The sequence below is a fragment of the Bradyrhizobium sp. CCBAU 45389 genome, assembly GCF_028128625.1.
GTDB classification, from domain to species: Bacteria; Pseudomonadota; Alphaproteobacteria; order Rhizobiales; family Xanthobacteraceae; genus Bradyrhizobium; species Bradyrhizobium liaoningense_B.
In genome coordinates this window covers 229,618-270,012 of record NZ_LBIY01000090.1, presented here as the reverse complement: position 1 = coordinate 270,012, position 40,395 = coordinate 229,618, and the positions used below count along the sequence as shown (strand labels likewise).

At 65.8% G+C, this 40,395-nt stretch carries 35 protein-coding genes (1 of these 35 only partly in view); 22 read left to right on the top strand and 13 right to left on the bottom strand.

The annotated features are described in order from the left end of the window. A partial coding sequence (locus tag XH79_RS21285) for an IS30 family transposase (protein ID WP_271582808.1) occupies positions 1-519 on the bottom strand: 519 nt, incomplete at its 3' end. A gap of 204 nt (positions 520-723) precedes the next feature. Beyond that, positions 724-1,731, bottom strand: a complete 1,008-nt coding sequence (locus XH79_RS21280; RefSeq protein ID WP_080135719.1) for a polyprenyl synthetase family protein — start codon at positions 1,729-1,731, stop codon at positions 724-726. A gap of 133 nt (positions 1,732-1,864) precedes the next feature. On the opposite strand from XH79_RS21280, the gene XH79_RS21275 reads away from it, so the two are divergent. From XH79_RS21275 to glyS, 6 genes are all read left to right on the top strand, one after another. Beyond that, entirely contained in the window at positions 1,865-2,092 is a 228-nt protein-coding gene (locus XH79_RS21275) for a putative signal transducing protein (protein WP_183244346.1), read from the top strand. After that, positions 2,085-2,852: a tRNA1(Val) (adenine(37)-N6)-methyltransferase gene (locus XH79_RS21270; protein ID WP_271582807.1), complete on the top strand. Its 768-nt coding sequence runs from the start codon at positions 2,085-2,087 to the stop codon at positions 2,850-2,852. The genes XH79_RS21275 and XH79_RS21270 overlap by 8 nt, the downstream gene beginning before the upstream one ends. A 215-nt stretch (positions 2,853-3,067) precedes the next feature. Next, positions 3,068-3,976: a S49 family peptidase gene (locus tag XH79_RS21265; RefSeq protein ID WP_271582806.1), complete on the top strand. Its 909-nt coding sequence runs from the start codon at positions 3,068-3,070 to the stop codon at positions 3,974-3,976. A 106-nt stretch (positions 3,977-4,082) separates the two neighbouring features. Next, the gene (locus XH79_RS21260; RefSeq protein ID WP_212347802.1) at positions 4,083-4,274 is read left to right on the top strand and encodes a hypothetical protein; all 192 of its coding nucleotides are present in this window, start codon (positions 4,083-4,085) and stop codon (positions 4,272-4,274) included. A gap of 230 nt (positions 4,275-4,504) precedes the next feature. After that, complete coding sequence (locus tag XH79_RS21255) at positions 4,505-5,452, top strand: glycine--tRNA ligase subunit alpha (RefSeq protein ID WP_271582805.1); 948 nt, start codon at positions 4,505-4,507, stop codon at positions 5,450-5,452. After that, on the top strand, positions 5,452-7,551 hold the full coding sequence (gene glyS / locus XH79_RS21250) for a glycine--tRNA ligase subunit beta (protein ID WP_271582804.1): 2,100 nt from the start codon (positions 5,452-5,454) through the stop codon (positions 7,549-7,551). Before XH79_RS21255 ends, glyS begins: the two co-directional genes overlap by 1 nt. 319 nt (positions 7,552-7,870) lie before the next feature. Here glyS and XH79_RS21245 read toward each other — a convergent pair whose 3' ends face one another. Beyond that, the gene (locus tag XH79_RS21245) at positions 7,871-8,218 is read right to left on the bottom strand and encodes a DUF1236 domain-containing protein (protein ID WP_212347811.1); all 348 of its coding nucleotides are present in this window, start codon (positions 8,216-8,218) and stop codon (positions 7,871-7,873) included. 224 nt (positions 8,219-8,442) lie between these two features. On the opposite strand from XH79_RS21245, the gene XH79_RS21240 reads away from it, so the two are divergent. The 3 genes from XH79_RS21240 to XH79_RS21230 all read left to right on the top strand — a co-directional run bounded on the left by XH79_RS21240 (position 8,443) and on the right by XH79_RS21230 (position 13,517). Next, positions 8,443-8,598: a DUF3096 domain-containing protein gene (locus tag XH79_RS21240; RefSeq protein ID WP_074077234.1), complete on the top strand. Its 156-nt coding sequence runs from the start codon at positions 8,443-8,445 to the stop codon at positions 8,596-8,598. Positions 8,599-8,694: 96 nt separating this feature from the next. Next, on the top strand, positions 8,695-11,622 hold the full coding sequence (gene ppdK / locus XH79_RS21235; RefSeq protein WP_271582803.1) for a pyruvate, phosphate dikinase: 2,928 nt from the start codon (positions 8,695-8,697) through the stop codon (positions 11,620-11,622). Positions 11,623-12,065: 443 nt separating this feature from the next. Then, positions 12,066-13,517 (top strand): cell wall hydrolase, encoded by a 1,452-nt coding sequence (locus XH79_RS21230; RefSeq protein ID WP_271582802.1) that lies wholly within the window; start codon positions 12,066-12,068, stop codon positions 13,515-13,517. Between the two features lie 46 nt (positions 13,518-13,563). Here XH79_RS21230 and nadC read toward each other — a convergent pair whose 3' ends face one another. The 3 genes from nadC to nadA all read right to left on the bottom strand — a co-directional run bounded on the left by nadC (position 13,564) and on the right by nadA (position 17,346). Beyond that, positions 13,564-14,442, bottom strand: a complete 879-nt coding sequence (gene nadC / locus XH79_RS21225; protein ID WP_271582801.1) for a carboxylating nicotinate-nucleotide diphosphorylase — start codon at positions 14,440-14,442, stop codon at positions 13,564-13,566. A 12-nt stretch (positions 14,443-14,454) separates the two neighbouring features. Further along, positions 14,455-16,062: an L-aspartate oxidase gene (locus XH79_RS21220; RefSeq protein ID WP_271582800.1), complete on the bottom strand. Its 1,608-nt coding sequence runs from the start codon at positions 16,060-16,062 to the stop codon at positions 14,455-14,457. 156 nt (positions 16,063-16,218) lie between these two features. Then, positions 16,219-17,346 carry a quinolinate synthase NadA gene (gene nadA / locus XH79_RS21215; protein WP_271582799.1) on the bottom strand — a complete coding sequence of 376 codons (1,128 nt, stop codon included), beginning with the start codon at positions 17,344-17,346 and terminating at the stop codon, positions 16,219-16,221. 331 nt (positions 17,347-17,677) lie between these two features. Here nadA and XH79_RS21210 point away from each other — a divergent pair, with 331 nt between their 5' ends. From XH79_RS21210 to XH79_RS21175, 8 genes are all read left to right on the top strand, one after another. Beyond that, a complete protein-coding gene (locus tag XH79_RS21210; RefSeq protein ID WP_271582798.1) occupies positions 17,678-18,928 on the top strand; it encodes an MFS transporter in 1,251 nt (416 codons plus the stop codon). A gap of 42 nt (positions 18,929-18,970) precedes the next feature. Continuing rightward, positions 18,971-19,957, top strand: a complete 987-nt coding sequence (gene acuI / locus XH79_RS21205; RefSeq protein WP_271582797.1) for an acrylyl-CoA reductase (NADPH) — start codon at positions 18,971-18,973, stop codon at positions 19,955-19,957. Positions 19,958-20,070: 113 nt separating this feature from the next. Continuing rightward, entirely contained in the window at positions 20,071-20,670 is a 600-nt protein-coding gene (locus XH79_RS21200; RefSeq protein WP_271582796.1) for a hypothetical protein, read from the top strand. A gap of 162 nt (positions 20,671-20,832) precedes the next feature. Next, positions 20,833-21,066: a DUF6894 family protein gene (locus XH79_RS21195; protein WP_212347837.1), complete on the top strand. Its 234-nt coding sequence runs from the start codon at positions 20,833-20,835 to the stop codon at positions 21,064-21,066. A gap of 232 nt (positions 21,067-21,298) precedes the next feature. Beyond that, a complete protein-coding gene (locus XH79_RS21190) occupies positions 21,299-23,041 on the top strand; it encodes a methyl-accepting chemotaxis protein (protein WP_271582795.1) in 1,743 nt (580 codons plus the stop codon). 201 nt (positions 23,042-23,242) lie between these two features. Continuing rightward, positions 23,243-24,979, top strand: coding sequence for a methyl-accepting chemotaxis protein (locus tag XH79_RS21185; RefSeq protein ID WP_271582794.1), 1,737 nt, complete (start codon positions 23,243-23,245; stop codon positions 24,977-24,979). A gap of 199 nt (positions 24,980-25,178) precedes the next feature. Beyond that, complete coding sequence (locus tag XH79_RS21180) at positions 25,179-27,149, top strand: methyl-accepting chemotaxis protein (RefSeq protein ID WP_271582793.1); 1,971 nt, start codon at positions 25,179-25,181, stop codon at positions 27,147-27,149. Positions 27,150-27,431: 282 nt separating this feature from the next. After that, a complete protein-coding gene (locus tag XH79_RS21175; protein WP_271582792.1) occupies positions 27,432-29,120 on the top strand; it encodes a methyl-accepting chemotaxis protein in 1,689 nt (562 codons plus the stop codon). Positions 29,121-29,182: 62 nt separating this feature from the next. Here the strand turns inward: XH79_RS21175 and XH79_RS21170 are convergent, their stop codons facing one another. The 6 genes from XH79_RS21170 to ygfZ all read right to left on the bottom strand — a co-directional run bounded on the left by XH79_RS21170 (position 29,183) and on the right by ygfZ (position 35,696). After that, complete coding sequence (locus XH79_RS21170) at positions 29,183-31,894, bottom strand: DUF2339 domain-containing protein (protein ID WP_271582791.1); 2,712 nt, start codon at positions 31,892-31,894, stop codon at positions 29,183-29,185. A 51-nt stretch (positions 31,895-31,945) separates the two neighbouring features. Further along, positions 31,946-32,914: an NUDIX hydrolase gene (locus tag XH79_RS21165; RefSeq protein ID WP_212347856.1), complete on the bottom strand. Its 969-nt coding sequence runs from the start codon at positions 32,912-32,914 to the stop codon at positions 31,946-31,948. A gap of 19 nt (positions 32,915-32,933) precedes the next feature. Beyond that, entirely contained in the window at positions 32,934-33,440 is a 507-nt protein-coding gene (locus tag XH79_RS21160; protein ID WP_018648769.1) for a tyrosine phosphatase family protein, read from the bottom strand. 146 nt (positions 33,441-33,586) lie between these two features. Further along, positions 33,587-34,201, bottom strand: a complete 615-nt coding sequence (locus XH79_RS21155) for a YfbR-like 5'-deoxynucleotidase (RefSeq protein WP_212347859.1) — start codon at positions 34,199-34,201, stop codon at positions 33,587-33,589. Continuing rightward, positions 34,198-34,824, bottom strand: a complete 627-nt coding sequence (locus XH79_RS21150; RefSeq protein ID WP_271582790.1) for a DNA-3-methyladenine glycosylase I — start codon at positions 34,822-34,824, stop codon at positions 34,198-34,200. The genes XH79_RS21155 and XH79_RS21150 overlap by 4 nt, the downstream gene beginning before the upstream one ends. Further along, the gene (gene ygfZ, locus XH79_RS21145; RefSeq protein WP_271582789.1) at positions 34,821-35,696 is read right to left on the bottom strand and encodes a CAF17-like 4Fe-4S cluster assembly/insertion protein YgfZ; all 876 of its coding nucleotides are present in this window, start codon (positions 35,694-35,696) and stop codon (positions 34,821-34,823) included. The genes XH79_RS21150 and ygfZ overlap by 4 nt, the downstream gene beginning before the upstream one ends. A 96-nt stretch (positions 35,697-35,792) precedes the next feature. Between ygfZ and XH79_RS21140 the strand changes: the two genes are divergently transcribed. The 5 genes from XH79_RS21140 (at position 35,793) to XH79_RS21120 (ending at position 40,099) form a co-directional block, all read left to right on the top strand. Then, positions 35,793-37,127, top strand: a complete 1,335-nt coding sequence (locus tag XH79_RS21140; RefSeq protein ID WP_271582788.1) for a dihydroorotase — start codon at positions 35,793-35,795, stop codon at positions 37,125-37,127. Positions 37,128-37,308: 181 nt separating this feature from the next. Next, positions 37,309-38,178 carry a sulfurtransferase gene (locus XH79_RS21135; RefSeq protein WP_271582787.1) on the top strand — a complete coding sequence of 290 codons (870 nt, stop codon included), beginning with the start codon at positions 37,309-37,311 and terminating at the stop codon, positions 38,176-38,178. Between the two features lie 260 nt (positions 38,179-38,438). Then, on the top strand, positions 38,439-39,146 hold the full coding sequence (locus XH79_RS21130) for an RNA polymerase sigma factor (RefSeq protein WP_271582786.1): 708 nt from the start codon (positions 38,439-38,441) through the stop codon (positions 39,144-39,146). A gap of 91 nt (positions 39,147-39,237) precedes the next feature. After that, on the top strand, positions 39,238-39,768 hold the full coding sequence (locus XH79_RS21125; protein WP_271582785.1) for a DUF4142 domain-containing protein: 531 nt from the start codon (positions 39,238-39,240) through the stop codon (positions 39,766-39,768). A gap of 10 nt (positions 39,769-39,778) precedes the next feature. Then, positions 39,779-40,099, top strand: a complete 321-nt coding sequence (locus XH79_RS21120; protein ID WP_212347879.1) for a cupredoxin domain-containing protein — start codon at positions 39,779-39,781, stop codon at positions 40,097-40,099. A 222-nt stretch (positions 40,100-40,321) separates the two neighbouring features. On the opposite strand, the gene XH79_RS21115 is transcribed toward XH79_RS21120, so the two are convergent. Continuing rightward, positions 40,322-40,395, bottom strand: partial view of a hypothetical protein gene (locus XH79_RS21115; RefSeq protein ID WP_018648760.1) — the 3' end only. It continues 193 nt past the right edge of the window; the window shows 74 of its 267 coding nt (coding positions 194-267); its start codon lies beyond the right edge, outside the window — the gene reads right to left on this strand; the stop codon is at positions 40,322-40,324.

Genomic DNA, 40,395 nt, shown 5'->3' with positions numbered 1-40,395 from the left:
GACCTTGCGGCTGGCGGCCTCGATGGGCCGTTCTGCCAGGGAAACACGGCCTTCGATGAAGCTTGCGGGGCTGCCGCCCTTCTTGCCGCGACAGCCGCGCTTGCTCTTGCCGCGGGGCAGATAGCGGCGCCAGCTGTAGTCGGAGGTGCGGCGGAGCTGGGCGTAGATGAAGCGGTAGATGGTCTCGGAAGAGATCACCTTGCGGCCATGGTCGCGGGCGAGCCGGCCTGCGACCTGCTCGGGCGACCAGCCCTGTCCGAGGCGCTCCAACACCGCACGGCGCAGGCCGGGCTCCCGGTCGAGGCGAGAGCCCGTCCAGCGCCGCGCTCGTGCCCGTTGCTCGGCATAGCCAGCTTTGTAGCCGACCTGCTTGCCCCGATTACGCTTCAGCTCCCGAGATATCGTTGATGGCGCGCGATCCAGAGCTGCCGCGATTTGCCGGACCGAGCTGCCATTGGCCGATAGGCGGGCAATCTCGCATCGATCGTCAAGGGATAGCTGCTCGTAACTCCGCCCCATGGCAACACCTCCTCCAGGAAGTGTGCACTTCGTTTGTGAACTCAGGGGACCCATAACCACAGGGAGAAGTTTGACGAAGATTGGTAGTGAGGTGTAGGCGCGCGGTACGGGCACCGGCGCGCTTACAGATGGATCACGCGGTATGGGTCCCGGCCTGCGCCGGGACGACAGCAAGGGCGTGGCGGGCAGTGTGCCGATAACGTCCTAATGCGACCGTGCCAAACAGAACGCCACGACCTGCTCCAGCGCGCTCTTCATCGGCGAGGGCGGGAACAGGGCCAGCGCGTCGACCGCCATGGCGCCGTAGTGCTGGGCGCGGCTCAGCGTGTCCTCGAGCGCGCGGTGCTTGTTCATGAGCCCGATGGCGTGATCGAGATCGCTGTCACCGATCTCGCCGCGCTCGAGCGCCCGGATCCAGAAGGCGCGCTCGGTGTCGTTGCCGCGGCGGAAGGCGAGCACGACGGGCAGCGTGATCTTGCCCTCGCGGAAATCGTCGCCGGTGTTCTTGCCGAGCTTTGCGCTCTTGCCGCCATAGTCGAGCACGTCGTCGACGAGCTGGAAGGCGATACCGAGATTCATGCCGACCGAGCGGCAGGCGGTCTGCTCGGCCTTCGGGCGGTTGGCGATCACGGGGCCGACCTCGCAGGCTGCCGCGAACAGCTCGGCGGTCTTGCCGCGGATCACGGCGAGATATTCGTCCTCGGTGGTCGCGGTGTTCTTGGCGGCGGCGAGCTGCATCACCTCGCCCTCGGCGATGGTGGCGGCGGCCGCGGAGAGGATGTCGAGCGCGCGTAGCGAGCCGACCTCGACCATCATGCGGAAGGCCTGGCCGAGCAGGAAGTCGCCGACCAGCACGCTGGCCTCGTTGCCCCAGAGCATGCGTGCCGAGAGCTTGCCGCGGCGCATCTCGCTCTCGTCGACGACGTCGTCGTGCAGGAGCGTGGCGGTGTGCATGAACTCGACGGAGGCAGCTAACTTGATGTGGCCGTCGCCGGTGTAGCCGGCGAGATTGGCCATGGCGAGCGTCAGCATGGGGCGCAGGCGCTTCCCGCCGGAGGAGATCAGATGGTTGGCCACCTCCGGGATCATGGTCACGTCCGACCCGGTCCGCGACAGGATCGTGGCGTTGACGCGCTCCATATCAGGGGCGACAAGGGCAACCAGCTCTTCGATCGACGCGCCGGGAGTTTCGAAAGGTACGATGACGGCCACGCCGGTCTCCAATATTTGCCCCGGAGGGGCTATTCTGATGGAAATACAATAGAAACTGGCGGCGGATGCGGCAAGGCCCGCGGAACCATTGACATTTGCCGCTTTCGCCCCTTTCAGGCAGGAGACCTGCGTTTTGCGTGAACTGGTTCGGACCAACGATATGGTGCTGGTGTCGGCGATCGGCGCGCTGCTCGACGGCGCCAATATCCACCATTTGGTGCTGGACCAGAACATGAGCATCATCGAGGGCTCGCTCGGCATCCTGCCACGGCGGATCCTGGTCCATGAGGACGACGCCCTCGAGGCCCGGCAGCTCCTGACCGACGCTGGCCTCAGCCACGAACTGCGCGGCGATGATTGAGGCCGCAGCCGATATCACCGAGGACGCCTTTCTCGGTGGCCAGTTGCTCCTGAAGCAGAAGCGGTCCGGCCATCGCGCCGGACATGACGCCATCCTGCTGGCCGCGGCAACGGAGGCCCAGGCCGGTGACCGCGTGGTCGACCTTGGCGCCGGCATCGGCGCGGCGGGACTGGCGCTTGCCCGCCGGGTCGCGGGGATCAGGCTCAGCATGGTCGAGATCGATCCGGAACTGGCGGGGCTCGCGCGCGCCAATGCCGCGGCGAATGCGATTGCTGCCGAGGCGATCGTGCTCGACGTCACGGCCGACGCGCAGGCGTTCGCGGCACATGGGCTTGTGCCCGACAGCGTCGACGTGGTGTTGACGAATCCCCCCTTCAACGATCCCGCGCGGCATCGCGGCTCGCCGGATCAGGCGCGTCACACCGCACATGTTGCGACCGAGGAGACGCTGCATGCGTGGGTGCATGCAGCGCGGCGTATTCTCAGATCGAACGGCGTGCTGACTCTGATCTGGCGGGCGGATGGAATCGCCGACGTTATGGCAGCGCTGTCACGCGGCTTCGGCAGCCTTGTGGTCCTGCCGGTTCATGGCGAAGCGGGAAAGCCCGCGATCCGCGTGCTGGTGCGCGCAGTGAAAGGCGGTCGCGCTCCGACGCGATTGCTGCCGGGCCTGATGCTTAACGAAGAGTCAAACGTGCCTAAAAAACAGGTGAGGGATATTCTGGAGGGGAGGGCGGCGTTGCCGCTGGTGGAGCCGTGACGGCTTACTGCGGAAGCGATTCCGTCTGCTGTTCGGACGAAGACGTGAAGCGAATCGCCGTGAAAAGCGCACCGATCAGCAGCAGCAGCAGATAGATCTTCATGGCGTTTCCTCCGCTGCCTATTGCAGCTTCCCAACCGGGATTCTGCAAAACACGTTCCAGGCACTTTCAATGACACTCGCGTGATAAGAAATGGTTAATCAGAGGTAAGGGCATGGCCGAACAATTGAGTGATCGTGGGAGTTCCGGCCTGGCCGACAAGCTCATGCAATATCTGCCGGCGCGCTTTCGCCCCGGCACGGCAGTCGTGCCGGTGGTGCGGCTGTCGGGTGTGATCGGCGCGGTGACGCCGCTGCGTCCGGGCATGACGCTCGCGGGCGTCGCGCGGATACTGGAGCGGGCGTTTTCGTATCGGAACGCCAAGGCGGTGGCGCTGGTGATCAACTCGCCCGGCGGCTCGCCGGTGCAGTCGCGCCAGATATTCTTGCGCATCAAGCAGCTCGCGGCGGAGAAGAAGCTGCCGGTGCTGGTGTTCGTCGAGGACGTCGCGGCCTCGGGCGGCTACATGATCGCCTGCGCGGGCGACGAGATCTTCTGCGATCCGTCCTCGATCCTCGGCTCGATCGGCGTGGTCGGCGGCAGCTTCGGTTTCCAGGACGCGATCAAGCGGCTCGGCGTCGAGCGGCGCCTCTATACCGCCGGCGCGCACAAGGCGATGCTCGATCCGTTCCTCCCTGAGAACCCCGACGACGTCGCCAAGCTCAAGGCGATCCAGCGCGAGATCCACCAGATCTTCATTTCGCTGGTGAAGGAGAGCCGCGGCGTGCGGCTGAAGGGGACGGACGACACCCTGTTCACGGGTGAGTACTGGGCCGGCGAGAGCTCGATCGCGCTGGGGCTCGCCGACGGCATCGGCGATCTCCGCTCAACTCTTCGTGCCCGCTACGGCGAGAAGGTTCTCACCCCCGTGATCGCGCAGCCGACAGGGCTTTTGTCGGGCCTTCTGGGGCGGAAATCGCCCGGCGCGGGCCAGCTTTCGGCCCTGGAATCAATGGCCGGGCTGCCGGATGAGCTGATCTCGGCGGTCGAGACGCGGGCGATTTGGGCGAAATTCGGGTTTTAGCGGTCGGTAGTCCCCGCGCCATTTGGCCCGGGGTCTGCCGATTGCGGCGCGGCCCCGACTGCGCGACAATGCATGTGGGGGCTGAGCACTAGACAAGGATCGACAGATGCCGCCGTTCGTCGCTTTCGCGGGCGTCCTGGGCGGGCTTGCCGTGGTCCGCTGGGCCTACAAGACCGCACTCCGGATCAACCAGGAACTGGAGGAGATGCGCCTGTCGCGCGTCGCCGAGGCCGCGCACATGGGGGAAATCCCGACATTGAAGCGCGACCCCGTGACCGGAGCTTATCGGCCGGGTTAGCCGCGCCATAAACCGCTGCCGTAGGGTGGGCAAAGGCACTATTGTGCCGTGCCCACCATCCTCCCCGGCGGAGACATAGACGTGGGCACGCTTCGCTTTGCCCACCCTGCGGCACCACCCGGGATGAGGGGCTGATCGGCCCGAATCCACCCCCTTTGCCTTGATTCCCATCCCCGCCGTCGATACGGTCCCGCGCGATTCAAAACCCCCCGCGAGAGCCTGATCTGACGATGGACGCCTCATTGCCCGCCCATATGCGCCCGGAACGCTCGTTCCAGGGCTTCATCCTCGCGCTCCAGCGGTTCTGGGCCGAGCAGGGCTGCGTGATCCTGCAGCCCTACGACATGGAGATGGGCGCGGGGACCTTCCATCCGGCGACCACGCTGCGCGCGCTCGGGCCAAAGCCCTGGAACGCGGCCTATGTGCAGCCCTCGCGCCGGCCCAAGGACGGCCGCTACGGCGAGAATCCGAACCGGATGCAGCACTACTACCAGTTCCAGGTGATCATGAAGCCGTCGCCGCCGAACCTTCAGGAGCTGTACCTGAAGTCGCTCGCGGCGATTGGCATCGATTCCGCCGTGCACGACATCCGCTTCGTCGAGGACGATTGGGAGAGCCCGACGCTGGGCGCCTGGGGTCTCGGCTGGGAGTGCTGGTGCGACGGCATGGAGGTGAGCCAGTTCACCTATTTCCAGCAGGTCGCCGGCTTTGAATGCGCGCCGGTCGCGGGCGAACTCACCTACGGGCTCGAGCGCCTCGCGATGTATGTGCAGGGCGTCGACCGCGTCTACGACCTCAACTTCAACGGCCGCGAGGGCGACGCCAAGGTCACCTATGGCGACGTCTTCCTGCAGGCCGAGCGCGAATATTCGAAGCACAATTTCGAAGTCGCCGACACCGCGATGCTGTTCGAGCAGTTCAAGATGGCGGAAACGGCGTGCAGAAAATACCTCGAAGCAGGCTGGCAAGAAAACTCGGAGTCCGGCAAGCGCGAGGCGCACCTGATGGCGCTGCCGGCCTATGACCAGTGCATCAAGGCGAGCCATGTCTTCAACCTGCTCGATGCCCGCGGCGTGATCTCCGTGACCGAGCGGCAGAGTTATATTTTGCGCGTGCGTGAACTGGCCAAAGCCTGCGGCGATGCCTGGTTGCACACCGAAGCCGGTGGAGCGGCCTGATGCCCGATCTTTTGCTTGAACTGTTCTCGGAAGAAATCCCCGCGCGCATGCAGGCCAAGGCGGCCGACGATTTGCGCCGCATGGTCACCGACAAGCTCGTTGCCGAAGGTCTCGTCTATGAAGGCGCGAAAGCCTTTGCGACGCCGCGCCGCCTTGCGCTCACCGTGCACGGCATTCCTGCGCGCCAGCCTGATCTCAAGACCGAACGCCGCGGGCCGAAAGTCGGCGCACCCGATGCGGCCGTGCAGGGTTTTTTGAAAGCGACAGGTCTGAAATCGCTGGACGAGGCCAAGATCCAGCGCGACCCCAAGGGTGATTTCTACATCGGATTGATCGAGAAGCCCGGCCGCGACGCGATCGACGTGCTGGCGGAAATCCTGCCCGTCATCATCCGTACCTTCCCCTGGCCGAAATCGATGCGCTGGGGCGCGCGCTCGGGCAAGCCCGGGTCGCTGAGCTGGGTGCGTCCACTGCATGCGATCACCGCGACCTTCGGGCCCGAGACGGAAGAGCCTGATATCGTGAAGTTCGAGGTCGACGGCATCGAGACCGGCCAGACCACTTACGGCCATCGCTTCATGGCACCTAGCGCGATCAGCGTGCGTCGCTTCGAGGACTACGAGGCGAAGCTGAAGGCGGCAAAAGTCATCCTCGATCCGCAGGCGCGCAAGGACATCATCTTTGCCGACGCCAAGGAGCTGACCTTCGCGCAAGGCTTTGAGCTGGTCGAGGATCAGGTGCTGCTCGACGAGGTCTCCGGCCTCGTCGAATGGCCCGTCGTCATGATGGGATCGTTCGAGGAAGAGTATCTTGCGATCCCGGACGAGGTGATCCGCGCGACCATCCGCAACAACCAGAAGTGCTTCGTCGTCAAGGATCCCAAGACCGGCAAGCTGACCAACAAGTTCGTCCTCACCGCCAATATCGAGGCGACCGACGGCGGCAAGGTCATCGTATCGGGCAACGAGCGCGTGATCCGTCCCCGCCTGTCGGATGCGAAGTTCTTCTATGAGACCGATCTGAAGACCAAGCTCGAGGATCGGCTGCCGAAGTTCGAGCAGATCGTGTTCCACGAGAAGCTCGGTACCCAGGCCGCGCGCATCACGCGCATCGAGCGGCTCGCCGCAGAGATCGCGCCGCTGGTCGGCGCCGATGTCGCGAAGGCAACGCGCGCCGCGCATCTGGCGAAGGCGGATTTGCTGACCGAAGTCGTCGGCGAATTCCCCGAGGTGCAGGGCCTGATGGGCAAGTACTACGCACTGGCCCAGGGCGAGGACGCGTCCGTCGCCGCCGCCTGCGAGGAGCACTACAAGCCGCAAGGCCCCGCCGATTACGTGCCGACCGATCCGGTCAGCGTTGCGGTGGCGCTTGCGGACAAGATCGATACGCTTGTCGGCTTCTGGGCGATCGACGAAAAGCCGACGGGCTCGAAGGACCCGTATGCGCTGCGCCGTGCCGCGCTGGGTGTGATCAGGTTGATCGCCGAAAACGCATTGCGACTGTCGCTGATGAAGGTGGCGGCGTCAGCGCTCGCCGGCTTGTCGGTGAAGCCTGCCGATGCGCAGAAGCTTCCGAGCGATCTGCTCGCCTTCTTCGCCGACCGCCTGAAAGTCCAGCTTCGCGAGCAGGGCGCGCGTCACGATCTCGTCGACGCCGTGTTCGCGCTCGGTGGCCAGGACGACCTCTTGATGATCGTCCGCCGCGTCGAGGCGCTCGGAAAATTCCTCGACAGCGACGATGGCAAGAACCTGCTCGCCGGCACCAAGCGCGCGAGCAATATCCTCTCGATCGAGGAGAAGAAGGACAAGCGCACGTTCGACGGCGCGCCCGATGCCGCGCTCTACAGCCTCGCTGAGGAGAAGGCGCTGGCGAAGGCGATCGGCGAGGTGAAGGCGGAAGCCAGCGCCGCCGTCGCCAAGGAGGACTTTGCCGCCGCCATGAGCGCGATGGCAAAGCTGCGTCCGCCGGTCGATGCTTTCTTCGACAAGGTCCGCGTCAACGACGACGATGCGAAGGTGCGCGAGAACCGTCTGAAGCTGCTGAACGAGATCCGCAGCGCCACGCGTGCGGTGGCGGATTTCTCGAAGATCCAGGATTGATGTTCTCGTGCCCCGGACGCGGCGCAGCGCTGTCCCGGCGATGCGAAGCATCGTCCGGTTTGGCGGTGCGCTGCAGAGCCGGGGCCCATGCTGGATGCGTGTTCGGAGCTTCTGGGTCCCGGGTCGCGCTTCGCTTGCCCGGGACACGAGAGAAAAAAGCCCCGCCCGGCGGGGGGAGACCGGGCAGGGCCTGATGTCCGATTTAACACTGCACGCGCCAGCCTGATTGAAGTGGCGCGCCGGACATCGAGTCGATCAGCGGCGTTCTTAAGCGGAGTGGGTACCGGTTCGCGTGACGAAAACGCGTCCGGACAACGATCTAGTCCAGCACCTCGACGATGCGGCGCGAGCGCGGCTCGACCAGCACGGTCTCGCCGTTCACGACGGTGTAGCGATAGGTGGTGGCGCCGAAACGTTGCGGCACGTCATAATAGGTGACACCGCTTTCGGGTAAGGTGGCGCCGACCACCACGCGATCCGGGACACGGAAGGCCGGCACACGTTGTTCGATGACATAGTCGCGGAAGGCCGGGCGTTGTTCGACTGCGATTGTCGGGCCGCTGTCGACCACGACGGGTGCGCGCCCGACCGTGCTTTGCGCCTGCGCCGCCAGGGGCGAGCCGATCGCGGCAGCGAGCGCTGCAAGGGCGAGAATCCTGTTCCGCATAGGCAACTCCTTCGACGTGATTTTTCGGAAGCGCCAGTGGCGCGACCGGTGGCCAATGCATGCGTCTTGGCAATGTTCCGGAAAATGCACGCCCCATACGCGGCAATTTCGGGCAGTTTTCGCGAAAGGGGGAACTCGCATCGCGCGTGCGCGTCTCTACTCGCGGAACCGGGACCGCTATGATCCGCCCGCGATTCGCCCCCACCTCCACAGAAAGATAATTCATGCACATCACCGTCGCCCACATTTCGCCGATCCTGTCGTTGATTGCGGGCGTGCTTATCCTGATCATGCCGCGGCTGCTCAACCTGATCGTCGCGATCTTTCTCATCATCAACGGTGCGATCGGGCTCGGGCTCCTGAAGTGGCTCCATCTCTAGGGGTTCATTTTCCGGAACTGTTCGACTTGCGCGGGCCCTTCCAAAGTGGTGTAAGGCCCGCGATTTCCCTTTCCTCTCGCAGGTTGTGTGCAAGCTATGGCCAAAGCCGCCTCGAAGCCTAAGAAAATACCAGCGAAATCAAAGTCCTCCGCCAAGGCGAAAGCCGTGCCGGCGGCCCGCAAGGCGCTTCCCAAGAGCGCCTTGAAGAGCGCCCCGAAGCCGGTGGCCAAACCGGTGGCGAAGCCGGCCGCGAAGGCCGCAACCAAGCCGGCTGCGCCGAAGGTTGCCGCCAAGGCCGCACCGAAGAAGGCCGCGCCAGCCAAGGCGGCGCCAGCTGCGCCCAAGGCCGGCAAATGGGTGTACACATTTGGTGACGGCAAGGCCGAGGGCCGGACCGAGATGCGCGACCTGCTCGGCGGCAAGGGCGCCAATCTCGCCGAGATGGCCAATCTCGGCCTGCCGGTGCCTCCCGGTTTCACCATCCCGACCTCGGTCTGCACCTACTTCTACGCGCACGACAAGTCCTATCCGAAGGAGCTGCAGGCACAGGTTGAGAAGGCGCTCGACCATGTCGGCAAGTTGACCGGCAAGGTGTTCGGCGACACCAAGAACCCGCTGCTCGTCTCGGTGCGCTCCGGCGCGCGTGCCTCGATGCCGGGCATGATGGACACCGTGCTCAATCTCGGCCTGAACGACCAGACCGTGGAAGCGCTGTCGGAGCTGTCGGGAGACCGCCGCTTCGCCTATGACAGCTATCGCCGCTTCATCACCATGTATTCCGACGTGGTGCTCGGCTTCGAGCATCATCACTTCGAGGAAATCCTCGACACCTTCAAGGACAGCCAGGGCTACACGCTCGACACCGACCTCTCCGCCGACGACTGGGTCGAGCTGGTCGGCAAGTACAAGGACGCGGTCGCACGCGAGACGGGCAAGGACTTCCCGCAGGATCCGCACGACCAGCTCTGGGGCGCGATCGGCGCGGTGTTTTCCTCCTGGATGAACGCGCGCGCGGTGACCTATCGCAAGCTGCACGATATCCCTGAGTCGTGGGGCACCGCGGTCAACGTGCAGGCCATGGTGTTCGGCAACATGGGCGAGACCTCGGCGACCGGCGTTGCCTTCACCCGCAACCCTTCGACCGGCGAGAGCAAGCTCTACGGCGAGTTCCTGATCAACGCGCAGGGCGAGGACGTGGTGGCGGGCATCCGCACGCCGCAGGACATCACCGAGGAGGCGCGGAAGGAGTCGGGCTCCGACAAGGCGTCGATGGAATCGGCGATGCCGGAGGCCTTCAAGGAGCTGACGCGGATCTACACGCTGCTCGAGAAGCACTACCGCGACATGCAGGACATGGAGTTCACGGTCGAGCAGGGCAAGCTCTGGATGCTGCAGACCCGCGGCGGCAAGCGCACCGCGAAGGCGGCGCTGCGCATCGCGGTCGAGCTCGCCAATGAAGGCCTGATCTCCAAGAAGGAAGCGGTGACGCGGATCGATCCGGCCTCGCTCGATCAGCTCTTGCATCCGACCATCGATCCCAACGCCAAGCGCGACGTGATCGCCACGGGCCTGCCGGCATCGCCGGGTGCGGCCTCCGGCGAGATCGTGTTCTCCTCGGACGAGGCGGCCAAGCTTCAGGGCGACGGGCGCAAGGTCATTCTGGTCCGCATCGAGACCAGCCCGGAAGACATCCACGGCATGCACGCGGCCGAAGGCATCCTCACCACCCGCGGCGGTATGACCTCGCATGCCGCGGTGGTCGCGCGCGGCATGGGCAAGCCCTGCGTCTCCGGCTGCGGCACCATCCGCGTCGATTACGGCCGCGGCACCATGAGCATCGGCTCGCGCACCTTCAAGACCGGCGACGTCATCACCATCGACGGCTCGCTCGGCCAGGTGCTTGCCGGCCGCATGCCGATGATCGAGCCGGAGCTGTCCGGCGAGTTCGGCACGCTGATGAACTGGGCCGATCAGGTCCGCAAGATCGGCGTCCGCGTCAACGGCGATACGCCCGATGACGCGCGCACCGCGATCAAGTTCGGCGCCGAAGGCATCGGCCTGTGCCGCACCGAGCACATGTTCTTCGAGGAGACGCGCATCCGCACGGTGCGCGAGATGATCCTCTCCGAGGACGAGCAGTCGCGTCGTGCCGCGCTCGCAAAGCTGCTGCCGATGCAGCGCGCCGACTTCGTCGAGCTGTTCGAGATCATGAAGGGCCTGCCCGTCACGATCCGGCTGCTCGACCCGCCGCTGCACGAGTTCCTGCCGCACACGCATGCCGAGGTCGAGGAGGTGGCGCGCGCCATGCACACCGACCCGCGGCGCCTGGCCGACCGTGCGCGAGAGCTCTCGGAGTTCAATCCGATGCTCGGCTTCCGCGGCTGCCGCATTGCGATCGCCTATCCGGAGATCGCCGAGATGCAGGCGCGCGCGATCTTCGAGGCGGCGGTCGAGGCCGAGAAGCGCACCGGCAAGGCCGTCGGCCTCGAGGTGATGGTGCCGCTGATCGCGACCAAGATGGAGCTCGACCTCGTCAAGGCGCGCATCGATTCCACCGCGAAGGCGGTGATGCGCGAGACCAACACCAAGATCGCCTATCAGGTCGGCACCATGATCGAGCTGCCGCGCGCGTGCCTGCTCGCGGCCGAGATTGCGGAGAGCGCCGAGTTCTTCTCCTTCGGCACCAACGACCTCACGCAGACCACCTACGGCATCAGCCGCGACGACGCGGCGAGCTTCCTCGGTCCCTACGTGACGAAGGGTATCCTTACTGTCGATCCCTTCGTCGCGCTGGATCAGGAAGGCGTCGGCGAGCTGGTCAAGATCGGCGTCGCGCGCGGCCGCAAGACGCGTGCGAAGCTCAAGGTCGGCATCTGCGGCGAGCACGGCGGCGATCCCGCCTCCGTCGCCTTCTGCCACAATATCGGCCTCGACTACGTCTCCTGCTCGCCCTACCGCGTGCCGATCGCACGCCTTGCGGCGGCGCAGGCCGCGCTCGGCAAGGAGATTGCGAGCCAGGCGTAAGGCGAAGCGCAGGATTGAGTTGAGAGAGGCGGGGCTTTGGCCCCGCCTCTTTTCATTTTGTGCGATGCTCTCTCCACGCCGTCATTGCGAGCGCAGCGAAGCAATCCAGAATCCCTCCGCTGCAAGACTCTGGATTGCTTCGCTGCGCTCGCAATGACGAGTTTGTTGCAACACCGGGAACTTCACACCCGTCCCGTAATGATACGCGCCGGCAAGAGTTCCTTCACCATTCGCGTTGACCCATTGTTTACCGCCTCACGTCAGGCGGCATTTACCAATGCGCAGCATCGCCCCGTGAAAACACCTGCAATCGCTTGAGTGTGCCGCGCGTGCAACGCCGATTAACGCCCCGGCAACCTAAATTGGATACTTACGATAAAGATCGAATTGCACGGATGTACTGAGTTCGATCGGACGAGCGTAAGCGTAGCGTGAGCGTATCGATGTCAGTGTTGCGTAAGCATCCGAAGGGCGCGCGGTTCGCGTCCTTCGGCATCGGTCTCTGCATCTTCGCATTGATGCCGAGAGAGACCGGCTATCAGGACATTGCCTCCCTGCTGGCGCGTCAGCCCGGCGTCGCCGAGCGCTGGCAGAAGCAGGTGTTCTCTGCGGCGTCCTCGATCCAGCTCGCCACCTACAGTTTCTCCCGCCCCATCGGCACCTCGGTTCCGCAGAGCGCGATGGTTCGCCTCGCAAGCATCGATGGCCGCGACGTCACCGGCGCGATCAGCCGCAATCCGGCGCTGCAGGCGCCGCCGCGCTACCAGGCTGCAGATTTTCCCAAGGTCGATCGCTCGCTGAAGGGTGATCGCCTCGCGACCGCGACACCCGCGCCGGCTCCCGAGACCGCGCCTGCCGCGACGCCCGCGCCGGAAGATCCCGCGACGTCGAACAGCTCGGTGTTCGGCGCCAAGACCGCCGCATTGCCGCAAGCAATGTCGCCTGAGTCCGCGGCCGCGCTCGACCCCGAGCTTGCGGAAGCGCTGCGCGCGCCGCCATTGCCGCAATATTCCAATCCGCCTCAGGCCAGCGACGTTGCGCGCTCATTCGCAGTGCAGCCGCTGGAAGCGCTGAAGCGGGCCACTGCGCCGACGACGCCCGTGCGCGAGCCCTTCAGCGTCAAGACTTCGAGCCTGTTCTTCGGCAGTTCCTCGCTCGGCGGCAATCTCGAGAGCATCGAGAGCTGGCAGCCCGGCGCCGAGCCGCTGATCGTGATGCCCGATCCCGACATGAAGGTCACGGCCTCGCTGACCCCGCCGACGGCGGAGATCGCCAAGGACACCGAAAGCGGCGAGAGCGTCGCGCCGAAGGGCGAGGTCAACGCCGACAACCAGCGCGCCAGGTCGCCGGCGGAGCGGCTCGCGCTCGACGACAAGTCGCGCGCGAAGTCGGAGAAGTGCCTCGCCGAAGCCGTCTATTTCGAATCCCGCGGCGAGGCCGTGCGCGGCCAGATCGCGGTGGCGCAGGTGGTGATGAACCGCGTGTTCTCCGGCAAATATCCCGACACGGTGTGCGGGGCGGTCTATCAGAACAAGCACCGCCATTTCGCCTGCCAGTTCACCTTTGCCTGCGACAACAATCCCGACGTGATCCGCGAGCCCGAGATGTGGGAGCGCGCGAAGAAGATCTCGAAGGCGATGCTGGATGGCCAGATCTGGCTGCCCGAGGTCGGCAAGTCGACGCACTACCACGCCTATTGGGTGCGCCCGTCCTGGGTCGCCGAGATGAAGAAGATGTACAAGACCGGCGTGCACACCTTCTATCGGCCGCGCAACTGGGGCGACGGCAGCGAGGAACCAAGCTGGGGCACCCCGGCCCAGACCGCCGCGCTCTCCGCCGAGCTCGCGCAGGAAGCGAAGAGTTCTGCCGAGATGGGCAACACGGAGCGGCGGTAGTTGTCCTTCACCTCTCCCCGCTTGCGGGGAGAGGGAGAAGACCTCATCACGCCTCGATATCCAGCGCACAGTCGAAGTTCGGCGCCGAATGCGTCAGGGCGCCGGAGGACGCATAGTCGACGCCTGACGCCGCGATGGCCCCAATCGAGTCCAGCGTGACGCCGCCTGACGCCTCCAGTTCGAGGCGGCCCTCATTGATCCGCACGGCCTCGCGCAGGGTCGCAAGGTCCATATTGTCGAGCAGCACGGCGTCAGCCATTCCGGTTTCGAGCACCTCGCGCAGCTGGATCAGCGTATCCACCTCGATCTCGATCTTGACCAGATGGCCGGCATGGGCGCGGGCGCGCTCCAGTACGGGACGGATGCCGCCGGCGACCGCGATGTGATTGTCCTTGATGAGGATCGCATCGTCGAGGCCGAAGCGGTGGTTGAAGCCGCCGCCGCAGCGCACCGCGTATTTCTCCAGCGCGCGCAATCCCGGCGTGGTTTTTCGCGTGCAGCAGATCCGCATCTTCGTGCCTTCGGTGCGCGCGACATAGTCCGCTGTAAGCGTCGCGACGCCCGACAGCCGGCCGACGAAGTTCAGCGCGGTTCGCTCCGCGGTGAGAATGGCGCGCGCCGGACCCGAGATCGTCAACACCTGCTGTCCGCGGGCAACGCGTGCGGCATCGCGGACATGCGCGCGCACCTCGATGTCGGCCGAGAGCTTTTGCAGCGTCGCCAGCGCCAGCGGCAGGCCGGCGATCACGCCGGACTGGCGCGCGACCAGGATGGCCTGCGCCCTGGTTGCCTCCGGAATCGTGGCCAGCGAGGTGATGTCGCCGGCGCGGCCGAGGTCTTCGTCGAGGGCGCGATTGACCGCCTCCTCGATCGCGAGCGGCGAGAGGAAGGCATCGGGATAGAGCAGTGAGGTCGAGGTGATCATTGGGGAACTCCGTCAGGCGATCATGGGTTGCGCAATGCGCGGAAGCGGACGCTCGCTCAGGCTCTCCGCGACCTCGCGCGCTGCGGCGAGCGTGGTCATCGTTCTCTGCGCCAGCGCGGCGTTATCGGCCGGATGATCGGAGCGGAAATGTGCGCCGCGGCTCTCTCGCCGCGTCCAAGCCGAGGCGGCAACGAGCAGGGCTGACATCGCCATGTTGCGGACAACGATGTTTCCAGCCTCGCGTTCGAGCACGGCGAAGTGGCGCACGGCTTCCGCAAGCCCGTCGTCATCGCGGATCACGCCGACATGCGTGCTCATCATCGCGCGCAGCCGTTTTACGTCAGCTGCATCCGGCGCGCCGCCGTGCGGCGTCACGACTGCATCGGGAAGGCGGGCAGGCGAGGGCACCGTGCGGCTGGCGATGTCGTCGGCGATGCGCGCGGCGTAGACCACGGCTTCCAGCAGCGAGTTGGAGGCGAGGCGGTTGGCGCCATGCGCGCCGGTGGACGACACTTCGCCGCCGGCCCAGAGCCCGTCGATCGAGCTGCGGCCGCGCGCATCCACGGCGATGCCGCCCATGTGGTAATGCGCGGCCGGCGCGATCGGAATGGCTTGCCTCGCGGGATCGATGCCGGCGGCGATGCAGCTCGCATGCACCGTTGGAAATTTCTCGGCGAAACGCGCGCCGAGCGCGTCCCGTCCATCGAGGAAGGCGCCACGCCCGGCGGCGATCTCGGCGAACACGCCGCGGGCCACGATGTCGCGCGGCGCAAGCTCGGCGAGCGGATGGCGTGCGAGCATGAAGCGCTCGCCATGGCGGTTGATCAGCGTCGCGCCTTCACCGCGCAAGGCTTCGGTGGCGAGAGGGGCCGGATCGCGGCCGACCATGATGGCGGTGGGATGGAACTGCACGAATTCAGGATCGGCAATCACAGCGCCGGCGCGGGCTGCGATCGCAAGGCCGGAGCCGCCGGCTTCCATTGGGTTGGTGGTGACGGCGTAGAGATGGCCGAGGCCGCCGGTCGCCAGCACCACCGCACGCGAGGCGAGCAGGACCGGCCGTGCAGCGTAGTTGCCGGCTTCGCGCAGCTGCAGGCCGGTGACGGCGCCGTTCTCGGTCAGCAGCGATTCCGCGACCAGGCCTTCGATGATGCGGATCGACGGCGTGCGGCGTACCGCCTCGCTCAAGGCCGCGATGATCGCGGCACCCGCCCCATCGCCGCGCACATGGACGATGCGTCGGGCCGAATGTGCGGCTTCGCGTCCCACGGCGAGCTTGCCTTCGAGGTCGCGGTCGAACGGCACGCCATAGGCGAGCAGATCATGGATGCGCGGCGCCGCCTCGCGCGCAATGCCGAGCGCGACCGCCTCGTCGACGAGGCCGCCGCCGACCGCGATCGTGTCAGCGGCGTGTGCTTCCGGCGTGTCGCCTTCGGCCACTGCTGCGGCGATGCCGCCTTGCGCCCATGCGGACGAGGCGCCCTGTCCGAGCGGCGCCGCCGAGATCAGCGTCACCGGCCGCGGCGCGAGTTTCAGCGCGCAGAAGAGTCCGGCAAGGCCGCCGCCGACGATGACGACGTCGTCGGTCGAGCGGGTGAGATCGTTGATAGTGTTTGTCATGATGCTCTCCTCATGGCCGTCCCGGCGAAAGCCGGGACCCATACGCCGCGGCGGAAGTTGTTGCGCGAAGCTGTTCAACGTCGTTCTTCGCAACCACACCTTCCTGTGGTTATGGGTCCCGGCCTTCGCCGGGACGCCGTTGCTGCTGCTTGATGCTCAATTCTTCAGATTGATCATCCGCTCCACCGAGCGCCGTGCGCGCATCGCAAGCGCGGGATCGATCGTGACTTCCTCGCCGCGCGTCAGCAGGCTCTGCAAAATGTTCGCGAGCGTGATGCGCTTCATGTGCGGGCAGAGATTGCAGGGGCGCAGCATCTCCACATCCGGCAGCTCGGCGCGGACATTGTCGGCCATCGAGCATTCCGTGATCATCACCAGCCGCCGCGGCCGCTTGTTGCGCACCCAGTTGATCATGTGCGCGGTCGAGCCGGTGAAGTCGGCCTCCGCCAGCACGTCCGGCGGACATTCGGGATGCGCGATGATCTGCACCGACGGATCGGCCTCGCGATAGGCGCGCAGCTCCTCGCCCTTGAAGCGCTCATGCACCTCGCAGGCGCCCTTCCAGGCGATGATCTTGACGTCGGTCTTCGAGGCGACGTAGGTGGCGAGATAACGGTCGGGCAGGAAGATCACGGTCGGCGCATTCAGGCTCTCGACCACCTGCACCGCATTCGACGAGGTGCAGCAGATGTCGACCTCGGCCTTCACCTGCGCCGACGTGTTGACATAGGCGACGACGGGCACGCCGGGAAATTTTTCGCGGAGCAGCCGCACGTCGGCGCCGGTGATGCTGGCGGCGAGTGAGCAGCCGGCGCGCGAATCCGGGATCAGCACCGTCTTCTCCGGATTGAGCAGCTTCGAGGTCTCCGCCATGAAGTGCACGCCGCACTGAACGATGATGCCGGCCTTCACCTTGGTGGCCTCGACCGCGAGCTGGAGCGAGTCGCCGCCGATGTCGGCGACGCAGTGGAAGATCTCCGGGGCCTGGTAATTGTGCGCGAGGATCACCGCGCCTCGCTCCCGCTTCAGCTCGTTGATCGCGTGAATCGTCGGCGCCATCAGCGGCCACTCGATCGGCGGGATCACGTGCTTGACGCGCTCATAGAGCGGCGCGGTGGCGCGCTCGACGTCGTCCGTCCATTCCAGCGAAGGCATCGGCAGCGCGGGCCCCGGCACCGGCACGGCGCGGGGTGAGGTGATGACCTCGCTGGTGCCTTGCTTGAGGGCTTGGCCGTGCGGCCGGTTGGTCAAATCGTCGGGGCCGTAAATTCCAGTGATCGGCATCGAAGCCTCCCGTGTGCTCTATTTATGCTCAATATGAGTATATATGGAGCCTGAGAAATCCGGCCGAGAGGCCGGGCGCGATTGCATCAAGCTTAGATATACTCAATCTGAGTAAATCAAAAATAGCACGCTTGGGTCTAGGCCGCTAGGCCCTGACGCACACATTCCCGTCAGATCGCGCCAGGCGAGGCCTCATTGAAATGCAATGCTCCCGCGACAGCCCTTCGTGGAATGCAACCGCTTTTGACTTGGGATTTTCATGCAAATGCATTAAACGAGCTGGCTCGCGGCTGCCTATTCCGGACCGCCACCAACGGACAAGGAACACACCATGTCGACATCAATGGGCGAGCTCGGTCCGGCCTCCCGTTCCTCCTGGCGCACGCCGGCGATCATCATTCTCTGCGGCTGTGCCATCGGCATGCTCGGCTTCGGTCCGCGTTCGGCGCTCGGCTTCTTCGTGCAGCCGATGAGCCACGAGTTCGCCTGGGGCCGCGACGTGTTCGGCCTCGCCATCGCCGTGCAGAATCTGTTGTGGGGACTGGGCCAGCCCTTCGCCGGGGCGGTCGCCGATCGCTTCGGCCTGTTTCGGGTGATGTGCGTCGGCGCGCTGCTCTATGCCGGCGGCCTGCTGTTGATGCGCTATTCCTCGACGCCGCTGTCGCTGAATATCGGTGCTGGCGTGATGGTCGGCTTTGGTCTTGCCGGCTGCTCGTTCAACCTGGTGCTGTCGGCGTTCAGCAAGCTGCTGCCGGCCGAGAAGCGCGGGCTTGCGCTCGGCGCCGGCACCGCAGCGGGCTCGTTCGGACAATTCCTGTTCGCGCCGATCGGCGTCGCGCTCATCGACAATTTCGGCTGGCAGCAGGCGCTCACCGTGTTCGGCTTCCTGATGCTGCTGATCATTCCGCTGGCGCTGGCGCTCTCCACGCCGCCGGTTGCAAGCACGGCCAACACGGCGCCCGCCGATGAGCAGACGTTTACCAAGGCGCTTGCGGAAGCCTTCGGTCACCGCTCCTATGTGCTGCTGGTGCTCGGCTTCTTCACTTGCGGCTTCCAGCTCGCCTTCATCACCGTGCATCTGCCGGCCTTTCTGGTCGATCGCGGTATCTCGACGCAGACCGGCGGCTGGGTGATCGCGGCGATCGGCCTGTTCAACATCATGGGATCGCTCAGCGTCGGCTATCTCCAGAACTATCTGCCCAAGCGCTACATCCTCTCGACCATCTATTTCACACGTGCGCTTGCGACGCTCGCCTTCATCTCGTTCCCGATCACGCCGTTCTCGGCGATCGCGTTCGGTGCGATCTCCGGCCTGACCTGGCTGTCGACGGTGCCGCCGACCTCGGCGCTGGTGGCGCTGATGTTCGGCACGCGCTGGCTCGCGACGCTCTATGGCTTCGCCTTCGTCAGCCATCAGGTCGGCGGCTTCCTCGGCGTCTGGCTCGGCGGCATCGTGTTCGAAAAGTTCGGTTCCTACACGCCGATCTGGTGGCTCTCGATCCTGTTCGGCGTGCTCTCGGCGCTGATCAATCTTCCGATCGTCGAGAAACCCGTTCAGCGAGCGGTTGCGCAGCCGGCCTGATCGGCTAAACATCCCCGACAAACAAAGTCAGGGAGTGCAGTCGTGGCCACATTCAAGGCGATCCGGATCGACAAGGCGGACAAGGGCACCACCGCGCAGCTCGCGCAGTTCGACGAAGCCGAGTTGATGGAGGGCGACGTCACCGTCCGCGTCGAATGGTCGACGCTGAACTACAAGGACGGCCTCGCGCTGACAGGCAAGGCGCCGGTGGTGCGCCGTTTCCCGATGATCGCCGGCATCGACTTTGCCGGCACGGTCGAAGCGTCCTCGCATCCGCAGTGGAAGGCAGGCGACAAGGTCGTCTGCACCGGCTGGGGCATGGGCGAGACCCATCTCGGCGCCTATGCCGAGAAGGCGCGGGTGAAGGGCGACTGGCTGGTCGCTCTGCCGCAGGGCCTGTCGGCGCGCGACGCCATGGCGATCGGCACCGCCGGCTTCACCGCGATGCTCTCGGTGCTGGCGCTGGAGAAGCACGGCCTGTCGCCGAAGAGCGGCCCCGTGGTGGTAACGGGCGCCGCCGGCGGCGTCGGCTCGGTCGCCACCGCCGTGCTGTCCAAGCTCGGCTACCACGTCATCGCCTCGACCGGCCGCGCGGCGGAAGCCGACTATCTCAAGCACCTCGGTGCCGCCGAGGTCATCGATCGCAATGAATTGTCGGCCCCGGCAAAGCCCCTCGCCAAGGAGCGCTGGGCGGGCGGTGTCGACAGCGTCGGCTCGACCACGCTGGCGAATCTCCTGTCGATGACGAAGTACGGCGGCGCGATCGCAGCCTGTGGCCTGGCGGCCGGCATGGACCTGCCGTCTTCGGTCGCGCCTTTCATTTTGCGCGGAGTGTGCCTTCTCGGCATCGATTCCGTGATGTGCCCGATCGAGCCGCGAAAAGCCGCCTGGCAGCGTCTAGCCTCCGACCTGGATCGGACAAAACTATCTGAAATTACTCATGAAATTGCAATCGACGAGGTCCCCGGATGGGGCGCGAAAATCCTCGCCGGCCAGGTCCGCGGCCGCATCGTGGTAAAAATTGTCTAACGGCGTTCAGACTTTACCAACCAAGCTGCTTCAATGTTGCCTTGGTTAGTATGGTAAGCAGCGGGTAAAGAGATAAGGCATCGCCCGCTGCGGGGGTCGGTTCGGAGTTGAGCATGCTTGCGCGTATTGTGTTGGGGGCTGTCACGGCGGCGGCGACGTTTGCGCCGGCCATTGCAGGAAGCATGAATGCCGACGAGGCGCGCCGCTTCGTAGCCGGCAAGGTGTTCGCCTTCACCTGTTTCGACGGCACCCGCGGCGCAGGCCGCATCCTCGACGATCTCGGCGCCGCCGGCGCCGTGCAGTTCTCGGGCTCGGGTCCCGTCCGCCACCTCCGCCTGCCCGGCAACACGCTCCAGATCCGCGGCCAGAACGTCTGCGCCTCGATCAAGGGCATTCCGTTCGAGCCCTGTTTCAACCTGGAAAAGACCGACGAGCGCAGCTTCCGCGGCTCGGTCTCGGGCATGGGCTTCGCCTATTGCGACTTCCATCACCAGGGCGGCAACCAGATGCTGATGGCGCGCGCGTCGGCGCGTCCGCGTTCGCTGCGCTCCTCGGAGCACACCGGTTCGGTCGCCTCCTCGAACACCGAGGTCGCTGCACGTGTCGAGACCCCGCGTGTCGAGAGCAGCCGGATTGAGCCGGTGAAGGCCGAAGCCAAGTCGGAGCCCGCCAAGAACGAGGGCCCGCTGGAGTTGCGTCGCTCCACCCAGTGAGCCGCCCGCGCGGGGGCAATCCGCGCCTTTCGCTGCACATATCCCATCGAACACGAAGCCGCCGCGCCGTAGTCATACGGACGGCGGCTTTCATGCGTTGGTAGCTGTTCGTGCCCCAGTTTGCGTACGGCCGGGGGGCGCGCCCTAGACAAGGGTTCAACGATGTCGCTGTACTTCTTCCGCATCAGTACCGGTCGCTACTCCGGCGCCGCCGATCAGCCGTACGAGTTCGAGAATCGCGCGGCCGCGTGGAACGAGATGACCGAGGTCTGCGCCAACCTGCTCGGCGGGATCGCGCGCAGCATGAAGCCGAATGCGAAGTGGAGCATGGAGCTGCTCGACGAGAACAAGGAGCCGGTGTTCCGCATCAGCATCGTGGGCGAGACGGTCAGCTGACGAGGCTCACAAACGGGACGGTCCGTTAACGGACGCATTGTCCGCAAATCCGCGAAGTGCAAATTCAGTGCACGCGAAAAGTGTGCAAGTCCCATGGTTTGAGCCGCGTTTTCAGTATTTCTACCCAGGCCGCAGGCGCTCTCGCTTAACGTTAATGAGGAACCTCGCGAGCTAGCCTTCCCGAACTGTTCACGCGCATCGGCGCGACAATGCGTATCCCGGGATTGCTTCAATGTCGTTCATTCAGAACTTGCGAATTGGCACTAAGCTCGCCGTCACCTCCGCGCTGACCATCGCCCTCGTCGCGCTGATGCTCTTCCTCCAGATGAACGGTGGCACCGAAATCCAGAGGCTCAGCAACGCCGCATCGGGACAGCAGGCGATCGCGCAAAACGCCGCGGAGGCGAAGGCGTCGGTCCGCGGGATGCAGATCGGCATTCGCGACATCCTGACCTCATCCTCGCCGGCCGAGATGCAGAAGGCGGTCACCTATTTCGGCGATCGCAAGACCTCGGTCCTGCAATCCGCGGGGGAGATGGCGAAGCTGTCACACTCGCCGGAGAGCCACAAGCGGATCGACCGCCTGACCGTGCTGATCGGCAATTTCAGCAAGGGCGGGCAGCAGATCGAAGCTGTCCGCAAACAGGAGCTTGCGCTCGAAGGCAAGAAGGACGGCGAAGCGGCGGCGGAGCACGCAAGGCTCGCGGCCGAGGTCAACCGGATCCGCAAGGAAATCCTGGCGCCGATCAACGAAGAGATATCCGAGCTCGCCAACCAGATCATCGACTTCGCCAAGAAGAGCAGCGCCGAGGCGCGTGCGGAGGCGGAAGCCGAGGCCGCGTCCGTTGCCCGGGTGTCGCTCGTCACGGGCGTGCTGGTCGCGCTGGTTCTGATCGGCGCGTGCATCTTCTCCGTCTTCAGCATCGCGCGGCCCATGCGGGCGCTGACGTCGGCGATGGAGAAGCTGGCCGGCGGTGATTTCTCGGTGATTCTGCCGGGCCTCGGCCGCAAGGACGAGGTCGGCGAAGTTGCGGGCGCCGTCGAGAAATTCAAGATCGTGTCCGAGCAGAAGGCGCGGGAGGAAGCCGAAGCCAAGATGCGGCAGGATCAGATTGCAGCCGAGCAGCGCAAATCGGAGATGCGCAGGCTTGCCGACAGCTTCGAAGGCGCCGTCGGCGAGATCGTCGGAACGGTGTCATCGGCTTCGACCGAGCTGGAAGCGTCCGCAACGACGCTGACCTCGACCGCCGAGCGCACGCAGCAGCTCACGACCGTGGTCGCGGCGGCCTCGGAAGAAGCCTCCACCAACGTGCAGTCGGTCGCCTCGGCCACGGAAGAGCTGTCGTCCTCGATCACGGAGATCAGCCGGCAGGTGCAGGAATCCGCGCGCGTGGCGAGCGAAGCCGTCGGGCAGGCCCGCACCACGACTGAGCGCGTCAGCGAGTTGTCCAAGGCGGCGACGCGGATCGGCGACGTCGTCGAGCTGATCAACACCATCGCCGGCCAGACCAACCTGCTGGCGCTCAATGCCACGATCGAGGCCGCGCGTGCCGGCGAGGCCGGCAAGGGGTTTGCAGTCGTCGCATCGGAGGTCAAGGCGCTCGCGGAGCAGACGGCGAAGGCGACCGGTGAGATCGGCCAGCAGATCTCCGGCATTCAGGCCGCTACGCAGGAATCGGTTGGCGCCATCAGGGACATCAGCGACACCATCGAAAAGCTGTCCGAGATCTCCTCGACGATCGCGGCCGCGGTGGAAGAGCAGGGCGCCGCAACGCAGGAAATCTCCCGCAACGTGCAGCAGGCCGCGCATGGCACGCAGCAGGTCTCGTCCAACATCACCGACGTGCAGCGCGGCGCCAGCGAGACCGGCTCGGCTTCCTCGCAGGTGCTGTCCGCCGCGCAGATGCTGTCGGGCGACAGCAACCGTCTCAAGCTCGAGGTCGGGAGATTTCTCGAGACGGTGCGGGCCGCCTGACCTTCCCATCTTCGCGTGTGATTAACTTGTTAAGCTCGCATTCCGTGCTGAATTTCAAGGGGTTTTCGTACTAATTCAGTATTTGAACGGTAGCGCTGTTAACCAATTTGGAATGGCTGGCGCTCACCTTTTGAGCAAGAGCGATCAACGCCAGGGAGCGCCGACAACGACTCGGCTGCGCATTCCTTTGGGGAAACACCAATGTTGAGCCTCGTTCGGAATTTGCGGATCGGGACCAAGCTGGCGATCGCGTCGGCACTCGGCATCCTCCTGGTCCTTTGCATCATCGCAAGCCAGCTCGTCGGCAACGGCAATGTGCGGGACTCCAACAAGGCCGCGGTCGCGCAGCTCGCGCTGGCGCGCGAGGCGGTGGAAGCCAAGCTTGCGGCGCGCAGCATGCAGCTCGCCGTCCGTGACATCCGGCTCGCCGGCAACGCGGCCGAGCTGCAGAAGGCCGGCGATGCTCTGGTCGAGCGCGCCGAAACGTTGACCAAAGTCGCTGAGGCGATGCTGAAGCTGTCGCAAGTGCCGGAAAACCGGACCCGGATGGAAAAGCTCAAGAGCCTCGGCGCGGATTATCTTAGGGCTGCCCGACGGGTCGCGGCCATCCGCGGCGAGGCCATCGCAGCGACGGGGCCCGACGCGGCCGCCAATGTCGCCAGGCTCGTTGAGGAAGGCGCGCGCCTGGTGCGTGAGGTGACGCTGCCGATTGCTGCCGAGCTCGATACGATCACGAGCGAGATTGCGGATTTTTCCAAGCACAAAAGCGAGGAAGAACTTGCCGCCGCCGCGCAGGAGATGGCGGCGGGCGAACGTCTCGGCATCGCGGTCGGTATCTGCGCCATGCTCGTTCTGATCGGCTCCTGGATGATGTCCTTCTTCACCATTGCCCGGCCGATCCGCGCGCTCACCGCGGCCATGGACAAGCTCGCCGGCGGCGACTTCTCCGTGGTGCTGCCCGGGCTCGGCCACAAGGACGAGGTCGGTGGCGTCGCTGCGGCCGTCGAGAAGTTCAAGGTCGTGTCGGAACAGAAGGCGCGCGAGGAGGCCGAAGCGAAGGTCAGGCAGGACCACGCCGCGGCCGCGCAGCGCAAGGCCGAGATGCACAGGCTTGCCGACGGCTTCGAGGCCGCGATCGGCGAGATCGTCGATACCGTGTCATCGGCTGCGACCGAGCTGGAGGCTTCGGCATCGACGCTCACCTCGACTGCGGAACGCGGCCAGCAGCTCACCACCATGGTTGCCGCCGCTTCCGAAGAGGCGTCCACCAACGTGCAGTCGGTGGCTTCGGCCACGGAAGAATTGTCATCGTCGATCACCGAGATCAGCCGCCAGGTGCAGGAATCTGCGCGAGTGGCCAATGAGGCGGTCGGCCAGGCGCGCACCACGACCGAGCGCGTCAGCGAACTGTCCAAGGCGGCGACGCGCATCGGCGACGTGGTCGAGCTGATCAACACCATCGCCGGCCAGACCAACCTGCTGGCGCTCAATGCCACGATCGAGGCGGCGCGCGCCGGCGAGGCCGGCAAGGGATTTGCGGTCGTCGCATCGGAGGTCAAGGCGCTCGCGGAGCAGACGGCGAAGGCGACCGGCGAGATCGGCCATCAGATTGCAAGCATCCAGACCGCGACCGAGCATTCGGTCGGCGCCATCAGGGACATCAGCAACACCATCGAAAAGCTGTCGGAGATCTCCTCGACGATCGCGGCCGCGGTGGAAGAGCAGGGCGCGGCGACGCAGGAAATTTCCCGCAACGTGCAGCAGGCGGCGGAAGGCACCCATCAGGTGTCGTCCAACATCACCGACGTGCAGCGCGGCGCGAGCGAGACCGGTTCGGCGTCCTCGCAGGTGCTGTCCGCCGCGCAGATGCTGTCGGGCGACAGCAACCGTCTCAAGCTCGAGGTCAGCAAGTTCCTCGGCACCGTGCGCGCCGCCTGACGGCGGCCGTCCTTCCATAGCTCGAGCCTGCAACCGCCGCGCGTGGCAGCGCTGCGCTCGCGCGTGCGCAGGCTGCGGCGCCATGACGGATAAGGCGCAGGGTTAACTTTCCGGAAAAGCGACGCAGTCATGATGCCCGCGATTTCCGGGGCTGAATCGCCCTGCCTGTATTGCGTCCCGAGCCTATTGGAGCACATTCATGAGCGGCATCTCCATCCGCCTGACCCACAAGGTCATGGCGATCGGACTCTTCGGCCTCGTCGGTCTTGCCGCCTTCGGCGCGATCTACCAGATCGGCAGCCTCTCCCAGGATGCCTCCCGCACTGTTGCCAACCGCGCCCGCGCGATCGCCGATCTCGACAAGCAGCTCTCGATCGACATGCTGGAGGCCCGTCGTAACGAGAAGAATTTCCAGCAGCGCCGTACCGAGAGCTATGCCAGGGCGCATGCCGAGCTGATCGGGCCGATCAACCGCGATTTCGACGAGGTGGAGCGGCTGATGGCGGCCGCCGGCATGAGCGCACTGTCCGAGAAGATGAAGCAGGCCCAGGACGGCTTCAAGCGTTACGCGTCCGACTTCGCCGCACTGGTGGCAGCCGAGACCAGGCTCGGGCTGAATGAGACGCTCGGCCTGTCCGGTTCGCTTCGCGGCGCGGTGCACGACATCGAGGTCAAGCTGAAGGAGATCGACGATCCCCGGACGACAACCTGGATGCTGATGATGCGCCGGCACGAGAAGGACTTCATGCTGCGGCGCGACCCCAAATACATTGCCGAGGTGAAGAAGGCCGGGGTTGAATTCTCCAAGGCGATAGAGGTCGTCGCAATCCCCACGGCGGCGATGAACGACATCACGGCCAAGCTCCAGAAATACCAGTCCGAGTTCGCGGCCTGGGCCGAGACGGCACGGCAGAGTGCGGTTCTCGACGCCGCCATGATGAAGACCTTCCGCGAAATCGAGCCTGCGATGGTCGAGGTGCGAACCGCGGTCGATGCCATGTACAAGCAGGCTGACGCGGCCGAGGCCGCGACCCGCGAGGCCGTGCGTTTGTGGATGGCCGTGGCCTTCGGCATCACCGTCGCTGTGCTCGCCGTGACCGGCTTTCTGCTCGGACGTTCGATCTCGAAGGCGCTCGGTGCCATGGTCGGTGCGATGACGCGGCTTGCGCGCGGCGAACTCTCGATCTCCGTTCCCGGCGTCGGGCGCAGGGACGAGATCGGCGAAATGGCCGGCGCCGTCGAGGTGTTCAGGACCAGCATGGCGGAGGCCGAGCGGCTGCGCGTTGAACAGTCGGAAGCGGCTGCGCGCGGACGCGAACAGCGCAAGGCCGACATGCGGCGGCTTGCCGATACGTTCGAAGGCGCGGTCGGCGAGATCATCGAGACCGTGTCGTCGGCGGCAACCGAGCTCGAGGCCTCATCCAACACGCTGACGCAGGCCGCCGAACGCGGCAACGGGCTCGCAACCGCCGTGGCGGCGGCCTCGGAGGAGGCGTCCGCCAATGTGCAGTCGGTGTCGTCGGCGAGCGAGGAGATGACCTCCTCGATCTCCGAGATCAGCCGCCAGGTGCAGGAATCGGCGCGTGTCGCCGACGTTGCGGTCGGACAGGCCGAGCGGACCAACGCGCGCGTCGCCGAGTTGACGAAGGCGGCGAGCCGCATCGGCGACGTGGTCGAATTGATCAACACCATCGCCGCCCAGACCAACCTCCTGGCGCTGAACGCGACGATCGAGGCGGCGCGTGCCGGTGAAGCCGGCAAGGGATTTGCGGTGGTCGCGACCGAAGTGAAGGCGCTGGCCGAGCAGACCGCGAAAGCCACGGGCGAGATCAGTCAGCACATCGGCGCGATTCAGACCGCGACGGAAGACTCCGTCGGCGCAATCAAGGAGATTGGCGACACCATCGCGCGGATGTCGGAGATCTCGTCGACCATCGCCGCCGCGGTGGAGGAGCAGGGCGCGGCGACGCAGGAGATCTCCCGCAACATCCAGCATGCCGCGCACGGCACGTCCGAGGTCTCGGCGAATATCGGCGACGTCCAGCGTGGCGCCGGCGAGACTGGAGCCGCCTCGGCGCAGGTGCATTCGGCCGCCCGGTCGCTGTCGCGGGAGAGCAACCGGTTGAAGGGCGAGGTCGCGCGCTTCTTGGAGTCGGTACGGGCCGCGTGACGATGTCGGTGCCGCCGTTCCAATGTTGCATTGCGGTGTGCTGGTGCGGCACCGCGCGATATCTGCGCGGCCGCAACAAATGGTTGCGGAAAAAATAACGCGGGCCGGATCGCCCCCGTAGTTCCACGTAGGTCCCTGTTAACGCCTGTTTGCGACTATGTGCGCAATCTTACCGGACAAGAACCAGCCAGCATTATTGGAATGACTTCCGCCCTGTCGTCCGTCGTGACGATGGCGGCGCGGGTGATTTGCGCGTTGCTAGTCTCATCGGGATTTGTCGTGATGTCGAAATTGTCGATCGTCTTCAAGCTACTGACCGTGTTGTCGATCCTCGTGCTCTCGCTCGCCGGCGTCGGCGTGACGGCGATCGGCACCATGCAGAACATCAATGCCCACACGGTCGAGATCGCGGAAAGCTGGCTGCCGAGCGTGCGTGCGCTCGGCTCGCTCCGCGCCGACATCAACGAGCTGCGCGTCGCGCTCCGCCTGCACCTGATGCAGGACAGCGCCGAGGGCAAGGAGGCCGCAGAGAAGCGGCTGGCCTCGTTGCAGGGGCGCATCGAGCAGACCCGCAAGGTCTACGAGCCCTTGATCACCTCCGCCGAGGAGCGCTCGCTCTACGAGCAATGGACCAAGGCCTGGGCCGAATATCTAATCGGCGTGCAGGACGTGATGGCGCTGTCGCGCAAGGGCGTCGGCCGTTTCCCGACTGACGCCAACGAGCTGTTGCAGACCAAGGTTGCGAAGATGGCCCAGGCGGCTGATCCCCTGCTTCAGAAGGACATCGAGCTCAACAACCGCGGCGCCGAGCTGGAGACCAAGCAGGCGGCCGACAGCTATGCCCTGATCTTCCGCGTGCTGGTGGGAATCATCGTGCTCTCTGTCGTGATCGCGATCAGCGCCGCCTATTATCTCGTGCGCGACGTCTCGCGTGGCATCGCTTCGATCATCAAGCCGATGCAGTCGCTCGGCGAGGGCGACCTCTCGGCCGAGGTGCCGCATCGCGGCGAGAAGACCGAGATCGGCTCGATGGCGGATGCGCTGCAGATCTTCAAGGAAGCGCTGATCGCCAAGCGGGCCGCCGACGAAGCGGCCAGGCTCGACGCCGAGGCCAAGATCGAGCGCGGCCGCCGGGTCGATGCCATCACGCGAAAGTTCGAGACGATGATCGGCGAAGTCGTCGGCACCGTCTCCTCGGCCTCGACCGAGCTCGAGGCGTCGGCGTCGACGCTGACCAGCACCGCGCAGCGCGGCCAGGAGCTCGCCACCGTCGTTGCGGCGGCCTCCGAGGAAGCCTCCACCAACGTCCAGGCGGTCGCCTCCGCCTCGGAAGAGCTGTCGTCCTCGATCACCGAGATCAGCCGCCGCGTGCAGGATTCGGCGCGGATGGCTGCGGAAGCGGTCGAGCAGGCGGCGCGGACCAACGAGCGCGTCAACGCGCTTTCGCAGGCCGCCTCCCGCATCGGCGACGTCGTCGAGCTCATCAACACCATCGCGGGCCAGACCAATCTTTTGGCGCTGAACGCGACCATCGAGGCGGCGCGGGCGGGCGATGCCGGCCGCGGCTTTGCCGTCGTCGCGTCCGAGGTCAAGGCGCTGGCCGAGCAGACCGCGAAGGCGACCGGCGAGATCGGAGCACAGGTGTCCGGCATCCAGGCCGCGACGCAGGAATCCGTCAGCGCCATCCAGGAGATCGGCGGCACCATCGAGCGGCTGTCCGAAGTGTCCGCGGCGATCGCCGCCGCCGTCGAAGAGCAGGGCGCGGCGACGCAGGAGATCTCACGCAACGTTCAGCAGGCCTCGGTCGGCACGCAGGAGGTCTCCTCCAACATCACCGACGTGCAGCGCGGCGCGATCGAGACCGGCGAGGCCTCGGTTGAGGTGCTGTCGGCAGCGAAGTCGCTGGCGACTGACAGCACCCGCCTCAAGGTCGAGGTCGCGCAGTTTCTAGAATCGGTCCGCGCGGCCTAGCGCCCGCTCTCTCTTAGTTCACCTCTCCGCGCCGGGGAGAGGTGAGCTACCTCGCCCGACGCTTAGCTGCCCGTCTGCGGAGCCGGCGGCGGTGCGACCTGCCGCCGGAAAAGGATGCGCTGGTAAAGCCAGCCGATCGCGACCAGCACGATGCCGAGGCACATGAACGACAGCGCGCGATAGACGCCTGTCAGCGTCGACATGTCGATGACGAAGGCCTTCAGGATCGTCAGCGCGATGACGGCGGCGGACGCCAGCCGCGCCCGTTCCGAGTTGACGAGAATGCCGACCCCGAGCAGCGCCACGCCGAAGGCGAGCCAGCCGATCGAATAGGTGTATTGCTCCGCGCCGGTGGTCGGGCCGCTGGAGAGGATGGGGCCGTGATAGAAGCGGCGGATCTCCAGCGTGACATAGGCGAGTGCGAACACCAGTGCGCCGCCGGCGATGCTGTTGGCGTAGACCTTGCCACGCTCGCCGACCACCGCGTAGGAGAGCAGCAGCATCAGCACCGCAGGCAGCGCATAGCCGAGCAGCAGCAGGTTGAAGACCGCGCCGCCGACGTCGATGCGCCAGATCAGCGGGTTCTCCAGGATGAAGAGGCCGAACACGCTGATGAGGCCGGCGATCGCCGTCAATACGACCGCGCCGACATTGTGGACGATGCTGCGGCTGCGCAGCCGCAGGCGTTCCAGTCCGATCGCCATGGCGAGCGCGACGCAGACCTGCAGCGCGCATTCGAGTAGCGAGGGCGCCGAGGTCATCTGGCCGCCGGTGGCAAAATGACGGATCTCCACGAAGGCGAGCAGCGCGGTGAACAGGATCGCGGCCGCCTCGACGACGCGCAAGGGGACATCGTCGCCGCGGCGTCTCAGGAAGATGCTCGCGCCCCAGAACGAGGCGGCTGGCAGGCCGTAGCCCCACAGCAGCCAGTTGAAGATCGGCGTCGTGCCGACCGCATCGCCGACGATGCGCGGATCATAGACGATGCGCGCGGTGACGATCGCGGCGAAGATCGCCGCTAACCGGCGCAGCACCGGAATCGGCCGCTGCAACGAGATCCAGGCGGTGCCGAGCGACATCAGCGCGAGCGCAATGGTGAGCCAGCCCTTCTCCAGCGCGAAGGTCAGCGCCAGCGCCAGCGCGCCGAGTGTACCGGTTGCGAACAATGCGATCGAGGTGGCAACACCCGGTCGTTCTTCGCGACGCATCAGCGCTTCGGTCGCAGCACCGAAGGCTGCGGCGAGCAGAACGGCGAGGATCGCGAACGGGATCGAACGGTCGAGATGGGCGATGCGCGCATAAAGCGCGACCAGGATCGCGATCGGTGTGGCGACGCCCGCCGCCGACCACACCACGGGAATGATCGCCGAGTTCGAGCGGCCCTGCGCGAAGAAACCCGCGACGCCGAAGCCGGCGGCGAAGATCGCGGCCATCACCAGATGCAGCGTCACCGAGCTGTCGGTCGCGACAGGGCCGACGCCGGGCATCGGGCCGCCCGGCAGCACCAGCATATCGGGGTTGGCGCGCACCGCCCATTCGGCGAACACGATGAAGACGGTCGCAGCAGAAGCGCCCAGCGTGCCGGTCGCCGCAGGCGCGCGCCAGGCGACGAACAACGTGCCGCCGACCAGCAGCGTGAAGGCGATCAGCGCGAGATCGGCATGCGCGCTCGACAGCACGACCAGCATCGCACCGAACAGATAGGCGCCGAGCGCGCCGGACGAGACCGGCTCGATCTCGCCGTCCTCGATGGTCGGGCCGAACATGAAGCCGCAGACCACGAGCAGCGCGGCGAGCACGAAGCCGGCGATGACATGGAAGGCGTGCGGCGCGACCTGCACCTGTTCGGTATCGAGCCCCGGGAAGATCCAGAGCACCGCGAATGCGATCGTCGTGACGGCCAGCCAGCGCCACAGCCGGATACGCGCGAGGCCAAAACTCGCGGCAGTGACGATGGCGAGATAGATGTAGAGCGCCCAATAGTCCGGCTTCCCGCTGGAGACGAGGATCGGCGTCACGAAGGCGCCGACCACGCCGAGGCCGGCGAGCGCGGGCCCGTGCAGCAGCGCGGCGGCGAGCGTGCCCATGGCAACGATGCCGAGCAGCACGAAGGCGGTTGCCGGCACGAGGAAGCCGTAGAGCGCATAGGCCGCGTAGATGGTGGCGAACGCCACCGCCGTACCGGCCGCGGTGAGGATCGCGGGGATGTTGGCGATCGGCAGCGCCTGAATGGTGGAGATGCTCTCCTTGCGCCGCGTCCATTCGCCGGCACCGAGCAGCGCTGCCGCGAACAGGCCGCCGAGGAAGACGCGCACGCCGGGGCCGAGGAGGCCGGCCTCGATCGAATAGCGCACCATGAAGAAGCCGCCGAGCGCGAGCGCAAGGCCGCCGATCCACACCACCCAGCGCGTGCCGAGACGCTCCTCGAAGCCGGGCGCGGGCGCGGCCTCCGGCACCGGAGGCGGCGCATCAGTGCCCGTGCTCGGTCCGAGCGGGGGCGGTGAGGTCTCTTCGGTGACGAGCGGAGGCGGCGTCGTTTCCGCTTCCGGCGCAAGCGGCGGCGGCTCGGCGGCGGGCGTTGCGGGCGCTTCAGCCTGCACCTGCGCGGGCATCAGCGGCGGCGGCTGCACGACAGGCCGCTGCGCATAAAACTTCTCTTCGAGCAAGTTCAGCCGACGGCGCAGCTCGGTCGCCTGGCTGGAGGCCTTGATCGCGATCAGGAAGGCGATGATCGCAATGATCAGCGCAAAGGCGTCGAACGGGCCGTCGAACATGAAGCCTCCAGGCAACCGGCGGGCAGGGGCCGGTCCCACGAATCTCAGGATCTAGCGCCGGGAGCGCACGCGCAAGCCCGGCGCGGGCCGCTCCTGGAGCACCTCGCGGCGGAAGCGGTAGAGCGCTGCCGGCCGTCCGCCCGTCTGTGTCGACATCACGCCGGTCGGTTCGACCAGGGCTTCCGTTTCGACCAGGCGGCGGAAATTCTGCTTGTGCAGATGCCGGCCGGAGATCGCCTCCACCGTATGCTGCAATTCAGTAAGTGTGAACTCGGCGGGCAAAAGTTCAAACACCACAGGACGATACTTCAGCTTTGCGCGCAGCCGCGCGATTCCCGTGGCGAGAATCCGGCGGTGATCGAACCGCATCGAGGTCCCGAGCGCCGGCAGTGCCTTGCGCGCTAATGCCGCAGGACGACCGTCGCGCCGTGCCTCCTCGATCAGCCCGGCCTCGTAGAGCAGCTCGTAGCGGTCGAGCACGCGCTCCTCGTCCCAGGGCGCACCGTCGAGGCCGAAATAGAACCGCACGCGATCCCTGCGCGGCAATGCGCGCGTCGTCTCCGGCGTCTCCTGCTCCGCCCAAGCCGTCAGCGCGGGGATGATGTCGCGGGCAATGATCGCGGGCGGCTCCTCGCGCCAGTCTTCCCAGGGCAGGAAGCGGTACCACGGCTCGAAGCTTGCACCGTTTGCTGCGAGCTCGCCGCCCGCGGCGCGCGTGAGCGCGAGATAGCCGATCGACACCATATGCGCGCCGGTGTCGCCGGCCTCGGCATGACGGCCGCGATCGCCAAAGGTGTAGAGCTGCTCGACATAGCCGAGCCGCAAGCCCGCCTGCTCCTCGACCCAGGCGCGCAGGCCGATCTCGAAGGTGCGATGGCTCAGCGCATCGAACGGCCCGAACGGCAGGCCCGCCAGCCCGTCGCTGCTGTGCGCGGTGAGGATCAGCGGCTCATGGTCCTCGATCGCGACGATCGCGGCGGTCAGGCCGATCTCGATCGGTGTCAGCAGCGTCTCGCTCATGCGGCTGAGATCGCTTGTGTCATTCGAGCTCGATCACGAAGGGGCGGCCCTCGACCATCATCGCGCCCGGGCCCATCTCGTCGAGCGCGCGCAGCATGCGGCCGTTGCGCCCGAGCGCACGGTCGGCGAGGCCGACGATGCGCCGGTTCGGCGAGGCGATCGGCGAGGCGGCGCGGATCTTCTTCGCGATCTCGATCTCGTCGCGATGTGGATTGAGCGCGCATACGGCGGCGAAGGCGCTCGCGGTGGAGCGGCTGATGCCGGCATAGCAATGCACCACCAGCGGCGCGCTGCGGTCCCAGCCGCGCACGAAGTTCAGCACCTGCTCGATATGCGTCTCTGACGGTGCGACAAAGCCGTCCATCTCCTCGGTGATGTCGTCCATCGACACCTTGAGATGGTTGGCCGGCAGCACCGATACCGGACGCGCGACCTGCTCGACATTGGCCATCACGGTCAGCACGTGGCTGGCCCTGGTGAGGCGGACGGTTTCGGGGAGTGCGGCGAGGGAACAGACGTGGATCATGGCGGACCTTTTTGCCGGCGATTATAGCCGGTGCCGTAGGGTGGGCAAAGCGAAGCGTGCCCACCACCTTTGTCGCAAGCGCGAAAGGACGTGGGCACGGCGCAAGCGCGCCTTTGCCCACCCTACGAAACTACGAAGGGATGATGCTATGCAAACACCGCGTTGAACCGCTCCAGAAACTGCTTCTCCGCCCGCGCCGCGGTCCAGGGCGTGAGATAGTCGCGCCGGACGCTGTCGGGCAGGCCCGGATCGCGGCCGAACAGGCGTTTGGCTTCGGCGTCGCTGAAGCCGGCGAGCTCGGTTGCCTCGAGATAGGCCGCACCGCGATCGGCGGCCTTGATGGCCTGCGTGATCTCGTCCGCCAGCACCGGCGGCAGGCCGAAGCGGATGTGGATGGCGCCGAGCAGGCGCTTCTCCACCGCCTTGTAATGGCCGTCGAGCACCGCCTTGAACGGTGAGATCATGTCGCCGATCACATATTCGGGCGCATCGTGCAGCAGCGCGGCGAGCCGCATGCGCTGGTCCACGCGCGGCATCTCGTGCCGCAGCACGGTTTCCACCAGCAGCGTGTGCTGCGCGACCGAGAAGATGTGCGCGCCGGTGGTCTGCCCGTTCCAGCGCGCCACGCGCGCCAGCCCATGGGCGATGTCGGCGATCTCGACATCGAGCGGGGAGGGGTCGAGCAGGTCGAGCCGCCGGCCCGACAGCATGCGCTGCCAGGCGCGGGACTGCGCATCGCGCGCGGTCTTCTTCGCGGTCATTTGACCTTGAGGCGCGGCTTGCGCTGCGTCTTGCCGCAGGTCGCGTGGCAATGGCAGTCGACGAGATGGTCGTTGACCATGCCGGTCGCCTGCATGAAGGCGTAGACGATGGTCGGGCCGACGAACTTGAAGCCGCGCGAGGCCAGCTCCTTGGAAATCTGCACCGACAGCGGCGTCGAGGCCGGCACGCTCGCGGTGGTCTTGAAGTGGTTGATCTTGGGCTTGCCGCCCATGAAGTCCCACAGCAGTTTTGAGAAGCCCGGTCCCTTCTCCATGATGTCGAGATACGACTTCGCGCTCAGGATCGCGCCGTCGATCTTGGCGCGGTTACGCACGATGCCGGCATCGTTCATCAGCGCATGGACCTTCTTCGCGTTGTAGCGCGCGATCTTCTCCGGCTGGAAATCGTCGAAGGCTTTGCGGAAATTGTCGCGTTTGCGCAAGATCGTGATCCAGGACAGGCCGGCCTGAAAACCGTCGAGGATCAGCTTCTCGTAGAGCGCGCGGTCGTCATACTCGGGCACGCCCCATTCGGTGTCGTGATAGGCGACATAGAGCGGATCTTCGCCGGGCCAGGGGCAGCGGGTCAGGCCGTCGGGATGCAGGCGGGGAGCGCGGCTCATGCGATGGGCTGTTTCGAGGGAATGCGGACGGTTTCGGGGTCGGCCAGCGTCAAGGCAAGGCCGCCGGCGGTGAGCGGCTGTCCGGCATCGAGCGCATCGGCGACGCGGTCGATGCGCACCAGCGCGATGCCTTTGCCGTGCGCCGACGAGCCCATGGTCCCGACCGGCTTGTCGCCGGCCATCACGCCGACGCCGACCTCCGGCGAGATGTCATCGAGCAGCACCTTGACGCTGCGCGTGCGTGCGGTGCCGCGATGCTGCATGCGCGAGACGACCTCCTGGCCGACATAGCAGCCCTTGTCGAAATCGACGCCGGCAAGCCGGTCCATGTTGGTCTCGTGCGGGAACGCATCGCTGTACATGAAATCGAGCCCGCCGCGCGGGATGCCGAGCGCGATGCGGTGCGCCTCATATTCGGCCGCATCGACCAGCTCGGCGCCGATCAGGTCGGACAGCTTCTGCTTGAGATCCTCGGGGATCAGGATGCGTGTGCCGAGCTCGGCATTGCGCGGATCGGCGAAGGCCAGATCCGACTGCGCTGCAGGCTGGCCGCCCCAGGCCGCGAGCACGCCGAGATCGAGGTTTTCCACCGTGACCTTGGCGCGCAGCTTGTAGAATTTCAGCTTGGTGGCGAGGGTGTCCGCCAACGCCTTCGGGCAATCGATCAGGAACCCGCCGCCATGGCCGGCGGGCACCTCCGTGATCAGGAAATCCACGATGATCTTGCCCTGCGGCGTCAGCAGCGCGCCGAATCGCCCCAGGCCCGGCTTCAGCCTGTCGAGGTCGGTCGTGACCAGGCCGTTGAGGAAGTTGCGCGCATCCTCGCCCGCGACCTTGACCACGCCCCGGTCCGGAAGAAACGCTGATTTCATGCGAAAATCTCTTGCGACATGTTGCTCTGGAACGTAAGCCCGCAAGGCATAAACGACAAGACCTCGAGCCCTGCGCTTGGGGATGAGAGAGGCCCCATGACCCAGCGTTTCGATGTGATCCTAAAAGGCGGCACCGTCGTCAACCAGGACGGCGAGGGCCAGCGTGACATCGGCATCGCGAACGGCCGGATCGCCGAAATCGGCGCGCTATCGCAAGCGTCCGCGGCGGAGGTGATCGACTGCAAGGGCCTCCACATCCTGCCTGGCGTCATGGATACGCAGGTGCATTTCCGCGAGCCCGGGCTGGAGCAGAAGGAAGACCTCGAGACCGGTTCGCGCAGCGCCGTGATGGGCGGCGTCACCGCCGTGTTCGAGATGCCGAACACGTCTCCATTGACGGTGACCGAGGCCACCTTCACCGATAAGGTGAAGCGCGCCCATCACCGCATGCATTGCGATTTCGCCTTTTTCATCGGCGGCACCCGCGAGAACGTGCAGGATCTGCCGGTGCTGGAGCGCGCGCCCGGCTGCGCCGGTGTGAAGGTGTTCATCGGCTCGTCCACCGGCGCGTTGCTGGTGGAGGACGACGAGAGCCTGCGCCGCATCTTCCAGGTGATCCGCCGCCGCGCCGCCTTCCATGCCGAGGACGAATACCGCCTCAACGAGCGCAAGCCGCTACGCATCGAGGGCGACACGCGCTCGCATCCGGTCTGGCGCGACGAGACCGCGGCGCTGATGGCGACGCAGCGCCTGGTCAAGCTCGCGCGCGAGACGGGCAAGCGCATCCATGTGCTGCACATCTCGACCAAGGAAGAGATCGAGTTTCTGCGCGACCACAAGGACGTCGCCTCATGCGAGGCGACGCCGCACCATCTCACCCTGGTCGCGCCCAAATGCTACGAGCGGCTCGGCACGCTCGCGCAGATGAACCCGCCGGTGCGCGGCGCAGATCACCGCGCCGGCATCTGGCGCGGCATCGAGCAGGGCATCATCGACGTGCTCGGCTCCGACCATGCGCCGCATACGCTGGAAGAGAAGCAGAAGACCTATCCGGCCTCGCCCTCCGGCATGACCGGCGTGCAGACGCTGGTGCCGCTGATGCTCGATCACGTCAACGCCGGTCGGCTGTCGCTGGCTCGGTTCGTCGATCTCACCAGCGCGGGCCCGGCGCGCCTCTACAACATGGTCTGCAAGGGCCGCATCGCCGCCGGCTACGACGCCGATTTCACCGTTGTCGACCTCAAGCGCAGCGAGACCATCACCAACAAATGGGTGGCGTCCAAGGCCGGCTGGACCCCTTACGACGGCGTTCGCGTGACGGGCTGGCCCGTCGGCACCTTCATCCGCGGCCGCCGCGTGATGTGGCAGGGCGAGCTGGTGACGCCGTCGCAAGGCGAGCCGGTGCGGTTTTTGGAGACGTTGAAGCCGTAGGGCTTTGGTCGTTTGGCGGCACAAACACGCCTCATGTTCGGTGTCGTCCTGGCGAAAGCCAGGACCCATAACCCCGACCGGATATTGTCGCGAAGACTGGTGGCCACACTTGCCCGCAGCCAGATAATGCGGTGGTAATGGGTCCTGGCTTTCGCCAGGACGACGTTGGAGAGGTCATTGCATGTCCCAACCGACACCCCTCATCACCACCGAGCAACTCGCCGCCATGCTCGGCGATCCCAACCTCCGCCTCTACGATTGCACGACCTACAACGAGCCGGTGCCGCCCGGCAGCGACGTGCCTTATCGCGCGGTGCCCGGCGACAAGACGTTCGCAGCCGGCCACATTCCCGGCGCCGATTTCCTCGACCTGCAAGGCGAGTTCTCCGACACCTCCGCGCGACCGCTCTACATGATGCCTGACGCGGCCCAGCTCGAGGCCGCGTTCGGCCGCTACGGCCTCGATGCGTCCAAGACCATCGTGCTCTACAGCATCGGCACCATGATGTGGTCGACGCGGTTCTGGTGGATGCTGCGCTCGCTCGGCGTCGATGCCCGCGTGCTCGACGGCGGCCTCGACAAATGGAAAGAGGAGGGGCGGCCGATCGAGACGGGCGCACCGAAGGGCTACCCGGCCACGACCTTCAAGGCCGCGCCCCGCGCGGGCTTTTTCGTGGACAAGGACACCGTGAAGGCGCGGATCGGTGATCCCTCGACGGTCATCGTCAACGCGCTCTTGCCGCAATATCACCAAGGCCTCGAGCCGAGCCGCTACGGCCGGCCGGGCCGCGTGCCGGGCAGCATCAACGTGCCTGCGCCAACGCTCGTCAATGCCGACAAGACGCTGACGAATCTTGCGGATGCGGAAGCAAAGTTCGCGGCCCAGGGCGTCACGCGCGACAAGACCGTGATCTGCTATTGTGGCGGCGGCATCTCGGCGACGATCAACCTCTTGCTGCTGACCCAGCTCGGCTACGACAAGCTGACGCTGTACGACGGCTCCATGGGCGAATGGGCGAGGGACCCGTCGCTGCCGATCGAGACGGATTAGATCTTACCCTCCCCTGGAGGGGGAGGGTCGATCGCGCACAGCGCGAGCGGGGTGGGGTGACAGTCTCTCGCCGTTGGCGGTGCCGGTGTGGAGAGATCACCCCACCCCGCTTCGCATTGCGCTCTCGCTCCATGCGAAGCGACCCTCCCCCTCCAGGGTCCCTCCAGGGGAGGGTAAGATCCGGGCAAGAAAACTGGGAACCTTTTGGCGCCGGCCTGCATCCAATGTCCGAGGCCAACGGAGACAAGCAGGTGACCGCCATGCAACGGACCGCAGCCGGCGCCAAGGCACCGAACGCCAAGGCATCAGAAATCCGGTCATTGGAAGCCCAGCTGATCGACCGCGCGCGGGCCCGTGACGAGGCCGCGCTGCGCGAGATCATGCGGGTCAACAACCGCAGGCTATATCGCCTCGCGCGCGCAATTCTGCGTAGCGACAGCGAAGCCGAGGACGTGGTGCAGGAAACCTATGTGCGCGCCTTCACCCATCTCGACGGCTTCCGGGGCGAGTCCGGCCTGTCGACCTGGCTGTCGCGCATCGCCATCAACGAGGCGCTTGGCCGGTCGCGCAGCGCGAGGCCGCATGTCGAGCTCGGCGCGGTGTCCGAAGCCGCGCTCGAGGCGCAGATCATCAAATTTCCCGTCTCTCCCGCAGGCGATCCGGAAAGGACCATGGCCCAACGTGAAATCCAGCGCGTCGTCGAACGCGCCATCGACGAGTTGCCGGACGTTTTCCGCATGGTGTTCGTCGCACGCGTCATGGAGGGCATGAGCATCGAGGAAACCGCCGATCTGCTCGCCGTGAAGCCCGAGACCGTGAAGACGCGGCTGCACCGCGCCCGCACCATGCTGCGCGAGAATGTCGAGAAAGAGATCGGCCCGGTGATGATGGATGCCTTTCCGTTTGCGGGCTGGCGTTGCGAGCGCCTGACCGAAGCGGTGCTGAAGCGGCTCGGCGTCGGCGGCTGAAATTTTTCGGGAACGTTTGCGCGAAACGCCCATCCAATTCCTGTGAAGCAACGCGCCGGCGAAACGTCCGGCAGCACAGGAGCGTTAAACCATGTTCATCCGTTGGAGCGCGGCGGCCGCCGCAGCAATTTTGTTGTCGAGTCCCGGGCTGCAAGGCGCCAGCGCCGCCGACAAGCCGACCGATCCGCAGATCGCCCATATCGCCTACACCGCCGGCGTGATCGACATCAACGCCGCCAAGCAAGCGCAGAAGAAAGCGAAGAACAAGGACGTCAAGGCGTTTGCCGAGGATATGCTGCGCGACCATGAGGCGGTCAACAAGCAGGCGCTGGCGCTGGTCAAGAAGCTGAACGTCACCCCTGAAGACAACGACACCAGCAAGGCGCTGTCGAAGCAGGCGAGCGACAAGCTGGCCGAGCTCGACAAGCTGAGCGGCGCAGCGTTCGACAAGGCCTATGTCGCGAACGAGGTCGCCTACCACAAGGCGGTCAACGGCGCGCTGGAGACCCAGCTCATTCCGTCTGCCAGCAATGCCGAGCTGAAGAGCCTGTTGCAGACCGGCCTGAAGATCTTTCAGGGCCATCAGCAGCACGCCGAGCATGTCGCGGCCGAGCTAAAATAAAAAGGGTGGGATGATGCCGGGACGCCTCGCTTCGATCGCGCTTGCGGTCGTCTTCCTGTCGATATCAGTCCCGGCGCGCGCCGCGACGATAGAGATCACGATGGAGAATCTCGTGATCGCTCCGGCCGAGGTATCGGCGAAGGTCGGCGATACCATCACCTGGATCAACAAGGACGTCTTCGCCCACACCGCCACTGCGAAGAACGGCGATTTCGACGTGACGCTGCCGCCGAAGAAGTCGGCGACGTCAGTGCTGAAGACGGCGGGAACGGTCGAGTACTACTGTCGCTATCATCCCAACATGAAAGCGACGCTCAAGATCGAGCCGTGACGCAGGAGGGAGCGCATTCCCGACTCCGTCGGGAACATCTCCCGCTCATCGCGAGACTAATGCTTGTCCGCGGGAGACGGCTTCCGTGCGATAAAGGCGGCAGACTTCGCGACCTTGTCGTCAAGACCTTGTAGTCAAGACCTTGTAGTCAAGACCTCGTCGCAAAGTCATTCATCCGTCAACTGGCCCCGCCCGCGTGGCGGGGTCATTTTCGGAGTGTGCTTATTGCCGGGAGATGTCGACGGAGAATTCGCCGTTGCGGATACGGCCCGGAAAACCCTCGACGAATTTTGCCA

Excerpts from the sequence above, each read along its gene's own strand:
- XH79_RS21270 (WP_271582807.1), top strand. The coding sequence starts at position 2,085 with ATGATTGAGGCCGCAGCCGATATCACCGAGGACGCCTTTCTCGGTGGC.
- XH79_RS21265 (WP_271582806.1), top strand. The coding sequence starts at position 3,068 with ATGGCCGAACAATTGAGTGATCGTGGGAGTTCCGGCCTGGCCGACAAG.
- XH79_RS21260 (WP_212347802.1), top strand. The coding sequence starts at position 4,083 with ATGCCGCCGTTCGTCGCTTTCGCGGGCGTCCTGGGCGGGCTTGCCGTG.
- XH79_RS21255 (WP_271582805.1), top strand. The coding sequence starts at position 4,505 with ATGGACGCCTCATTGCCCGCCCATATGCGCCCGGAACGCTCGTTCCAG.
- glyS (WP_271582804.1), top strand. The coding sequence starts at position 5,452 with ATGCCCGATCTTTTGCTTGAACTGTTCTCGGAAGAAATCCCCGCGCGC.
- XH79_RS21245 (WP_212347811.1), bottom strand. The coding sequence starts at position 8,218 with ATGCGGAACAGGATTCTCGCCCTTGCAGCGCTCGCTGCCGCGATCGGC.
- XH79_RS21240 (WP_074077234.1), top strand. The coding sequence starts at position 8,443 with ATGCACATCACCGTCGCCCACATTTCGCCGATCCTGTCGTTGATTGCG.
- ppdK (WP_271582803.1), top strand. The coding sequence starts at position 8,695 with ATGGCCAAAGCCGCCTCGAAGCCTAAGAAAATACCAGCGAAATCAAAG.
- XH79_RS21230 (WP_271582802.1), top strand. The coding sequence starts at position 12,066 with ATGTCAGTGTTGCGTAAGCATCCGAAGGGCGCGCGGTTCGCGTCCTTC.
- nadC (WP_271582801.1), bottom strand. The coding sequence starts at position 14,442 with ATGATCACCTCGACCTCACTGCTCTATCCCGATGCCTTCCTCTCGCCG.
- XH79_RS21220 (WP_271582800.1), bottom strand. The coding sequence starts at position 16,062 with ATGACAAACACTATCAACGATCTCACCCGCTCGACCGACGACGTCGTC.
- nadA (WP_271582799.1), bottom strand. The coding sequence starts at position 17,346 with ATGCCGATCACTGGAATTTACGGCCCCGACGATTTGACCAACCGGCCG.
- XH79_RS21210 (WP_271582798.1), top strand. The coding sequence starts at position 17,678 with ATGTCGACATCAATGGGCGAGCTCGGTCCGGCCTCCCGTTCCTCCTGG.
- XH79_RS21200 (WP_271582796.1), top strand. The coding sequence starts at position 20,071 with ATGCTTGCGCGTATTGTGTTGGGGGCTGTCACGGCGGCGGCGACGTTT.
- XH79_RS21195 (WP_212347837.1), top strand. The coding sequence starts at position 20,833 with ATGTCGCTGTACTTCTTCCGCATCAGTACCGGTCGCTACTCCGGCGCC.
- XH79_RS21190 (WP_271582795.1), top strand. The coding sequence starts at position 21,299 with ATGTCGTTCATTCAGAACTTGCGAATTGGCACTAAGCTCGCCGTCACC.
- XH79_RS21185 (WP_271582794.1), top strand. The coding sequence starts at position 23,243 with ATGTTGAGCCTCGTTCGGAATTTGCGGATCGGGACCAAGCTGGCGATC.
- XH79_RS21180 (WP_271582793.1), top strand. The coding sequence starts at position 25,179 with ATGAGCGGCATCTCCATCCGCCTGACCCACAAGGTCATGGCGATCGGA.
- XH79_RS21175 (WP_271582792.1), top strand. The coding sequence starts at position 27,432 with ATGTCGAAATTGTCGATCGTCTTCAAGCTACTGACCGTGTTGTCGATC.
- XH79_RS21170 (WP_271582791.1), bottom strand. The coding sequence starts at position 31,894 with ATGTTCGACGGCCCGTTCGACGCCTTTGCGCTGATCATTGCGATCATC.
- XH79_RS21165 (WP_212347856.1), bottom strand. The coding sequence starts at position 32,914 with ATGAGCGAGACGCTGCTGACACCGATCGAGATCGGCCTGACCGCCGCG.
- XH79_RS21160 (WP_018648769.1), bottom strand. The coding sequence starts at position 33,440 with ATGATCCACGTCTGTTCCCTCGCCGCACTCCCCGAAACCGTCCGCCTC.
- XH79_RS21155 (WP_212347859.1), bottom strand. The coding sequence starts at position 34,201 with ATGACCGCGAAGAAGACCGCGCGCGATGCGCAGTCCCGCGCCTGGCAG.
- XH79_RS21150 (WP_271582790.1), bottom strand. The coding sequence starts at position 34,824 with ATGAGCCGCGCTCCCCGCCTGCATCCCGACGGCCTGACCCGCTGCCCC.
- ygfZ (WP_271582789.1), bottom strand. The coding sequence starts at position 35,696 with ATGAAATCAGCGTTTCTTCCGGACCGGGGCGTGGTCAAGGTCGCGGGC.
- XH79_RS21140 (WP_271582788.1), top strand. The coding sequence starts at position 35,793 with ATGACCCAGCGTTTCGATGTGATCCTAAAAGGCGGCACCGTCGTCAAC.
- XH79_RS21135 (WP_271582787.1), top strand. The coding sequence starts at position 37,309 with ATGTCCCAACCGACACCCCTCATCACCACCGAGCAACTCGCCGCCATG.
- XH79_RS21130 (WP_271582786.1), top strand. The coding sequence starts at position 38,439 with ATGCAACGGACCGCAGCCGGCGCCAAGGCACCGAACGCCAAGGCATCA.
- XH79_RS21125 (WP_271582785.1), top strand. The coding sequence starts at position 39,238 with ATGTTCATCCGTTGGAGCGCGGCGGCCGCCGCAGCAATTTTGTTGTCG.
- XH79_RS21120 (WP_212347879.1), top strand. The coding sequence starts at position 39,779 with ATGATGCCGGGACGCCTCGCTTCGATCGCGCTTGCGGTCGTCTTCCTG.